Origin of the sequence: Ruminococcus flavefaciens AE3010 (genome assembly GCF_000526795.1) — a bacterium.
Taxonomy (GTDB): domain Bacteria; phylum Bacillota; class Clostridia; order Oscillospirales; family Ruminococcaceae; genus Ruminococcus; species Ruminococcus flavefaciens_D.
This window is the reverse complement of the sequence record NZ_JAGT01000001.1, coordinates 345,803-392,500: the sequence shown is the minus strand read 5'-3', so window position 1 is coordinate 392,500 and position 46,698 is coordinate 345,803. Positions and strand designations below refer to the sequence as shown.

Here is a 46,698-nt window from a genome sequence, read left to right as displayed (position 1 = left end):
CATAGACTGTTGCTCCAAATGTATAGTTTAGCCCGAAAGCAGCTTTAGCCGCTCTCGGGCTATAAATTTTCATTTTATCCGCGTGCGCTCGATTTACTTATTTGCAAGAAGCGACTTATATGTCTCAATATACTCTTCCGCAGAAGCCGACCAGCTGTGGTCACATTCCATGGCGCGCTCCATGAGCTCTTCCCATTCGGACTTATCATTATAGTCGTTCCACGCACGCTTTACAGCGTCAAGCATATCGTTGGCATTATAGGTCTTAAAGGTATACCCGTTGCCGTTTTCACCGCCGTTATCACGGACTGAATCGCGGAGGCCGCCTGTTTCGCGCACTATAGGGATCGCTCCGTAGCGCATCGCTATCATCTGTGCAAGTCCGCAGGGCTCACTCTGAGACGGCATGAGGAACATATCCGAGCCTGCATATATCCTGTGAGAAAGTTCGGGAATAAAGCCGATCGTTACCGACACTCTTTCGGGATAGCGCACAGCCATTTCCGTAAAGAAATCCTCATATATTTTCTCGCCGTTTCCGAGAATAGCAAACTTTATACCGTCATGTATCATCTCTTCAAAGACACAGCGTATAAGGTCGATGCCCTTATGTCTTACAAATCGTGAAACGATACCGATTATTGGTTCGTCGCCCTTTGCAAGTCCCAGCTCCTCAATAAGAGCCTCCTTGCACTTCGCCTTGCCTGCCTGCTTCTTTGATGAGTAGTTAGCTGCTATGTACTTGTCCTTTTCGGGATCATACAGCTTTATATCAATGCCGTTCATGATGCCGCGGAGCTTATACTGCTTTGTGACAAGAATCCTGTCAAGACCGTGTGCATACCACGGATCAAGTATCTCCCACGCATAGCTGGGACTGACCGTAGTTATCATGTCACAGGTCTCGATAGCACCCTTCATCATATTTACATAGCCGTCATACTCGATAAGTCCTGCGTTATACATAGGGATACCCATGAGTTCGCTGAGGACTTCCTTTCCGTACTTACCCTGATATTCGATGTTATGGATAGTGTAAACTGTCTTGATGCCGTCATAGCCCTGCTGATATTTATAATAAACATTATAATATACGGGTATGAGGGCAGTCTGCCAATCGTTGCAATTGATTATGTCTGGAGTGAATTTGATGTACTTCAGCATTTCAAGCACTGCCCTGTCAAAGAAAACGAATCTCTCGCAGTCGTCATAGAAGCCGTAAAGACCGTCTCTTGAATAGTAGTACTCATTATCGATGAAGTAGTAGGTTATACCGTCCTTGATAGTCATAAATATGCCGCAGTACTGCTTGCGCCACGAAACATCTACGGTTATATTGGTAAGGAATACCATTTTCTCGCGCAGCTCTGCACTTATGGACTTATAAAGTGGTATGACAACCCTGCAATCATGTCTCTTTGACTTTATTGCCTTGGGAAGAGAACCTACAACATCTGCAAGACCGCCTGAGGCTGCAAATGGCACAGCCTCACTGGCAGCAAAAAGTATTTTCATATTTGATCACCGCCGTCAGATCTTACCGCCTTTTCCAATATACAGCGGGTATGTTTCCGAGCCCGTAAGCACCTTATCGTTGCTTATCTCAACATTCTTATCGGTGATGACCGATGAGATGCTGCAGCTCGTACCTACCTTTGTGCCCTGGAACAGAACACAATCCTTTACTACTGAGTCCTTGCCTACTCTTACTCCTCTGAAAAGGATAGAGTTTATAACAGTCCCCTCAACTATACAGCCGTCTGCAATAAGGGAATCCTTGATGTTGGACTCCAGACCGTACTTAACGGGACCGTTGTCTCCTATCTTTGTAAGAACAGGCATTCCCTTTGTGAAAAGAGCATTTCTCTTTTCGGTTTCAAGCAGAAGTCTGCTTGAATTGTAATAGTTCTGAATGCTGTCTATCCTTGTGAAGAAGCCGTCATGCTTATAGCCCATTATCTTGAACTCGTCCTTCTTCGCCTGAAGTATCTCACGTGTAAAGCTGTACTGATTTCTGCTTGCAGCATCAGCAACTATCTTCTTAAGGAAGTCCTTTGTGATGATACACATTTCCAGCCAGAGATTGCACTCGCCCGAGATCTGAGGATCGACCAGTGTATCCTTGAGACGGTTCTCCTCGTCGAACTCCAGAACTGTAGCGCAGTTGTTCTTTTCGCAGCTGTAGTATCCTCTGCTGTAGATAAGGGTTATATCAGCTTCCGTTTCCTTGTGCTGTTTCAGCACGGGATTGAAGTTTATCATTGTTACCACATCACAGTTGGACATAATAACATACTTTGCATTTGAATGTTCAACGTATCTCCAGATATTATTCAGGGCGTCAAGTCTGCCCTTGTAGATGCTGCTCGTATGGCTGTAAGGCGGCAGGAGATGAAGTCCGCCCTTTTTACGGGCAAGATCCCAGTCACGTCCTGATCCGAGATGATCAAGGAGTGAACCGTAATTCGATTTCGTAATAACGCCTACCTCTGTAACTCCCGAATTAACAAAGCTCGATAACGGGAAGTCGATAAGGCGATAACGTCCCCCGAAAGGTATTGAACCCATTGTTCTCTGTTTTGTCAGCTCGCTGACATATGAATCATGCATACTTGCAAAGACAAGTCCCAAAACATTATAATTAACACTCATAGTACATTCCTCCGTCAGATCTTTTCGCCGATTATCTGTTTCGGCTCAACGACCTTGTTTTCCGAAACAGTAACGTTATGTCCGACAACGGCAATCCCCCAGTCTGATCTGTTGTCCACAGATTCGGGACTTGAACCGATACGTGCGTGACTTTCTATAACGCTGTCGCTTCCGACGATGGCATACTCAACAACTGCTCCCGATTTGATCACCGTACCGGGCATGATGATGCTGTAGTTTACAACAGCACCGGGCTCTACGGTAACACCTGAGAAAAGTATGGAGAAATCGACTGTTCCGTCGATAGTGCTTCCCTCAGATATCATTGAGTTCTCTATGCAGGCATTGTCGCCTACATACTGAGGAGGATAGTTGTTGTTTCGTGAATATATCTTCCAGTTGGGATCGTAAAGATCGAGAGGAACGCTTGGACTGAGAAGATCCATATTAGCCTCCCATAGTGAATCGAGAGTTCCTACGTCCTTCCAGTAGCCTTCAAACTCGTATGCAAAGAGTCTCTGCTTGTCGCGGAGCATTGATGTGATGATGTCCTTGCCGAAGTCCTTTGACCACGGCTCCCCCTTCTCACGCTTTGCATTGGCTTCATTTTCATTGTCGATGAGATACTTTTTCAGCTTTGCCCAGCTGAATACATAAATACCCATTGACGCAAGAGTAGACTTGGGCTCCTTGGGCTTCTCTACGAAGTCTGTTACCTGCTTCTGCTCGTCGCATATCATGATACCGAAACGTGAAGCCTCAGCTTTCGGAACATCTATGACCGAGATAGTGCAGTCCGCGTCGTTCTCAACGTGGAAATCAACCATCTTTGAGTAATCCATCTTATATATGTGGTCACCGCCGAGAACTACAACGTACTCGGGGTCATAACGCTCGATAAAGCGTATATTCTGGTATATTGCGTTTGCGGTACCCTCGTACCACGAAGCGCCTGCCTGTGTCTCATACGGCGGGAGCACGTGGACTCCGCCGTTCATTTTATCAAGATCCCACGGCTGACCGTTGCCGATGTACTCGTTCAGTACAAGGGGCTGGTACTGTGTGAGAACGCCCACTGTGTCTATACCTGAGTTGGTACAGTTTGAGAGAGGGAAATCTATAAGGCGATATTTGCCGCCGTATGGAACTGCGGGCTTAGCTACATTTTTAGTCAGTGCATAAAGTCTGCTGCCCTGACCGCCTGCAAGGAGCATTGCAACGACTCTTTTTTTACTATACATTGTTCTATACCTCCGAGATTAGTGTGGAATTTATTATTATTTATCAGCGGGCTTTTTCTTAGCCGATGTTTTCTTTACGGCTGCTTTCTTTGCAGGAGCAGCTGCTTTCTTAGAAGCGGCAGCTGTTTTCTTGACTGTGGGCTTCTTTTCGGAAGCAGCTTCCTTTTTCACTGTTGTTTTCTTTGCAGATGAAGCAGCGGAAGTCTTCCTTGCAGTTGTCTTTTTAGCAGCTTTTACAGTTTCCTCGTTCTTCTTCGGCTCTCTCTTTTTCACAGGTGCGAATTTGAGATAAATGACCGAGAGCGGAGCAAGGGTCATTGATATGCTGTTATCGAAGCCGTGCATGGGAACGCTTTCCGACTTGAAGGAAGTCTCTGTAACTCCCGAGCCTCCGAACTCAACAGCATCGGTATTGAATATAAGCTTGTACTTTCCCTTCTGCGGAACGCCTATCCTGTAATCTCGGCGTTCAACGGGAACGAAGTTGCAGACTGCGATTATCTCCTCGTCGTTATCGTCGATACGTCTGAATGAGATGATGCTCTGCTTGTAATCGTCATTCGATATCCAGCTGAAACCGTTCCATGAGTCGTCGTCCTGCCAGAGAGGAGCGTTTTCAATATAGAATCTGTTCAGCTTTTCAGAGAACTTCTGTAAATTCCTGTGCGAATCATATTCCATAAGTCCCCAGTCAAGCTGTGACTTGTAATTCCATTCGTTCATCTGACCGAATTCCTGTCCCATAAAGAGCAGCTTCTTACCCGGATGCGCCATCATATACGCCAGAAACGCACGATAAGAAGCAAACTTCTGATCGTACTCTCCGGGCATTTTATTTATCATGGAGCACTTTCCGTGAACTACCTCATCATGTGAGATAGGCAGGATATAGTTCTCCGAGAATGCATAGAAGAATGAGAATGTGAGCTTATCGTGATTGAACGCACGATAGATAGGATCAAGGGACATATAGCTGAGCATATCATTCATCCAGCCCATGTTCCACTTGAAGTTGAAGCCAAGTCCGCCTAAATCGGTGGGCTTTGTTACAAGGGGCCATGCAGTTGACTCCTCGGCTATCATAAGAGCGTCGGGGTGCTTGAGGAATACAGCTTCATTGAGGTGCTTAAGGAACTCAACAGCTTCAAGGTTCTCATTGCCGCCGTAGATATTTGCAGCCCATTCGCCGTCACGTCTGTCATAGTCGAGATAGAGCATTGAAGCTACCGCATCAACCCTCAGACCGTCTATATGGAATTCATCGAACCAGTAATTAGCACTGGAAATAAGGAAAGAGCATACCTCAGCCTTGCCATAGTCGAATACTCTTGTTCCCCACGCCTTGTGCTCCTTTTTGCGGTCGTCCGTATACTCATAGCAGCAGGTGCCGTCAAACTCATACAGACCTGCCTCGTCCTTTGGGAAGTGGGCAGGTACCCAGTCAAGGATAACACCTATGCCTGCCTCATGGAAGAGGTCTATCATCTTCCTCATATCATCGGGAGTACCGTAGCGTGAGGTCGGTGCAAAATAGCCTGTGACCTGATATCCCCATGAACCGTCATAGGGGTACTCCGTAAGAGGCATGAACTCAACATGAGTATATGACATCTTTTTGAGATAAGGGATTATCTCCTTGGCGAATGTAACATAATCAAGGAATATCTCATCGCCGTAGTTCTTCCACGAGCTGAGGTGGACCTCATAGATATTCACGGGGCTTTTGTATATGCTCTTGACATTCTTTTCCCTGAACCATTTATCATCGCTCCACTCAAAACTGCTCTCAAATATTTTGGAAGCGGTCCCGGGGCGTGTTTCAAAATGAGCAGCATAGGGGTCAGCCTTGTTTATGACCCTGCCGTCCTTAGTTTCTATGCTGAACTTATAAGCGTCAAACTGGCTGAGCTTACCTATCTCAGCCTCCCAGATACCGTCAGAAATAAGCTTCATGGGATTCTTTGTCCTGTCCCATTTATTGAAGTCTCCGACAACAGATACGCTTACAGCATTAGGAGCCCAAACTCTAAAAATGAAGATCTTGCTCCGTCCCTTTTTTACAGGGTGAACGCCAAAAAATTTATATGCCTCATAGTTTTTTCCCTGGTAAAAAAGGTACAGCGGAAAATCGTTTGTATTATTGTTATTATTATTAACAGACATGATTCAGCCTCCTTTGCTATAATACATTTTATCAGAATCAGCAGAATTATTCAAGCTTTTTTATGAAATACGCTCAAATTTCATACGTTATGCTAATATTACCACACCTTATTAGTGCAATTTGACGTATTGTTTCTTGTATTTATTTGCAGACTCTTGTTAAAATGCACAGCAAATGTCACCAAATCCGCCTCAAAGTATGACATTTGAGTTAATATTTTGTTCACAAACTCATTGCTTTGTAATTATTATGACATTGTAACTCTCACTCCGATAACGGTCACATCATCAGCGTGTATATTGGGATTGAACACCTCTGATTTTGCGCATATCTCGTTCACTATATGTCTCAGATCATCACCGCCCAGCAGCAGCTCCTTGATGAAAGGAAAGGAGCTCTCTGATATGCCGTCGGAAAACATTATAACTATATCCCCCTCCTCAAATCCGCACTCCTTCACAAACAGTTCCGAGCTTTCATAGATACCGATGGGGAATGTGGGCGAGGTTATCTTCAGCACGCTTCCCCGATGACGTATCAGCGTTGCCGCAGCTCCTGATTTTATTACTGTAAGACCACATTCGTCAAGGTCCAATCTGACTGCATCAAGGGTAGCAAAGCTCTCATCACGGGACTTTGTTACCATAACAGAATTTATCAGCTTCACCGCCGAGTCGAAGTCAACTCCGCTTGTTACAAGACGGCGGAAAAGCCCGACCACAAGACGGGACTGAGCTGCCGCTTCCCTGCCTGTTCCCATACCGTCGGACAGAGTGACATATGCTGTTCCCTCACCGTCACAGAATACCGCATGGGTATCGCCGTTCTCATTTGAACCATCAGCGCTGGCAGAAGCAGCTGCCACCTCTATGGAGTATAGCGGCTTTTCAAAAATACGGATACGGATCTCGTTTCCCGAGCGGACAGGTTCTGTATGGTCGAGATGTAAATGAAGCTCGTCTGCAATAAGGTCGCAGACCCTTGTACTACTCTCGGGACAGCACTCCGCAGAGAAGTATATCTCCGCAAGTAGCCGGTTCTTATTGTTATAATATGCAATGACAGATCTGGGTTCGATACCGAATTTTTCAAGCTTTTTTCTTATGCTTCGGCTTATGTTCTCGGAGTAGCGCACGTTTACACGCTCACCAGCCGAACGCACAAGCTCCTCGGTAATTTTCAGCTGCTCGTGCAGGATACTTCTGCTCTCGGAAAATCGCATTTCCATAAGCTTTGCCGCAGCCTTTTCGTGAGAGCTTTTGGCAAAAGCGTCAAGAAGCTCACCTTTATGGAGGCAGTCTGCAAGCTCCGACGGAAAGCTCTCCGCAGCAAACTCCGTCATATCCGAAAGTTTTGAAAAACCGCGGTAAGTATTTCCCCTGTCGGACTTCCAGCAAAAGGGCTTGCGATAGCAAAGGGAGCAGACTCTTTCCGAGTTATCCTCTATTTCTCTTTTCCTGTCGCCGCCCAGTGCAAGCATCCCCGATATGCGCTCCGACTCAGTGCGAAGCTCCTTGACAGTCTTTGAGAGGAAGTCCATGCGTGTACTGATAATGTCGGAAAAGGTATCTCCCGCGCCGTCGGCTGTCTTTATCCATTTATCCGAAAAATAAGGCGCTAAAGGCATAAAAAGCAATGCTCCGCATATGATCCCAAGTATGCTGTAAACGCTGTTCACGGTCAGACCTGTCAAGGCTGTCAGTACAAAGCTTATGCTGATGAAGCCTACAGCCGTGGTCTGAGGCTTTTGTCTGTGAAGAAAGCCTGTGAGCAGTCCCGCAGCTGGGAGAAGTACTATATCCGTTCCGACTGTTTTGGCAGCAAGAAATGCTCCGCAGACCGTTAGTGTTCCGCAGATAACTCCACCTGCCTGTTTATAGAAATACGCTCCCCCAATAGTTACTGCCGAGCCGATGATCACGCCTGCATTCAGTGCGGGCAGCTTAACTGTACACAGTGCCGAGATCATGAGTATATAGACAACAGTGCATGAAAAGCCGCCTGTGCCTGAAAGGTCGATCACCTGCCGCTTTTTCATTCCGATTATGACAAGGGCTGCCGAATACGCCGCAAAGCCTGCGACTGCTCCGTAGAACCCGTAAAAAGGCAGCTTGTACAGCAGCTCGCCGATGACAGCCGAAACTGCTATGCCCGAGGCAAGTACACTTGCAAAGGTGTTTATACCGCACAGCTTCGGATCGTTTTTGGGTTCAAGGAACATTTTTATTATTACGATAAGCGCAAGCGCCGATAGCTTCACAATATTATGTCCTACAGCGCCGCTTAGTATACTTCGCACAAGACTTCCTGTAAATACGGCAGCAGAGGAAGTAAGTCCTACAGCTCCTGCGGCTGAAATATCAGCAAAGGACGCTACTCCCGCGATCTTTGCGTCAGACATGAAAAATCCCGCTGCAAATGAAGCCGAAAAAGCTGCCACACTATAAAAATATTTCCATGATATTATATTTTTTATCATTGTCTTCACCTCACAAAAATATACTATACCATCTGCAAGGTGAGTTATCTGTCAGAATATGCCGCAGAAAAAATCAATATCATTGTTTTTTCGGCGAATAAAGTAAAAAGCTGTGCAAAGCACAGCTTTAGTCTGTTTTTCAGTTGATCTTTTTCTTGATATACATAGGGATACCGCATGTGACTCTTATTACCTCGTCACTGGCGCGTGCTATTATACATCCGCACTTCCCCGTTACCTCACGGCGCTTGCGCTCGGATTTCTCCGATGGTATTATTCCGCAGCCTATCTCGTCAAGTATTATCACGGCGTCCTTATTCTCGCTGCAAAGGCGCTCTGTAAACTGCACGCAGTCAATGCCCTGTGCAATAAGTCTTGCTATAAGTCTGTGATAGCTCTTAATGCATTTAGCGCTGAAAACCTCTTCAAAATCACAGGTAGAACCATTTGTTATATCTGCCTGCTCCATTCCGAAATGACTGCATACAAAATCCAGCTTACCCTGATATGCTCCGCCTGTTACCATTTTCATGCTTCTATACCTCCGTGATTTGTTTTGAATGTTCCTGCATTTATTTCATATATTCTATGCCTGCTCAGCAGATGACCGAGCCTTTAAGAGCTACAGGGATACCGTAGACGCACTCCACTACATTATCGGCAAATTCAGCCACTCTCCTGCTTATCTCGCCCATTTCCTTTATGTATTCCATAAGATCGGGGGAATAGGCTATCCCGTCCATACCCACGGAATTTGTGACTATAACAAGCTCGGAAGCCTTTGCACCTATGAGCTGTAAGCCCGAAACTATCTTATCAGCTGTGCGGAGTATCTTACCGCCCACATACTTTTCGTTGGCACAGAGCTTTCCTAAATCTTCCACAAGTACCGCACTGCCAATGGGTATATCGGCGTATGCAATATCTCTCATACACTCTATGGTATTATATTTCTTCTGAGTACGCATCTTCATGTGTCGGGCAATGATCTCCTGCGCCTCGTCACCAACGGGATTGCTCGTAGCCAGATAGTATTTGGGACAGCTGAGCCTGTCCATAAGCTTTTCGGCATAACCGGATTTTCCGCATTTTGTACCTCCTGTCACAAGAGTGATCATTTCATCTCAACACCTTTCCATACCTCAGATCTTCTTTTCAAAATCAAGGAACACAGGTGCCTCGGCAGCTGCTATCCTTACATTGTCAGAAACAGTCTCGGGGATAATGAGCTTTCCGCCGCTGCACATTTCCGCCATTTTCCCGCAGGAAGCTTCCTCGCCTGCAAGCTCCTCGGCAGTATAGCTTCTCAGATGTATATCATTCTTTTCACAGAAGCTGCTGAGCGCTGCATTTTCCTCTGCCGCAGTGATCTCGCGGACACGCCTTATATCAGTGCCGCCAAGAACCGTTTTTACAGCGTTTTCTATATTTTCGAGAGCTGTTTCGCTTTCACAGCATATACCCAGAACTATGTTCCTCGGTACAAGATTCACCGTAATGTCAAAAGGCTTGTCGTCTGTATTCGTGCTTATGCAAATACCTTTCCTGCACACTCCGAACTCAGTAAGCTCCTCGGGAAGTCCGCTGTGCCTGTAGTTGCTGAAATAGCCTATCTTTTCATCGTGAAGAACTGCCGCTGCGATCTCCTTTGCAGCTTTAGTGTCACATATGATAAGGTCATTTGCAGCCGCAAAGCCTTCAAGTGTAAAGCCTGCGTCCTCCTCGTCGGACGTGGTTATGACAGCAGTCATACCAAGAGAATCAGCAAGTGTCTCAGCAAGATGATTTGCGCCGCCTATGTGTCCAGAAAGAACAGGGATAACAAATCTGCCGCCGTCGTCCATGACTATTATGGCAGGGTCATCGGGCTTTGTCCCAAGGTACGGTGCCGCCGCCCGAACTGCTATCCCGCATGCACATACAAATATAAATGCGTCGGAGCGCTCAAAAAGCCGTCCCACCATGCTGCCCATATTCCAGAAAACTGCAGAGCTGTCGTCAGTATGCTTGTGGAAGCAATAGCGGCTCACTCTGTGCTCTACTCCCAGTGCCTCAGACACTCGCATTGAGAGCTGCCTGCCGTTTTCAGTTACAGAAAAAACTGCTATATTCATATTTTTTCAGCCTTTCTGAATTCAGTTATCATTGTTTTTGAAGCTCCGCCGAAAGAGCTATGAGCTGCTCCATGTCGAGCTGCTCGATACGTGCAGCCTCGGGCAGTCCCAGAGCTTTAAGTGCTGTATACGCTTTCTCCTTTGGTATGCCAATTACGGAAGAAAGTGAGTTGGCAAGAGTCTTTCGGCGCTGTGAAAAGCCTGCCTTGACCACCTTGAAGAAAAAGCGCTCGCTTTCCTCATCAAGCCTGTGCTCGGTGTTCAGGTCTATCCTGATAACAGCCGAGTCCACATTGGGCGCAGGCATGAAGCTGCCGCGGGATACATCAAAGAGCTTTTTCACCGTACCGTAGTAATTTACTCCCACGGTAATAGCTCCAGAATCGCGGGTACCCACCTTTGCGCAAAGGCGCTGAGCTGCTTCCTTCTGCACCATAACAGTTATTGACTCGATAGGCAGCCTGTTCTCCAGAAGCATCATTATGATCGGAGATGTGATATAGTAAGGCAGATTAGCACATACAGCCACACGAAGTCCGCCGAACTCCTCGGCTATGAGCTTGTGCAGGTCGCACTTCATCACATCTTCGTTGATAATCTTTACGTTGTCGAATTCCTCAAGAGTCTCCGCCAGTATGGGCAGAAGCCGCGAGTCGATCTCCACAGCCGTGACCTTGTCAGCCCGCTTTGCAAGCTCAGCGGTAAGAACTCCGATACCCGTGCCTATCTCAAGTACGCCGAAGCCCTGGCAGGCATTGCCGTTCTCAGCTATCTTAGGACATATATCTGGATTGATTATAAAATTCTGTCCCAGTCCTTTCGAGAAGCTGAAGCCGTGCCGACCGAGTATCTCCTTAACTGTACCGATATTTGTTAGATTCATTCGTTTCTCCTTAGACCTTGTGACGTTCCTTTTCGGAAAACTCCTTTTGCTTGGCGTCATTGAGCTTATCCATTGTATTCACAAGGTAATCAGCCGATCGGTAGGCTCTCTGAAAATCCATATCCTTGAAGTGGACCTGCAAGTCCACGTATTCGCCGTCAATAATAATATCCAGCTCACCGATCTGCCGTCCGACATATTTCTGACCCGCGTACTTTATGTACTCGTCGATCTCACGTCTGTCCATTTCTCCGCCAATAACATTGATCTTCATATTAAGCCTCCGTTTCGATCTATAATTTGTAAATATGCTTTACTCAGCCAGTGCTTCAAGCACGGCTTCTGCGCATTTCATGCCGTCAACTGCCGCTGATACTATGCCGCCTGCATAGCCTGCTCCCTCACCGCAGGGATAGAGCCCTTTCAGTGACAGCGACTGCATGTCCTCTCCCCTGTTTATGCGCACAGGAGAGCTGCTCCTGCTCTCGATGCCTGTCAGCACAGTATCGCCATCGTCAAAGCCTTTTATCTTTTTGCCCATTTCGGTTATACCCATTCGCAGTGATTCACAGACATAGTCGGGAAGATACTCCTCGGGTGCTGCAAACTTTACGTCGGGACGGTATGATGGCTTGACCCTGCCAAGCTTTTCGCTGACACGTCCAGCCATAAAATCACGGAGCACCGCCGCAGGTGCGCGGTAATCGCTTCCACCTGCAATAAAGGCTTTTTCTTCAAGCTCTCGCTGGAAGTACATTCCTGCCAGCGGGTGGTCGCTTCCGTAGTCCTCGGGACCGACATTTACAAGGAGAGCGCTGTTGGAGTTCTCGGCATCACGGGCAAAACAGCTCATGCCGTTGACTGCCAGCCTGCCCTCCTCGGAGGAAGCCGCCACAACATATCCTCCGGGACACATGCAGAATGTATAGAGAGTACGTCCGTTTGGAAGATGTACCGCAAGTTTGTAGTCCGCGGCTTTAAGCGCCTTGTGTCCTGCAAAATCGCCGTACATAGCCCTGTCAATATCTGTTCGGAGATGCTCTGCACGAACTCCCACAGAAAAGCTTTTTTGCGAAAGCTCTATTTTCTCATTGTAAAGAAGCTCAAAAACGTCCCTTGCGCTGTGACCTGTTGCAAGTATGACACTTTTTGTTTCTATAGTTTCAGTACTGCCGTCATGTATGTATCTTACTGCGGAAACAGAGCCGTTTTCGGCTTCAAAACCGCAGAATTTTGCGTTGAATCTAACATCTCCCCCAAGAGCAATAACTCTCTCGCGAAGAGCCTTTACCGCGCCGCGGAGCTTGTCCGTGCCGATATGGGGCTTTGCAAGGTAGAGTATCTCCTCGGGAGCGCCGAACTCCACAAGACGTTCAAGTATCCAGCCTATACGCCTGTCCTTGATACCTGTGGTGAGCTTGCCGTCGGAAAAGGTGCCTGCTCCGCCCTCACCAAACTGCACATTGCACTCAGGGTCAAGTCTTCCGCCGCTCTGAAATTCCCCCACAGCCTTTACGCGTGAGTCCACATCGCCGCCTCTTTCAAGGACTATGGGCTTTGCGCCTGCCATTGCAAGAACCAATGCCGCATACATTCCCGCAGGTCCGAAGCCTACTATAACGGGACGGTATGGGGCGTTTTTCAAAGCAGAGATATTATACACGGGCTTTTCGTACTTGGACGCATTTTTCAGCGTTTTCAGCAGCTTTTCCTCGCCCTTTGCCTCGATGTCAAGTGATATGAGAAAGTGAACGTCACTCTTTTTTCGTGCGTCCACCGACTTCTTTGCAAGCCTTGCGCTGATAAGCCTGTCACGGCTTATTTTAAGTTTTTTTTCGCACAGAGCTTCAAGGTTGGAAAGGTCTGTATCAAGTGACACCCTGATACCGCCTACTCTTATCATAAGAGTGCTCCTCTCAGTGAATTTGCACAGCAGCGTCCAGCCATAATGCCTGATGACCACGCCCACTGGAGATTGTAGCCGCCGCAGTCTCCGTCAACGTCAAGTATCTCGCCGCAGAGGAATATGCCCTTTGCACCTCTCAACTGGAGCTGCTCGTCAACACATTCGCCGCTTATGCCGCCTGAGGTCACCTGCGCTTCTTTCCACGGCGCGCTTCCCAGAACTTCAAAGTCAAGATTCTTTATGAGCTGAGCTATCTGACGCAGGTCAGCTTCTTTAAGAGCCGAGATAGACTCGGTAAGAGGCTTTCCGAGAGCCCGTTTTGTCAGATAGAACGCCAGATTGCGGACAAAAAGTCCCGTGAGGAGCTCCTCTAAGGTGCAGCGGCCGCGCTGATACTGTATGATACGTAGATAGCCTATGAGCTGCTCCATGTCCATGTCCGACGCAAGGTCAAGACGCAGAGTCAGCTTGCCGTCGTACTGAGATATGAGATGAGCCATATTGAATACGCAGATACCCGACAGAGCGCTCTCTGTGAACTGTATCTCGCCGGTTTCCTCTTTGAGTATCCTGCCAGCGGAAAGTGCCATGACTCTGCCCTTTGCACGTACTCCCTTGAGACCTTTCAGAAGCTCGGGGCGTACCCTCAGAGGCGCTACAGCAGGGCATATCTTTGTGGTGTGACAGCCGTTGCTGCGAAGAAGCCTTATTACACTTCCGTCAGTACCGAACTGAGGAGCAGCATAGCCGCCTGCCGCTACGATAACACGCTTGCAGGGATACTTCTCGCCTTTTGAGTTCGATATCTTAAAGCAGTCGGGAGTGCTCTCGATAAAGTTCGCCTCAAAGCCGCACCGCTCAACGATGCCAAGCTCCTGTGCACGGAGACGTAATGCATTGAGAACAGTTGCCGCACTGTTGCTGCGGGGGTATATCCTGCCCTTTGAATCCGCAGAGCACACAACACCGATACTGCCGAAAAATTCCTTGGCTGTGGGCGTACCGTTGATAATTCGCATAATGTTCTTTACGCTGCCGTGATAGTGGTGAGAGCCCATATCCATGTTGCTGAGATTGCATCTGCCGTTGCCTGTAGCAAGAAGCTTCTTGCCGACACGGTCAAGCTTTTCAAGGATAACTACCCTTGCCTTAGGCATTACGTTTTTTGCTTCGATCGCTGCTGCAAGTCCTGATGCGCCGCCCCCTATAACGGCAATATCTGTGATCTTACTCATATGTTTCACCCCTTTGGTCTGATATCCATAATGACTACCTCGGGACGGTTGCAGAAACGCACAGGCGCAGGATAAACTCCTATACCCGAGGTTATGAACATCGTTCCGCCCTCATAGTCAAAAAAGCCTTTGTCATATATCTTCTGCTCCTTGTGAAGAAGCTTCGGGAACCATTGTTTTTTCTCGGAGCAATACAGCGGACCTGCTCCGAATGGGAGCTGCGCCATTTCTCCGTGAGTATCTCCGCACAGCGTCAGATCTGCTCTGAAATCTGCGAACTTATCGTAATTCGGGATATGTGCAAGAAGAATATTATAGCTGCTCTCGTCAAGTGCGAAAGCCGTGCTCAGGTCAAACGTAGGACTGTAGTAAACATTGTCTATACCCATGATATGGAGCCTGCTGCCATTAACGTCTACAGTCTCCTCGTCATAGCTCAGAACGTGTGCTCCTGCCTTTTGCAGCTCGGATACGTAGCGTTCATCGGTATCGTGTTCGCCTGTAACACAGTAAACCTGATAGCCTGCCGATACGATATCCGCTGTCAGGTCAATGGGCTTCTGTATCAGGTCCCACTCGCTTTTTCTTGTGTACATATCACCGAGGATAAACACAATATCCGGAGAAGCATCAGTCACGCTCTGAACGATAGTGCTGTTCTTTATGCCGTGCTTTGTGGCGTGCAGATCGCTTATGACCGCAATACGCACGGGAGAACTCACCTTTGTAGTTTCGAGCTCTGTCTCGGTGATCTTCAGCGTATAGTTGCTGAACCACCATACTCCGAGAAATATAAGTATCCAAAGCCATAAACGGGATTTTTTCTCTGCTTTCCTGGCAGGCGCTTTGTTCTGCTTTTTTTCAGCCATCAAATCTTATCCTTTACATGAATATCAAGCTGTGGGAACGGTATCTCGATACCGCTGTCATCAAAGGCAGCCTTTACTGCTTCCGTCATATTGTAGCGCTCCGTGAGATAGTCAGCATTGTTAACCCATACAAGGACATCAATGGATACGGAGCTGTTGTTATGCGAGCTCATACGCACTATCGGCTCAGGAGTTTTCAGTATAAGCTTCTCCTGAGCTATGATACCGAGAATGACCTCGCGGGCTTTCCCGAAATCTGCGCTGTAGCTGATATCGAAGCTGAGGTCGATACGCCTTGTGGGAGTTTCCGTATAATTGACTATCTTAGCCTCTGTGACCTTGCCGTTCGGGATAAACACGGTCTTGTTGTCAAAGGTTATTATCTTTGTGTAGAAAATGCCTATATCACGGACTGTTCCAACTGATTCGTCAAGCTCGATTATATCTCCAGCAGTAAAGGGCTTGGTGAAAAGTATGATGAATCCGCCGCTGAGATTGGAAAGGCAGTTTTGCAGGGCAAGGCTGATAGCAAGTCCTGCTGCACCAAGTATGGTGATTATTGAGGACATAGGCACTTTCAGCACCGACAGAGCCATGATTATGACTGCTATATAAAGGATTATCTTGATAAGGGATACAAGAAAGCTCTTTGCAGCGCCGTTTACGTTTGACTTCGTTACCGCCTTGCCTACCAACTTTGCAATAAGCTTGGAAATAAGTATGCCGACAATAAATATAACAAGAGCTATTATCACTGTGGGAAGCGCTCTCTGTACGTAACCTAAGGCGTCGCCGATAAGTCCCGAGGTCTCTTCCACGGATTCCTGTATGCTGCCTATTACTTCACCTGTTGTCTCCTCGGCAGCTTCTGAGGCAATGACCTCCGAGGCTTCCTCCGTTAGGCTGTATAAACCTGTCAAAACATCATCAACTCCAAAAATGATTACTTATAAAATAGTATAACATATAAATTATGAAATAGCAAGAAAGGCATAAAAAATTTACAAATAACTTCATATTAACGCAAAAACAGCACCAAAGCGACTGCTTTAATGCTGTTTAAACTCTTATTTTGTTACAGCGTTTTTCTCCGCCTGCATCTTGTTGAATTCCTCGGGTGTGATGAAGGTAGGCACCATCTCGTGGAGAGCTGTTATTGCGACTTCTTCATCGTTGAGCTGTGAAGCGTCACGAAGCTTCTTTAAGCGTGAAGCAAAATGCTCCTCGTCGATATCTATCTGCTTACCGATAAAGATGAGCTTGTTGGAGGTCTTTTTTAGTCCCTCCTCGTCCATAAGGAGCTCTTCCTTTATCTTCTCACCGGGACGGAGTCCTGTGAACACTATTGGAACATCTTTATAAGGCACCTTGCCGTACATTCTGATAAGATTCTCTGCAAGAGTAACTATCTTGACAGGCTTTCCCATATCAAGAACGAATATCTCGCCGCCGTGAGCAATGGCAGCTGCTTCCATTACAAGGCTTACAGCCTCGGGGATAGTCATAAAGTAACGTATTATATCCTCATGGGTAACAGTTACAGGCTTGCCCTGCTCTATCTGCTTCTTGAAGAGCGGTATTACCGAGCCGTTTGAACCGAGAACGTTTCCGAAACGTGTTGTGACAAACTCTGTCCTGCCCTCATGCTGCTGTGAAAGGTACTGAACAATCATCTCGCAGCAGCGCTTTGAAGCACCCATGGCATTGGTGGGGTTTACAGCCTTATCTGTTGATATCATCACAAACTTCTTGACATCATGATACTGTGCAAGGGTCGCAACGTTGAATGTACCGATCACATTGTTCTTTATTGCTTCCATGGGAGAAACTTCCATAAGCGGAACATGCTTGTGTGCAGCCGCATGGAAAACGATCTCTGGCTTGTACCTCTCAAATATCTGGTTCATACGATAGTAATCACGTACAGAAGCAATAAGGGTAACAAGATCAAGCTTCTCGCCGTACTCCATGACAAGCTCCTGCTGTATCTCGTAGGCGTTGTTCTCATAAATATCAACGATGATGATCTTCTTAGGGCCGTACTTTGCTATCTGGCGTACAAGCTCGGAGCCGATGCTTCCGCCGCCGCCTGTTACCATACATACCTTTCCGCTGATGAAATTCCTGATATCCTTATTATCGAACTTGATTGGATCACGTCCAAGGAGCTCCTCGACCTTGATGTCATGTACCTGTCCGAGAAGTGTAGCTGAATCGTCAAGGATAAGAGTACCTATAAACGGTACTATTTTAAGAGGCAGCTTTGTCTCGTTGCATATGTCGATAACAGCCTTGCGCTCGTCAGATGTAAGCGACGGGATAGCAAGAATAAGCTGTTCTATCTCAAATTCCTTTGCATACTTTACAATTTCGTCTTCTCTTCCCACGACCTTTACACCCATTATTTCGGTGCCGATCTTTTTCGGGTCGTTGTCGATAATACAAACAGGATTGAACGTAGCAGAATATTTATCCTCGGTATACGGCGACTTCTGAGCATTGAATATCTCATTGAGAAGCATCTCGCAGCATACACCGCCGCCGATTATCATAGTCCTTTTTGCACATTCACAGTAATTAATTTCCGAACTCACAATAAACCTCCCTGATCCCGCTTCCATGCGGAAAAGCCAAAAAAATCATTTCATAAAATCAGATATATACATTTTAACAGCAGCCAGACACTCTTCGAGGCTGCCGTTATTTGAAAATCGCTTATCAATCCCAGCTTCGCTGAGCTTTTCCTCCGAAAAGTCCTCATTATCAGCAAGGAACCTGCGGCACAGCTCCGCATACTTAGGTGCGGACTGACGCTTTTCTCTCTCCACAGCCCTCAGGAACCTGATGTCATCATCTACTTCGATATAGACAGGCACCAGTACTTCATCGCCGAGATGCTCCCGTATTTTAACATAAGACTCAAGGGTACCGATACCGATACGATCCCCCATATCGGTGCTGATACTGTCCTTTGCAGTGTAATAAGTCCACTTGCCGCACTTTGTATCGTATGTACGCCATTCAACGACCTCACCGCTGTCCCTCATGGCATTAAAGCAGCCGTCGTCAACAAAATGATATTCGATGCCCTCATGCTCACCTGCGCGGATAGGACGGGTAGTGTAGAGAACTATCGGAACAAGCTCCATATCCTCGAGGATACGGCTGTAAACAGTATCCTTTCCCGACGAGCTCTTTCCCATAATATAAAAAATATGGTTCATACCATAACTCCTGTTAATAAAGTAGCACAGAATAATCCATACAAAAAACATTATATCACATCAAAACAAAGAAATCAAGTCTACAAATTGCTTATTTACGACTTTTCGGGCAAATCTTGCGGAAATAGTCTAAATAGCCGAAATATTTTGTGCAAAGGCTGTTATTATGAGCAAAATGCCGTTTTATGGGGCTAATTTGTAAATTTTCCTTTGCTTTTCTTTACAATGCTTATAAAAAGTATTAAAGTATATAATGGAAAAATTACAGAAAACGGAGGTTTCAGGCATGAAAAAGAAAAAAACTGCTTGCAGAGCTGTTTCGGCTCTTGCTGCTGTCGTTGTTGCAGCGGGCGCTGTATGCCCCGCCGGAACACAGTTCGCTCCCCTCACTGCGGACGCAGGTCAGCAGCTCGGTCAGACAGACTTTGAAAACGGAGTGGGACTCCCGTGGCACATTGTAGAGTCCGCTCCGGGCGAAATGGACTTCAGGATCGACAAAGGCGCTTACACCGTTACTATCGTAAATCCCGGCGGAGCTTCCCGCGGCGGCGAGGATCGCTGGGACTGTCAGTTCAGACACAGAGGACTGAAAATAGTCTCGGGACACAAGTACAAGGTATCCTATGAGATAACTCCGTCCGAAAGCGGCAAATACTACACAAAGATAGGCAATCTTGACGGCGACGTTGAGATATGGCACAACATGATGGCTGACGGCGGTCCCGACTTCAACAGCACTTGGGACTGCATACAGATAGGCAAGAACGAGACAAAAAAAGTCGATGTTACATTCACTGCCGACAAGTCCCTCGACGTTGCCGAATGGGCATTCCATTTAGGCGGCGACGGTCAGTACACCAACGGCGACTGCTTCCCCGCAGGCACAGAGATAAAGTTCGACAATATGTCTCTCATCGACCTTACAAGCGATGATAACGATTACCCCGAGGCAGATGTCTGGGAGCGTGCAGGCATACTTACCAATCAGGTGTGCTATTTCCCCGACAGAGCCAAAAAGGCTACCCTTTTGAGCGATTCCTCAAAGCCTGTCAAATTTGAGGTCATCGATGACTCAGGCAAGACTGTATTTGAAGGCAAGTCCACTCCTTTCGGCCACGACAAGGACTCCGACGACGAGGTACATGTTATCGACTTCTCGGAGCTTAACAAGGAAGGTACATACCACATCGAAGCCGAGGACGGCTCCGAGAGCCGTGACTTCGTTATAGGCGGTTCGGATATATATTCAAGCCTGCTTTATGACTCCCTAAACTACTTCTATCAGAACAGAAGCGGTATAGAGATAGAGAGTGATTTCATATCCTCGGGCGATGCTTCCGAGCTTGCCCGTGCAGCAGGTCACCCCAAGGATATGGCTGAGATCGAGCAGACATGGGGCTACAGCGGCAGCAGCGGTTCCATTGACGTTACAGGCGGCTGGTACGACGCAGGCGACCACGGAAAATACGTCGTAAACGGCGGCTTCTCACTCTGGCTCATGCAGAATCAGTACGAAACAGCCGTTAAGTACGGCTTCGATAAAGCCTATGCAGACAGCACTATGCTCCTTCCCGAAAATACCAACGGCGTCCCCGACCTTCTTGACGAGACGCGCTGGGAAATGGAATGGATGCTGAAAATGATAGTTGACAGCGGCGACTACAAGGGCATGGCTTACCACAAGGCTCACGACGAGAAGTGGACAGCTCTGGGAATCGCTCCTGCTGACGACGATATGAAGCGTATCGTGAAGCCGCCTACAACTGCTGCTACTCTCAACCTTGCAGCCTGCGGCGCTCAGGCAGCAAGACTCTGGAAAGACTACGACAGTGATTTTGCTGATCAGTGTCTGGAAGCTGCAAAGAACGCATTTGAGGCCGCAAAGAAGCACCCCGATATGTACGCTCCTCTTGATGAGTCCATAGGCGGCGGAGCTTACGGCGATACAGACGTTGAGGACGAATTCTGCTGGGCTGCTCTGGAGCTCTTCATCACCACAGGTGACGAGGACTACTACGACGAGGCAGCAGAAAACAAGTTCTTCCTCGATATGCCTCAGAGTCTCGGCGGCGGCGAAAGCGTTGACACGGTGGGCAGCTTCGACTGGGGCAACACAGGCGGTCTTGCTACACTAAGCGCTGCTCTCAATTCCGAGAAATTTGACAAGGGCGATGCTGAGATAATACAGGAGGCTATCGTTTCGGCTGCCGACCACTTCATCTCCCTTGAAGAGAATCAGGGCTACGGCGTGCCTTACGGTCAGAGTACTCTCAGCTACAACGACAGTGACGAGGGCTACATCTGGGGCTCCAACTCATTTGTGACCGACAACGCCATTGTTATGGCTTATGCATATCTTCTCACCAATGAAGATACCTATCTCGACGGCGCTATCGGCGGCATGGACTATATCCTTGGCAGAAACGCCATGGACTATTCATATGTTACAGGCTACGGTACTCACGCTATAGAGTATCCTCACCACCGCTACTGGGCTAAGCAGATAGACGAGACATTCCCCAAGGCTCCAAACGGAGTAATGTGCGGAGGTCCAAACTCAGGTATGCAGGACCCGTGGGTACAGGGCTCAGGCTGGAAGAAAGGCGAGATACCTCCGCAGAAGTGCTACCTTGACAATATCGAGGCTTGGTCTGTAAATGAGTGTACTATCAACTGGAACGCTTCTCTTGCATGGCTTGCAGGCTTCACAGCTCAGGAGGCAACTGACGAGGGTATAGTGATAACTGCCCATTCAAACGGAAAGAAGACCGACAAGGACGAAGCAGCTACCACGAAGTCAAAAAAGACAAAAACAGAGAAAACAACTGCCAAGACCACAAAAGAAAAGCAGACGACTGAGGAAAAAGACAGCAAGGACAGCAGCGGCCTCCTCAAGATAGGTCTTATTGCAGGTGCGGCAGTTATCGCACTCATCTCACTGGAGCTGTTCATCTATAAAATGGCAAAGCTGAAAAAAAAACGATAAATAAACAAAAAGGCGTAGCAATACGCCTTTTTTGTTATAATCTTCCGGTACACTTTTCATCATACTTTCACATAAATGGACATACTCAGGCTTGACTTTTTCCGACATCAGTAGTATAATAGATACATATCTATGTACAGGAGAGTGTTTTTTCATGAGTAGAGGAAACGGCTTTTTCAGTAATCTGAAAAAATCCACCAAGATAACCCTCGTATCGTGCGGCTGTTTTATTGCACTTACAGCTGTTATACTTACATTTTTCGTTATGTTCCCTATCACTCCGTCTGAGAAGATGATCTCAAGCTTCGGACGTGAGAGCATATATAAGCAGGATCCTCAGGCTGCAAGCCCTACTACCGCTGTAACTACTACAGCTACAAATGATGTCACTGCAACAAAGACCAAACGAACAACTACCGTTACAAAGGTGAAAAGAACAGAGTTCACAATAAGCTTCACCTCGGGCAACGGCTTCTTCAAGGGTCAGAAGATCCCGTCAGGCAACTTCTCGGGTGAACTGAACACCTACACTCCCACGACCACAACTACTGCCGTAAGCGGTATCGCAGGCGGCAGCGGAGAGCTTACAACATATCCCAACGGTGAAACTCCTACAGCAGATCCAAACGGCGGTACCGGAACAGGTACAGGCACTGAAGCTCCCGTTGAGGGCGGCGGAACAGGTACAGGTACAGGCACTGAAACTCCGGCTCCTGTTGAGGGCGGCGCAGGTTCAGGCTCAGGTGCAGCAGCCGAAACTCCGGCTCCTGTTGAGGGCGGCGCAGCAGCTGCTGAATAAACAAAAGCAAAGGCTTCCGATAATTCGGAAGCCTTTTTATTTAGAATACAGCCTTTTTTATCATGTCAAGCTCTTCAAGGGATATGCAGTTCGGGATATCCTCGTATTTCATTACTGAGAGAAGCTCGTCTATCTCAGCCCAGCACACCTCGGAGACCTCTGAGGACTGGAGCACAAGATCCTCGATGTTTATATTCTCACGGCATATGTATACTGCCACCAGCTCATTGTCATGTATATCGCCCTTATTGAACTCAGCCTTTTTGAGCCCGATGAATTCAAGCTTGCTTCTGTCTATATCAAGCCCCAGCTCCTCATGGACTTCTTTAAGCGCGGTATAGCGGAACTCGTCCCCCTGTGACACATGACCTGCCGCAGATACGTCATAGCAGTCGGGATTGATGTCCTTTTCGTGGGCACGCTTTTGCAGAAGCACGAAAACTCCCATATCGCGGCGCTTTATCATCCATATATGCACTGTCGGGTGGAGCTCTCCGTCCCTGTGGACAAGGCTTCTCGGCTTGCTGTCAGCAGTTATTCTTGCCTTATCGTCAATAAGGTTGAGAAATTCATCGGAAATAAACTCGACCTTTATCTCCGAGTTCTCCTCGGCAGCCTCGGTAAATACCGATTTTATCTCGTCAATAGTCTTGTTTTCAATTTTCTCGTCGGAAATATACACCTTATAGGACGCAGGAGCGCCTTTCTCGGCAATAGCTCCCGAAAGAGTGAATTTATCGGTTATATCAGCAATTCCCAGCTTTTTTGCTATTTCAGTGTAGAGCTTTTCCTCAGAAGAGAGTCTGCTCAGAAAAATTTCAACATCTTCCATAATCTTCTCCATTTGATCTCTTTTTCCCGTAAACGCCTTTATTCAGCGGTATTCATTATATACCCATGCGACTGAAATGTCAAGTCCTTTTTCCGAAAATAGCATATAATATCAATGTTTAACAATAGCTGTATTTATATTAAAATATAAAATTATATCTCAGCTCTTGCAATAAGCAGAAATATGTGGTAAAATATTATTCGTAATGTGTCCCAATAGCTCAGTAGGATAGAGCGACTGCCTCCTAAGCAGTAGGCCGGAGGTTCGACTCCTCTTTGGGACGCCAGCGCAGAGCCTGCGCCCCCTTCCACGGGGGCGCTCGTTTTTACCCGCTCACTCTTTACGAAAATGCTGCTCTGCTTTCACCGACGGCACTTTTTTGTTTTTACAGCTTACACATCTCCCGCTGCAAAGCAGCGGTCAATAACATTTATGGAGGTAACATCATGGAATTCATAAGCGCTGACAGCATAAAGGCTCTGTCAAATCCGGGCGTTGTATCACGTCAGCTTCTTAATCCCGAGAACTCGGAAAGCACAAGGGTTACTATCACTGAGGTCCACCTTGAAGTGGGAGCAAGCCAGCCCCGCCATACACATGAGGCTTCAGAGCAGATATGGTACGCTACAAAGGGCAGCGGTACTCTCCTGCTGGCAGACGATGCCACAATGCCTTTCAAGGCAGGCGATGTTGTACGCTTTGCCGATAAGGACGTACATGGGCTTCTCAATGACGGCGACGAGGAATTCGTCTATGTTTCCGTGACAGCTCCGCCTATCAATTTCGGCTACGCTTATCAGAAAAAGTCCTGATACGCAGCAGACAGCTTTTCATTTTTTAATAATACGTGAATTATTCTTACTGAATATTGCATTTCAGAAAACAATATGCTATAATACTTTTGTCTGAAACTGAGGGAAGTACGGTGCAAATCCGTCGCAGCAGTCACTGCCGTATAGTCGGATCGCTCGTCAGACAACTGGTATTACACGTTTTTGGACAGTGAAAAACGTTGCCGAAGAACTTTGCAGTTCTGTGCAAAGCTGTTTTCTGCGCTTTTTCGCTATGCGGAAAGGCTTTTTTATTGTCCCCTACATTTTTTTAAGGAGTAGTTTTTATGAAAAAGACACTGGCAATGGCAGCAGCTCTGCTTATCTCATGTTCAGCAGTAAGCATGAGCGTATTCTCTGTTTCAGCAGCAGACGAGACAACTGTTTACGTTACGATTTCCGATGACAAGAAGGAGCTCGTTCTCAATCAGGAGCCTGTAAAGGTTACCGACATCGACAGCGACGGCAAGCTCACTATCAACGACGCTCTCTATATCGCTCACGAGAACAAGTTCAACGGCGGAGCAGCAGCAGGCTACAAGTCCTCTGTAGGACAGTGGGGACTTGGACTTGACAAGCTCTGGGGCGTTGAAAACGGCGGCAGCTACGGCTACGCTGTAGACGACAAGATGTCAAACGGTCTTGCAGACGAGATCAAGAACGACGATCAGATCGTTGCTTATGTATATCCCGATCCTAAGGATTACAACTATTATTACAGCTTCTTCGACAAGAAGAACGACGAGGACAAGGATACAGGCTCAGAGGTTTCCCTCACCCTTTCCTATATCTCCTATAATGAGAATTACGAAGCTGTTACAAAGCCCGTTGAAGGCGCTAAGATATCTGTAAACGGCAAGGATACGGGCTTAGTTACCGACGCCGAGGGCAAGGTAACATTAACTCTCACAGATCCGGGCAAAAACGTTATCAGTGCTGAATCAACAAGCGTTAATTTAGTTCCTCCGACATATATCGTCAACGCTAACGGTGAGGCTGTTACAACTACGACTTCTACTATAACTACTACGACAACTACTGCTACGACCACAACCACTACAGCTACAACTACAAAGACAACAACTAAGGCTACTACAACAGCATCCAAGACAAATTCTCCAAAGACAGGCGTTAAGGGTGCAGGCATGGCTGTATTCGGTCTTGCAGGCGCAATGGCTACTGCTTTTGCTCTGAGAAAAAAGAATGAGGAATAAGGTACTCACAGGCTTTCTGTGCATTGTACTTGCATTAGTTTTATCACTGGGCTGTTCTCCTATGGACGCCCTTTGCAGCGAGCATACCGTCGATGAGGTCAGCGACCTTATCGGCGGTATCGTTGATTATAAGCTAAGTCAGTGCGGCGCGGGAAGCATAGACGACTGGCTCAGGGTCGATATTGCCGCAGGTGCGGGCAGGACCTCGGACTGGTATGCTCTCACTCTCAGTCAGTACGGATATACGGACCTGTCAGCTTATGAGAGTTCTCTGACGGACTACCTCGGCAGCAATAATGTGCTCTCAGCGACCTCCCGTGAGAAGTATGCCCTCGGGCTGGCTGCGGCAGGCAGTCAGAGCAGCTACATCTCAGATATACTTGACAACTCCATAGGCGAGCAGGGCATTATGAGCTGGATATACGGACTTCATGTGCTCAATAACGGCTATACATGCTCAAGATTCACATCTGATTCGGTAGTTGACACCATACTGTCCATGCAGTACGGCGACGGCGGCTGGGCTTTGTTCGGTGACTACGGCGATATTGACGTTACAGCCATGACCGTGCAGGCTCTTGCTCCTCATTATAACAGCAGAGGCGACGTCTCCGAAGCTGTTGACAGGGCTCTGGACTTTCTGTCATACAAACAGCAGGACAACGGCGGCTACTCAAGCTTTGGCACTCCCAATCCCGAAAGTACATCACAGGTGCTTGTGGCTCTATCGGCTCTGGGGATAGACTGCCGCTACGATGACAGGTTCATAAAAGAAGGTCACGACCTCATAGACGGTATCATAGAGTACCGCCTGTCTGACGGCAGTTTTTCTCATTCTATGGGCAGCGGCTCAAACGAAACTGCTACAATGCAGGCTTTCTACTCACTTGTGGCGTTCAAAAGAATGACCGAGGGGAAGTCTCCACTGCTGGTCCTTGATAACCGCAGACTGCCCCAATCTCAGCAGGAGCATAATGATAGCAGTCAGCAGCAAGTACAGCAGTCCACCTCTGCGGCTGCGACTGCTTCTTCGGGAGCTAAGTTAACAACAGCAAAGACGAGCACAGTTACGACCACTGCTTCTGTTACAGTATCAGCTAAAACTTTAACATCAGCTGTTACTGTTACCATTTCGGGTACCGTGGCAGCTTCTACAGCAAAAATCACTGCAGCTGCTGCCCTTAACACAGTAACTGACCATAAGAAAAACGTAAAGCCCATGATAATAATCGTCATCATTGGAGCGGCGGCTGTTATTTCTATTATTATCTTTATTCTTGGCAAGCGGAATCGGAAGAACTATCTGTTCATCGTTTTAGCGGCTGGTGCGGCAATTGCTGTAGTTTTGCTGCTGGAAATACAGTCGGCAGATGATTACTACAGCGGAGAAAAGAAACAGAAAGACAATATCGCAGGCACTGTGACTATGGAGATACGCTGCGATACTATCGCAGGCAAGTCCGACTCGGAGCATATCCCTGCGGACGGAGTTATACTGCCGCCTACTGCCTTTGACTTTGAAAGCGGTGAGACTGTATTCGATATTCTCACAGAGGCTGCTCAGACCTACGGCATACAGGTGGAAAACAGGGGCAGCGCAGGCAGCTCCCACGGTATGGTCTACATCGCAGGCATAAACTACATCTACGAATATGATTTCGGCGACCTTTCGGGCTGGGTGTACCATGTAAACGGCATCACACCGTCAAGAGGCTGCGGAGAATATGAGCTGTCCGACGGCGACAGGATAGAGTGGCTGTACACCTGCGAGATAGGTCACGACCTTAATGAGGTATACGAAAAATGAGAAGCTTTTCAGAATATAATCCCATAGTTATTGCGGTTTGGTTTTTCAGCGTAACAGGCATTGCTATGTTCTGCAATTATCCGTGGCTCATGGCAATTTCACTTGCGGGAGCTGTTACATTCTTCATAATGCGCAACGGTCTGTCTCATGGTAAAACTCATATATTCTTCTGGGTACTGTTCCTGATACTGGCGCTTGCAAATCCGCTTATCTCCCATAACGGAAAGACCGTACTATTTGTAATGAACCACAATCCCGTAACACTTGAAGCTACTCTCTACGGCATAAATTCGGCAGCTATGATAATCGGTGTGCTGTACCTGCTTCGCTCCTTTACCCAGATAATGACCAGTGAGAAGCTACTCTATATCACGGGAGCTCTCTCGCCTAAGCTGTCACTTGTACTGTCAATGGCAATGAGATTCGTTCCCCTGTTCAGCAGGCAGTCCGCTAAGATAAACGCAGCTCAGACGGCAATGGGACTGTACAAGGACGACAATATCATCGACGATATACGCGGCAAGTCAAGAATCTTTTCCGTCATGGTCACATGGGCTCTGGAAAACGGCATCATCACCGCCGACAGCATGGAGACAAAGGGCTTCGGTACAGGCAGACGCTCTCAGATGAAAAGATTCAGATTCAGAGCCTCCGATGTGACTTTTCTGCTCTGCGACCTTGTGCTTCTGAGCATTACAGCTGCCGCAGTGGGAACACATTCACTCAGCTTTGAGTTTTATCCCTCAATAAGCTTTGATTCTCCCGATATGCTCGGTACGGCAGGTCTTGCAGCCTACGCTCTTCTGATACTTATGCCAATGATACTCGAAACGGTGGTGAACCATAAATGGAAATACTTGCGGTCAGCGGTCTGACCTTTACATATCCCCTGTGCAGCTCCCCTGCCGTTGAGAATGTTTCCTTTTCACTTGAACGGGGCGAGTTCGCAGTACTGTGCGGAGCTACAGGCAGCGGCAAGTCAACTCTGCTGCGCATGCTTAAACGGGAGCTGTCACCCCTCGGCGATAAAAAGGGCACTGTGAGCTTTTGCGGTACTGAGCTTTCACGACTCAGCGACAGGCAGTCCGCATCAGCTATCGGCTTCGTCATGCAAAAGCCCGAACAGCAGATAGTCACCGACAAGGTCTGGCATGAACTGGCTTTCGGGCTGGAAAATCTTGGAACCCCTCCCGATGAAATATCACGGCGTATCGCCGAAATGGCAAGCTATTTCGGTATCGGGAACTGGTACGACAAGGACGTGGCAGAGCTCTCGGGCGGACAGAAGCAGCTGCTTAATCTGGCTTCTGTTCTTGTTATGCAGCCCGAGCTGCTCATTCTCGACGAGCCAACCGCACAGCTTGACCCGATAGCGGCTGCTGATTTCATATCCACACTAAGACGGCTTTGCAGCGACCTTTCCATTACAATTATCATTGCAGAGCACCATCTTGAAGACGTTGTGCCGCTCTGTGATAAGCTGCTCGTTATGGATAATGTCAGACTTATCGCCGCGGACAAGCCCTCAGATGTCATCTCTCAGCTGAAACACCGTTCCGAGATAATATGCGGTATGCCTGCGGCTGCTCGGCTTTACGCCGAGCTCAGCGGCAGCGGAAGCTGTCCGCTTACAGTCCGCGATGGGCGCAGCTTCATTGAAAACAATTACTGTAATTCCACTCGCGGACTGCCGCAGGCATCATATGAGCACTCAAAGTCCGCGGCTATGGAGTTCAAAGACGTGTACTTCCGCTACTCCCGTGAAGGCAGAGATATTCTGGACGGTCTGAGCTTCAAGGTATACGAAAATGAGATATTCTGCATTCTCGGCGACAACGGTTCGGGAAAAACTACCGCCCTTTCAGCTGCGGCAGGGCTTCTAAAGCCATACAGCGGCAATATCAAAGTGTTCGGGAAGAAACTGAAAGACTACAGGAACCGCTCTCTGTACAGTGAGTGCCTTGCTATGCTCCCACAGGACGTTCAAACGGTATTCCTCAAAAGCACTGTCCGTCAGGAGCTTGAAGAGTGTCACGCCGATATATCGGCTCTGCCCTATGATATCAGTCATCTTCTGGACAAGCACCCATATGACCTGTCGGGTGGCGAACAGCAGCTCACCGCTCTGGCTAAGGTCCTTGCGGCAAAGCCTAAGCTGCTGCTTCTGGACGAGCCTACCAAGGGACTTGACGCCGCCGCAAAGCTTAATATTATCGCCGTTATCCGCAAGCTCCGAGACAGCGGTGTGACCGTTGTTGTCGTGACCCATGATGTTGAGTTCGCCGCTGTATGTGCTGACAGATGCGCCATGTTCTTCGGCGGACGGATAGTCTCCACAGGTACAACCAACGAGTTCTTCCGTCAGAACAGCTTCTACACTACGGCAGTCAGCCGCATGACACGGGGGTATTTCGACAATGCAGTCACCATTGACGACGCTGTACAGCTTTGCCGCCTAAACGGCAGAAAGGAGTCATAAATGCTCCTTATCAGAAACAAGAATCTGCGGAATACTATAAAAATAGCAGTTCCGTTTGTGATAATCCCCGTCATAACTATCCTCGGCACGCTTGCTTTCGACGAAAAAAAGCATATTATCATTGCTCTTGCAGTGGCAGTTCTTGCACTTCTGCTCTTTGCGGCAGGTTTCGAGAAAAAGTCCACGGGTACTCGGCGTATGGTCATTGTCGCAGTTATGACAGCGCTCTGTTTTGCAGGACGTTTTATCCCATTTCTGAAACCTGTGGCGGCGCTCACTATCATTACAGCCCTGTATCTCGGCGGCGAAGCAGGCTTCCTTGTGGGCTCTCTCTCCGCGATACTCTCCAATTTCTACTTCGGACAGGGACCGTGGACAGCTTTTCAGATGCTTGCTTGGGGACTTATCGGATTATTCGCAGGTATGCTCTCAAAACCGTTGCTGAAAAGCCGCGCTCTGCTGCTGATATACGGCTTTATTGCAGGTATCGGCTATTCTTTTTTCATGGATATATGGACAGTGCTGTGGTATAACGAGGGCTTCAGTGTGAAGCTCTATGCAGCCGCACTGGTCTCAGCTATCCCCTATACTGTGTCATATGCAGTATCAAATGTGCTGTTCCTCTATCTGCTTGCACTGCCATTCGGGGAGAAACTGCAAAGAATAAAGGTCAAATACGGAGTCTGATATAATAGTGACAAGTGGTTAGTGATCAGAGTTGTAAATTTAGAACATTGGATTTGATTCGTTTTGCTTGTTTCTCATTTCTACTCTCTACTTTCTACTCACTACTTTCTAATAACTAATCACTAATTACTATTTGACTTTGGAAAACAAACGTGATATAATGTAATGGTAAAATTTAAATCCAATGGAGGTCTCTCAAAATGGGAATGTTTGACAAGCTTATAGCAAATCTCAAATCCAGCAAGAAAACTATCGTCTTCACTGAAGGCAGCGATCCCCGTATCCTCTCCGCAGCTGACAGACTTATCAAGGAAAACCTTATGGGCGTTATCCTCTGCGGCAACGTTGACGAGGTAAAGGCTGCTGCCAAGAACGGCGGCTTCAATATCGACGGCGCTGAGATCGTTGACCCTGCTACATATCCTGAAATGGACGCTCTCGTAGCTCAGATGTTCGAGCTCAGAAAGGGCAAGATGACTGAGGACGAGTGCCGCGCAGCTCTGGCAAAGTCCAACTACTTCGGCACAATGCTCGTTAAGGCAGGCAAGGCAGACGCTCTTCTCGGCGGTGCTACATACTCCACAGCTGATACAGTAAGACCTGCTCTCCAGATCATCAAGACTAAGAAGGGCTCTAACCTTGTCAGCTCTTCATTCATTCTTTTCCGCGAAAAGGACGGCAAGGAAGAAAAGATCGCTATGGGCGACTGCGCTATCAACCTCAGCTATGAAGATACAGTTGACAAGGAGGGCAATGTTGTTCTCACAGGTGCAAGAAAGCTTGCAGAGGTTGCTGTTGAGACTGCAAAGACTGCTGATTTCTTCGGTATCGATCCTAAGGTAGCTGTTCTCAGCTTCTCCACATACGGCTCAGGCAAGGGCGGCACAGTTCAGCTCAGCCACGACGCTGTTATCGAAGCAAGAAACATTGATCCTAACCTGGTTATCGACGGTGAGTTCCAGTTCGACGCTGCTGTTTCAGCAGAAGTTGCTAAGACAAAGTGCCCTGACTCAAAGGTTGCAGGACAGGCTAACACATTTATCTTCCCGCTTATCGAAGCAGGCAACATCGGCTACAAGATCGCTCAGAGACTTGGCGGCTATGAGGCTTACGGTCCTATTCTTCAGGGACTTAACGCTCCTATCAACGACCTTTCAAGAGGCTGCAACGCTGACGAAGTTTACAAAATGGCTATCATCACAGCTGGCATGGCTTAAGCGCAGAGCCTGCGCACCCTTGCCACGTTGGCGCTCGCAAGCTCGCTTACTGTTTATGTAAACGTTAATCTGCTTTCGCTCGCTGGCACTATACAATGTAAATAAGGGACTGCTTCATGCAGTCCCTTTTTTGTTTATTGATCTGTGTTTGGGTCGTAATTATCGTACTCGGGTACGCCGAGGAGCTTTTCTTCTGCCTTGCTTATGCGCCAGCCGTTCTCGGTATTGGTGATCGTAAAGTCTGTCTCAACAGTATATTTCTCTCCACCGCCATTAAAGCCTGATCTATGGCGAACTGTAATAATATTTCCGTTCTCGTCTGTCTTGACATTTACATCGTCCTCGTCCCAATCAAATGGACCATTGCTATCATCATGAACAGACTTTTCGATAAAGTATCCATTGTCTGTTGTATACATAAATGTATCGCAGTTGATATCCTCTTCCTTATCGCACATACAATTGTCAAGTATTACCTGTCCCAGTTTTGCGTCGAATATCTCATAGCAGCGCTTTTCGACATCAGTCCATGTGGGATATCTCGGGTCGGTGACACGATAGAACTCTCTCTGATATTCAACACAGCTTTGATATACCACTGTCTTTGTAACGACATTAGACTTATCAACTTCAAGAGATCCCCCGTGAAGTTCACAGGCGAAATCTCTGTAAGCGTCGGTAAGCTCCTTGGCGATAGCGTTGGCGTCAACTTCTTCAGGTGCGGAAACTTCCTCTGCTATCTCCGTTATTTCCTCGGTGACTTCTTCTGTGACTGCCTCGGTAGTCTCGGTAATGCTGCTCTCCACCACTGCCGCAGGAGAATGACCGTTACGGCTTATAAATGCGATACTGCCGCCTATTCCAGCCACAAGCAGCACAGCCGCAGCTGCAATGCTTGCGCCGTTGTACCATTTTGGTCTGCGGTATTTCTCAACTCCCGAGACCTCGCTGCCGTTATTGTCGAATGTTTCATTTATATTGTACTTTCTTTTACTCATGGCGTATAACCTCTCTTTATGCTCGTCTTTGAGGACGGGATACTCTTCCGAGAGCCTGCCTGCTGTTTTGTCGCTGATATTGCTGAATAGATCATCAAATCTCACTGAAATCCCTCCTCTGTGATACCTGCTTCACTCAGCAGCTCCCTGAGCCTTTTTCTTGACCTGCTCAGTCTCTGCTGCACGGCAGAGTCGCTCATTCCTGTAAGTGAAGCTATTTGTTTTGTTTTCATACCGTAATAGTAGAAGTAAACGATGATAGTCGAATCAGGCTCGCCCAGCCTGTTCACGCAGTCAAGAACAGCTTCTCGCAGCGCTGAGCCCTCGGCAGCTTCCTCAACTCTTATGTCGGCTGACAGCTCTCCGAGACTTTCGGAATCAATGGATACAGTTGTATCGCTTTTGGCAGCAAGCCGTCTGAAATAGCTAATGGCAGTTCGCCTTGCTATAGTTCCGATTATTCCTTTCAGGTCGCCGTCCGCGCCTGTGTGTCTGTCCAGATAGGCAAATACCGCCGCGAATGTATCGCTGATACATTCGTCAATGTCCTCACTTGCGCCGCAGCCTTTAAGCTTATTTGCGCATATGGCATAGACGTAACCGCAGTATTCTTCAAACAATCCGCGCCTGCCCTCCTCGGGAGACTGCTCCATTTTGCGGCGCAGCTCTTTGTCTGTCATCGTTTCACCCCTTTGAATGCATTCATATATTACACTCGCAATGCAGAAAGAATTTCTGACATATTCTGAAAAAATCAGGGAGAGACTTTTTCCGCAAGTCTCTCCCTCTTATTAAATGCTATTTAAGTCTCAGCATCTCAGCTACTTCCTCTACGGAGCACTTATAGTCTCCGTCGCCGCTTCGCTTATAGGTGCCCGTGTAGATGCTCCCGCCGATATATATGGGTTCCTCGCCCTTTTTCAGCTTGGGAACGATTATCACTATGATATGTTTGCCGTCTATGCGCTTTATCTGAACATCGTCCTTTGTGAGAATATTGCGGCTAACCTTTCGCTTATCGTTGATAATGTCCCAGAAGTCGCTGAGCAGCCATTCTGGGTCAGGCAGGTCAACAGGTCTCAGGGACTTGTCCTCCAGCTCCTCAACACCGAGGAGTATTACGCCGCCGAGAGTATTTGCAAAGGCGGAATAGGTCTCCCACAGGCTGTCGGGAAGTCCGCCAACAGCTTTTTTCGCTTCTAAACGGTTAGTTTCCTTGTATTTCTCAAGGTGCATAATATCGATCATACCCATTCCCCTTTCCAAATATATTATAGCCCATATTTCCTTGACAGTCAAGAAGTTTATATTCTTATTTCGGTCAGATAACTGTGATAATGACAAAATGTGATTTGACAATCTATATGTTTTAGTATATAATATAATAGTATTTCTATATAAAGGAGCGTAAAAAATGCTGAAAAAAATCACCGCAGCCGCACTCAGTACTGTAATGTGCGTTTCTGCTGCGATACCTTCAACTGCCGAATGTACAGGCAGTATCGACACACAAGCTGATATAAGTATTATCGCTGACCATGTAATGGCTGACGCAGCTGTAACTACAACTACTGCCGCAGCAACGACAACTCAGGTCACCACCACAAATGCTGCCGCTACAACTACCAAGGCAGCTGCTTCGACTACAGCAGCTACAACCACTGCCGCTGCCGTTACTACAACTGCTCAGGTAACTGCACCGCCAACACTTCCCACAGACGAAGAGCCTGTACAGCAGGGTGAGGTAGGCGAAAATGTAAAGTTCTATCTTTACAAGGACGGCACGATATACATCAAGGGAAGCGGAAAAATAGCTGATTTTTCATCTAAAAACACCGAGTTCAAAAAATCTGCCAAGGACATCAAAAAGGCAGTTTTCATAAACGAGGGCGACGGCATAACAAATGTCGGTGCTCTGCTTTTCTGCAACTGTCCAAATCTTGAGGAGGTAATTCTCTCCGACACCATAACATCTATCGATAATACTGCATTCGGCACCTGTCCCGCACTCAAAAAGATAAATCTTCCAAAGTCCCTGCAGACCATTGGAGTATTTGCTTTTGCGGACTGTTCAAAGCTGGAGAGCATCACTCTCCCCGACGGTTTGCAGCTTATTGACAGATACGCTTTCAGCGGCTGCCGCTCACTGAAGGAAGTTGTGCTCCCCGAAACGCTGCCAACTGTCCGCGCATATGCCTTTTCAGACTGTACCTCCATCACAGAGGTGACTGTTCCCGAGGCAACTACAACTCTCGGCGCATATGCATTCAGCGGCTGTACTTCACTGAAAAAGGCTGTCATCAAGGGCGGCTCGGAGCAGCTGGGAGAAAAGGTGTTCCAGAAGTGTATAGCTCTTGAAGAGCTCACTCTCCCCAATGCTGACACTGCTATTTTCAGAGAGAACGATGCAGCGCCTCTGAAATGGCTGGGCACTCTTTTCGGTGATTATGTCTCGGGATATACATATAAGGTCGATTACAGTGATATTTCAAGATATATCCCTGTCTCACTCACTAAGATAACCATAACAGGGGGCACAAGTATCTCTGACGGAGCATTTTACGGCTTTTCTTCTCTTACCTCAGTCAGCATTCCCGATGCTGCGGTGCGTATAGGAGATGATTCTTTCAAGGGCTGCTCGGCTATGTCCGAGTTCAAGATGCCCTCCAAGGCAACATATATCGGCAGCTCGGCATTCGAGGACTGCCAGAAGATAAATGTGGATATTCCTGCGGGAGTAACTGAAATTGGTGAAAAAGCTTTTGAAAAATGCTATGCAATTACCAAGATCAATGTTCCCGAGGCTACTAACAAGATAGGAGCATATGCTTTCGCTGAGTGTACATCTCTTGAAAAGGCTGTTATATCCTCCTGCAAGGACGGCATCGGCAATAATATCTTCTACAAGTGTATCGCCCTCAGCAATCTTACTCTGCCATATGCAGGCTTTGATCCCGATAAAGCAGCTGCCAAGTCAAGCTCATGGCTCGGAGATCTTTTCGACGGCTATATCTCGGGTTACACTTACAATGTACAGCTTGACGAGAACAAGAGCGCCTATATCCCCGCTTCTCTCAGCAAGATAACAATAACGGGCGGTTCAAATCTTCCCGATGATACATTCTATGGTTTAAACACACTCACATCAGTAAGCATTCCCGATGATACAACATACATAGGCAATCGTTCATTCTGCGGCTGCTCTAATCTGTCGGAATTTGAAATGCCCTCCAAGGCAGCATATATCGGAAGCTCTGCATTTGAGGGCTGCGAAAAGATAAACGTGGATATTCCAAAGGGCGTTGAAACAATAGGTGAAAAAGCCTTTGCAAGATGCTTGTCTATCACCGAGTTCAACGTTCCCGAGGCTACAAATGAGATCGGCGCATATGCTTTTGCAGAATGTACATCTATGACAAAGGCTGTTATTGCAACCTGCAAGAACGGCATCGGCAATAATATCTTCTACAAGTGTATAGGTCTAAGCGATCTGACTCTCCCCTATGCAGGCTTTGATCCCCTTAATGCAGCCGGTAAAACAAGCTCATGGCTCGGAGATCTTTTCGACGGCTATATCTCGGGTTACACATACAAAGTAGAGCTGAACGAGACCAAGAGCGCCTATATACCAGCTTCTCTCAGCAAGATAACAATAACGGGCGGTTCAAATCTTCCCGATGATACATTCTATGGTTTAAGTACGCTCACATCCGTAAGCATTCCCGATGATACGGAATACATAGGCAACCGCTCATTCTGCGGCTGCTCTGATCTTTCGGAATTCAAGATGCCCGGCAGTGCGAACTATATAGGAGATTCTGCTTTTGAGGGCTGCGAAAAGATAAACGTGGATATTCCAAAGGGAGTTACTGCAATAGGTGAAAAAGCCTTTGCAAGATGCTTGTCTATCACCAAGATAAACGTTCCCGAAGCCACAGACAGAATAGGTGCATATGCTTTCGCAGAGTGTACAGCTCTTGAAAAGGCTGTTATTGCAACCTGCAAGAATGGAATAGGCAAGAATATCTTCAACAAGTGTATCAGTCTCAGCGATCTTACTCTCCCCTATGCGGCACTTGCACCTGAGGACGCAGCCACAGATAAAGCTGCATGGCTCGGTGTGCTTTTCGGTGACTATGTATCAGGATATACTTACAAGGTCACAAAAGATGATATGACCTGTTATATCCCCGCTTCACTCCAAAAGATAACTATAACAGGCGGAAAAGTTATCCCAAGTGATGCTTTCTATGGTCTCAGCACCCTTACCTCAGTCAGCATTCCCGATGATACAACATACATAGGCCACCGCGCTTTCTGCGGCTGCTCAGGGCTTTCTGACTTCAACATGCCGTCAAAGAACACATTCATCGGCATGCAGGCATTTGAGAATTGCAGCGCGCTCAACACAGATATTCCTGCGGGAGTAACCGAGATAGGCGAAAAAGCCTTTGCAGGCTGCCGATCTGTCACCGAGATAAACGTTCCTGAGGCTACAAAGAAGATAGGCAGCTATGCTTTTGCCGAGTGTACGTCTATGTCAAAGGCTGTTATCAACGGAGAAGATACAGATATCGGCAAAAACTGCTTCTACAAGTGTATCGGACTCAATTCACTTACTCTGCCATACAACCTGACAGAATATGAAAAGAAATTTACTAATGCCACGGATTGGTTCAAGGATCTCTTTGGCGGCTATGTATCAGGATATACCTATGCTGTCACTGACGGCGATGATAAGGTCTATGTTCCCGCATCACTGAAGGACGTAGTGATAACCTGCGGCAATGAGCTGCCTGACGAAACATTCATGAATTTCAATCTGGAGAATATCACTCTTCCCAAGACCGTTGAGACTATCGGTGATAATGCTTTCAAGGGCTGCAGCTCCGTTATGAATGTATTCTATCCCGATACTCAGGAAGCATGGGATAAGGTAAGCGTCGGCGAAAACAACGATATTCTTAACGATAAGCTCAGAGTGCTGGGCGATGACGGAGAATACCACAACGTTATTACAAGACCAACAACTGCAACAACCACAGCATTGTCCACAACAACTACTACAGCAACTACCACAACAGCTCCCGTAACAACACCTGTCGCAAATGACTATTCACTGGGCGATGTTGACAATAACAAGGCTGTAAATGCTGTAGACGCTTCCGCTGTTCTTACTGATTACGCAATGACTTCAACAAACAAGAAGAGCGAACTGACAGAAGCGCAGAAAAAGGCTGCCGATGTGGACGGAAACAGCGATGTAAATGCTGTAGACGCTTCGTATATCCTTGAATACTACGCTTACTCATCTACAGTAAAGGATAAACCTATGACAATGGCAGAATTTATGGCAGATAAAAAAGCAAAGACCAAATAAAATAAAAGCAGCCGCAGTAAAAAACTGCGGCTGCTTCTTTTTATCGTCTCAGAACAGAATGACTGTGTATGAAGAACTCCTCCTGACTTGGCTGCCAGCCCTTTTCCTTTGGCGGGAACAGAGCATCGAAGCGCTCAACGGCTTCGGCATCGTCACATGGACGATCTACATCACTGGGATAGTAGAACCACTTTCTGCCGTCAAGTGCGCCCTCTTTCAGTTCCTTGACAAGCAGTGCAGCGGGAAAAAAGTCTCCCTCAAAGCACACGTTGTACTTGATGCAGCTCTTGTAGCCCCTTGCCACGTAGTTGTCGGGATTGCCGAAGTTGATAACAACGTCATAGCCCATCTCGGCTGCCCTGACAAAGGTATGCTCCAGCAGAGCCTTACCATAGCCCTTGCGCTGATACTCGGGCAGAACGCAAAGAGGTCCCATTGTAAGGATATCCTTTACATTCCCCTGCTCATCTTTCAGCTTTGCCTTGCAGTACATAACGCTCGCGATGACCTTTCCGCCAACCTCCATAACGTAGTCCAGCTCGCGGACAAAGTCCTTATGATTGCGCATTATGTGTATGAAGTAATGCTCAAAGCAGCCCGGGACACTCAGGTTCCAGAATGCCTCACGGGCAAGATTTTCGACCTCGCGGTAGTCCTTTTCTGTTTCCTTGCGAATGATATAGTCAATTTTATTCATTTTTATAACCTCCTGAAAATGCTGACAAGACACGAGAGGTTTGTGTGAGAAAGTAGTCGCAAACCTCTCGTTTACGCTGCTATCTCAGTTCTGTTATTATTTTTCAAACAACTGACTCCTTAAAAATATTTTGCGGACATCTCCGCTAATCATATTATAAACCACTGCCGAGACCTTGTCAAGGCATAACATTTCGTGCATGATCTATTACCTCGTTAAAGCTTTAAAGAGATATCACATTTGTGCTGCACAAAAGTACAGCTGTATGCACATTATGATACTAACGGGCGGTAATAATTTGATTCTAATTACAAATTGTAGAATATTTATATAAGAAATGCATAAAAAAGAGCAAAAACCGAGCAGACTTTATTATGAATCGCAATAATCGACTTGTGTTGTTCATAAAAATGTAATAAAATTGTTGTATAAGCTGGGGAAAAGATGGGACACAACTGCTCACATCGCAATTGTGCTTTTCTTCAGTTGAGAAAAGGAAGAAACTTTAAAACAAAACATGTTAGAAAGTGAGGAATGATCGACATGAGAAAAGGCACATTCAAGAAGATCGTCAGTGCAGGCGTTACTGCAATGATGGTAGCTGCAAGTGTACCTTCGATCCCCGCAGCAGTTGTACACGGTGCTGATCAGCAGACACGCGGCAACATCGGCGGTTTTGACTACGAAATGTGGAATCAGAACGGTCAGGGACAGGTTTCCATGAATCCGGGCGCAGGCTCATTCACCTGCTCTTGGAGCAACATCGAGAACTTTCTTGCTCGTATGGGCAAGAACTACGACAGCCAGAAGAAGAACTATAAGGCATTCGGCAATATAGTTCTCACTTACGATGTCGAGTACACCCCAAGAGGAAATTCGTATATGTGCGTATACGGCTGGACAAGAAATCCTCTTATGGAGTACTATATCGTTGAAGGCTGGGGCGACTGGCGACCACCCGGAAACGGTGCTGAAAACAAGGGCACAGTAACCCTCAACGGCAACACCTATGACATTGCCAAGACAATGCGTTATAACCAGCCCTCTCTTGACGGTACTGCAACATTCCCTCAGTACTGGAGCATCCGTCAGACAAGCGGTTCAAGAAACAATACCACAAACTATATGCAGGGCACAATTGACGTATCCAAGCACTTTGACGCATGGAGCCAGAAGGGACTTGATATGTCAGGTACTCTTTACGAGGTATCCCTCAATATCGAAGGCTACCGTTCAAACGGTTCAGCTAACGTAAAGAAGATAACTGTCGGCAGCGGCTCTCCTTCACCAAGCGAGACAACTACTACCACACCGACTCAGACAGTAAAGGCTGACGAAAACGGCAACTACTTCACCAGCACATTTGAAAGCGGTGCAGGCGACTGGGACGGCAGAGGAAGCGCTTCTGTTACTACAGACTCCTCCAACTACTACGACGGAAGCAAATCTCTCTATGTATCGGGCAGAGAGTCCGAGTGGAACGGCTGCGCTATGGCTCTTGATCCAAGCGCATTCGTACCGGGCAATACATACAGCTTCAGTGCTGCCGTTATGCAGAAGTCAGGAAGCAGTGTAACAATGCAGATGTCCCTCCAGCAGGGCAGCGGCAACAGCGCTTCTTATACAAAGATCGCTGACTGCGATACCAAGAGCAGCGAGTGGACAAAGCTCGAGAATACAGAGTTCACTATCCCCGATAACTCAGGTGATCTCGTTCTCTATATCGAGACTCCTGAGAGCTCAGGCGATACATGCGACTTCTACCTCGACGCAGTTCAGGTTTCCGAGAAAGGCAAGAAGTCCTCTGTTGTAACAGGTCAGGGCAAGGTCGATACTTCATCGGTGCCTACTGATATCGGAGAACCAACAGGAAAGAAATACAATGACGTCCGCGCACATCAGAACCTTAATTATAATTATGAAAAGGGCGGCAACGGCTTCAAGGATTACATGGGGCCATACTTCCGTCTCGGTACTTCAGTAAGCGGCTATGAGATCGGCAATGCACAGGCTCAGGAGTTTATCAAGAAGAACTACAACTCAATCACCTGTGAGAACGAGATGAAGCCCGATTCTATCGTTAAGGGCGTTAACGGCGACGAGGTACAGATCAGCCTCCAGTCCGCTAACCAGATCCTTAAATTCGCAGAGCAGAACGGTATCGGCGTTCGCGGTCATACATTCGTTTGGTACAGCCAGACTCCCGAGTTCCTCTTCAAGGACAACGGAAGCTATGTATCAAAGGACAGAATGAACAAGCGTCTCGAAAGCATGATCAAGAACACATTCAGTCAGATCAAGTCCAACTATCCAAAGCTTAACCTCCACTCATACGACGTTTGTAACGAGCTCTTTGAGAATGACGGCGGCGGAATGAGAAACTGGTCCAAGTGGAAGGACGTTTACGGTGCAGGCAACTATGACTTCGTTGTAAACGCATTCAAGTATGCAAGAAAGTATGCACCTTCCGAGACAAAGCTCTATCTCAACGACTATAACGAGTATATGTCCAAGAAGACTAACGACCTTGTTAGCATGGCTAAGAATGTCATGAAGGAAGGCGACTATATCGACGGTATCGGTATGCAGGCTCACCTTGCAGCAAGCTATCCTTCAGCAAGCGAGTTCGAGACAGCTGTTAAGCAGTTCGAGTCACTTGGTCTTGACGTTCAGGTAACAGAGCTTGATATCACAAGAAATCAGAGCAATCAGGGCGAGCTCTATACTCAGATATTTGAAGTATGCATGAGACACGCTAAGAATATCTCAACTGTTACTCTCTGGGGTACAACAGATGAGAGAAGCTGGAGAAAGTCTGAAAACGGCGGTTCACCGCTCCCATTCAGCAACTACCAGCCTAAGAGCTTCTATAATGACATCATTGCTCTTACAAAGAAGATCGATCCTCCTACATGGGACGACGAGGAAGAGGAAGTAGTTACAACAACTACAACTGCTCCTCCCGCAGTAGTAACAACAATAACAACTACATCACCTCCCGAAGATGCCAAGGACATCAAGGATATCCTTAACGCAAATGTAACAAAGTGGGGCGACGCTAACGGCGATGCAGGCGTAGATATGGGCGACGTTGTTCTCATCATGCAGTGTCTCGCTAACCCCAACAAGTATGTACTTGACGCAAAATTCGTATTCAATGCTGACGTTTCAGAAGCAGGCGGCGGCGTAACAACTCAGGACGCTCTTGCTATCCAGCTCTATCTCTTAGGCACATACAAGAGCCTGCCTGTAAGCTATGCAGACAAAATCATGACTGTAACTACAGAGAAAGCTAACAGCCCTGAAACTCAGACTACCACTACTACAAAGGCTACTACCACAACAACAACAACAACAAAGGAAACAACTACAACAACTACAACAAAGCCCAAGTCAAACTTCAATTACAACGGCAACTTACAGTTCAAGGAAGCTCCCGGCAACTACTTTAACGGCTGTCAGCAGAAGGGTAAGGTCACAAAGGAGAGCTATAACGGCATAAACGGTTATAACAACTGCAATGTTTATACACCTTATAACTATGACCCGAGCAAGAAGTACAACATATTCTATCTCATGCACGGCGGCGGAGAGGATGAGAACACTCTGATCTCCCAGAACGATACAATGATGCAGAATATGCTGGACAACATGATCATGAACGGCGAGCTTGAGCCCCTTATCGTTGTATTCCCGACATTCAACAAGACAGAAGCAGGCAAGTTCTACGGCGAGTTCCGCCAGAGCTTAGTTCCTTTTATTGAGGGCAAGTACTCAACATACGCTAATAAGGATACATCTGCTGAGTCCCTCAAGGCTTCAAGAATGCACAGAGCATACGGCGGCTTCTCAATGGGTTCAGTTTCAACATGGGCTGTTCTTGAAAACTGCCTCGATATCGTAGGCTACTTCATGCCTCTCTCAGGCGATCACTGGAGCGGCAACTCAGCTTATGACAAGGCTAAGTCCATAGCAAACGCTATCGACAGATCAGGTCTCAAGAAGGATGAGTACTTTATCCTTGCAGCTACAGGCTCTGATGATATCGCTTATCCTAACGTAAACCCACAGGTAGAGGAAATGAAGAAGATGAGCCAGTTCGTATACACTTCTGACTTCTCAAAGGGTAACTTCTACTTCATGGTAGCTCCCGGCAAGACACACTGGTGGGGCTATGTAAGACACTATGTTTACGATGCACTCCCGTACTTCTTCCACGAGGGTCAGTAAAATATAACTGCAAATATTTTTTATCGATCACTTTGATCCGATCAGACCGAGGACATTATTGTCCTCGGTTTTTTCTTTATTACGCTTGATTTTGTGCAAAATACATGATATAATGTAGGCAAGCAGAAAAGCTCTGCTAATAATAATGAAATGGCAGGTGAACACAATGAAGATAAAAAAGCTTACAGCTGCTTTACTTGCAGCGGCTACGGCAATTATCCCTCTCTCTTCAAATAACTTTGCTGCTCTCCCCTCTTTCACATCTTATGCGGCACAGCACGCTACAGGAGCAGCTCTCCCCGAATGGATACCCAGAAGCTTTGAGGAAGCACTTGACTTCCGAAACACCTACGGAGCTACCCATATACAGGACGGCCTTATCTGCGTAGTATTCAGGGAACAGCCTGAGAAAGTTCCCGAGGGCGAACCGCAGGGAATGCTCAGATATGATATAAGGACCACAGAGGACATGATGGAGCAGCTCTATCACAACTACTTAAGCTCCGAAAACAGCATGTACAATTATGAGGTAGCAGTGTATTATGCTCCAAAAAAGCAGGGAAAGTTTGAAGTTGCACTTGTGGATACATGGCTGAAGTCAAGCGACCTTGATCTTGGCTACAATCACGCTGTCGCCCACTACACCTTTTCAATTGACGAGGAAAAGGAAATAACCGAGACCGACATGTACGGCTGGCTTCCCGACTGTTATACGGAATACAATGATTACGTCAAAAAGAACGGCTCTGTTTCCGCAAAGGACGAGTTCGTTGTGTTCTGCATTGACGATACAGCGGGCATAAGAAACCAGTGGTATGAAGTCTCTGATTATGATCAGGCAGTCATGCAGCATTATACTTCGTCATACTGCACTATTGAAACAAAACAGCCCGTGTCAGGCGGTTCAACTCCTCACGCCGAGGTTTATAAGGCTATAGGTGACGGCAGCACTTTTATCAAGTGGAGCTTCGTTCCCTCAGACGACGACCAGAGAATACAGGCTTCAAAAAATCTTTACGCTGACTGTACAGTTTCCGACGGCGGAAAAAAAGTAACTCTCAGCGATGAATTCATACAGAAGGCTGACTTCTCATTTACTAATTACAGCATTTACGGTACAGACCTGAAAGCTTCGGGAGAAGATGCATACACTGCCTTTTCTAAACGAAAATCGGCAGTTATCAAGTCCAAAAATGAATTGAAGCAATTCCTTTCAGACTGTCTTAATGATACAGCTCTTGATAAGTTCGTAGCACAGTACAGTGATAAATACTTCGAGAATTACGTTCTCATGCTCTCCACCTATCTTGATCCATACCGCGGACGTATTTCAAAGTTTGGACTTGACAAGTTTTTCACCACTGACAACATACTTTTTGTAGACTTCAAGCCCGTCATAAGCGGAGTACAGTCCAGAACGTCAAATTTCAGTATACTCCAGCTGTCAATGCCGAAAAGCGAATACAAAGACGCTTATGAGGTTACATGGTCTCCGGTTTATGCTCTTGCAGAAAACATAAAGTGTATCACCTTTGTTGATGTCGCCACAAATCAGTACGTAGATATGGATGACACCGACCTTTCCAAACTATTTGGTATTGAGATGAAAAACGTTGACGGTCATAATCCTTATTACTGGGACGTTATTACCGCTGAATGGCTCGACCTAAAAATTGACGAAGCATATCTCCCCGGCGGGTATAAATTGTACAAGGATTTTCCTGTAAGTGTCACCGACTATGGCAATAACACAGGCGATATAATCTTCAGACTTACAAAAAATAAACCAAACAGTGTAAAAACTGCTGTTGACAAGTATTCGACCACAACACAGAACATGTTCAGTGACCAGGGCTTATATGCACAGTTCCCCAATAATAAGTCTGTTGTCATAACAAGCTCTGCTGAGCTCTCGGAAACTGTTTTAAAATATTTCTCGGAGGAGTATCAGAAGAAGATATTCGGCAGCTACGATGATACATTCTTCAAGAACAATGTTCTGCTCCTTAATATGTTCATCGACTCAACAGGCGGCAATAGGGTCGGGATAAAGGATAGTATATCATCAGACGACAGCATAACCGTTTATTATACCAAGCCTGCTCCTGACTTCCGGATATGCAACACCGACTTTCTGTTTGTTCTGCAGGCAGCTGTTCCAAAGAGCAGCTATAAGGGTCAGAAAACAGAGTTCAAATGCATGGGCGACGCTAACGGTGACGGCAGCTTCGGTATCGCAGATATTGTAATGCTGCAAAAATGGCTGAACGGCGGCTCCGACACAAAGCCTGCCGACTGGAAAGCGGCTGACCTTTGCAGAGACGGCGCTCTGGATATCTTTGACCTTGTTGCAATGAGAAAACTCATCATCGATGTGCATGATCTTGACGCTCCTGTAAAGTATTCTTTTGAAGCTCAGTATCTCCGCGCTGCCAGATCTCCCTCAGGAAACCGAGAGCCTGTTGTAAACATTATAACAAGTGCAGGAGAGATGAAAAAGAAAGTACAGACAAGCTACCGTTCAGAAGAACTGGAAAAATATAATGATACCTGGTTCAGCACCCATAAGCTTATGGTCATAAGTCTCGAAGAGGGCAGCGGTTCAATAAGTCACGGAATAACCGAGCTTTACAGCGATCATGTCACTATAAACCGTACGATCCCCGATACTATGACAGCTGATATGGCAGTATGGGATATCTTTATCGAGCTTGATAAAAACGCAAGGATAAGTGATGACTTCACAGTGAACTTTACCGAAACAAAGCTTTCCTAAGCTACAGACAAAGCCCTCGGCATTATGCCGAGGGCTTTTATCATGGATAATTAAATTTATACAGGCTTACTGATAGAAAATATCGGGATCATATTCCTCACCGGTCGCATTATCAACCAGCTTCATGGAATCCTTAGCACTTTCAACAAGCAGATCATTGCCTGTTCTTTCTGTAATGTACAGCGTAAGCGAGCCTGCCTGTATCTCTGCAAGCACCTTTTCGCCTGTAACCACGGGTGTAGCAGCATCAAGAAGCTTTTCTACAGCCTCGGGATCAGTGAACTCAAAATGTCTTTTTCTTCCGTAATCCACGTAGCTGCGGTCTCTGTAGGGATCAACGCTAAAGACAGAATCCATCTTAACATATTTTTCCGTATTGATCCTTTTATCGTCCGGATAATCATAACTGTAATTGCTCTCATAGTTTGATTCCGTGAAAAATCCAAGGGGGAACACATACTCGGGAGCAGGAGTTATTGTAAGATTGGTCGAATACTTATCAAGGCTCTCAAAAAGCTCCACCGCCGTCTTCCGGTATGCTATGTTGTGCATCTTTAAAAAGGCTATGGTGTTATCGCATGAGGAGTTTACTATCATATTCCCCAAAGTACAGTAATACTCGGCTGATCTGAAGTCATCTGAGGTCATTTCAGTATAGTCTTTACAAAGTGCTTCGGTAAGCTCTTTTCCCTCTTCTACAGTAAGCAGTACCTCACTTGTTACACCTAACTTATCCGTAACAGAAGTTGCGTAGCTGTCCGCATTCTTGATAAAGCGGCTTTGTGTATAGAAATGTCCCGGGTCTTTAGATGATCTCAGGCCATTATATAACATTTCTTTTGTTTCTTGTTCTGCAAATTCACTGCTTGTATATATATCGCAGCAAAGGTCACTGAGCATTTCCGACGGCATCCAGTACTGTCGCAGTATAGCCGAACCGCCCTTGGTATGATAAGTTATCTTGACCTGCTTGGCATCAAGCAGATAGTTTTTGTCCTT

General features: G+C 47.0%; 34 protein-coding genes, 1 tRNA gene and 1 riboswitch (1 of these 36 running past the window's edge). Of the genes, 13 read left to right on the top strand and 22 right to left on the bottom strand.

Annotated elements, in window-relative coordinates; translation table 11 throughout:
* Positions 1 to 93: 93 nt before the first annotated feature.
* The 16 genes from glgA to N774_RS0101640 all read right to left on the bottom strand — a co-directional run bounded on the left by glgA (position 94) and on the right by N774_RS0101640 (position 18,767).
* The gene (gene glgA, locus N774_RS0101715) at positions 94 to 1,515 is read right to left on the bottom strand and encodes a glycogen synthase GlgA (protein ID WP_024859577.1); all 1,422 of its coding nucleotides are present in this window, start codon (positions 1,513 to 1,515) and stop codon (positions 94 to 96) included.
* 15 nt (positions 1,516 to 1,530) lie between these two features.
* Complete coding sequence (glgD, locus tag N774_RS0101710; protein ID WP_024859576.1) at positions 1,531 to 2,652, bottom strand: glucose-1-phosphate adenylyltransferase subunit GlgD; 1,122 nt, start codon at positions 2,650 to 2,652, stop codon at positions 1,531 to 1,533.
* Positions 2,653 to 2,666: 14 nt separating this feature from the next.
* The gene (locus tag N774_RS0101705; RefSeq protein WP_024859575.1) at positions 2,667 to 3,893 is read right to left on the bottom strand and encodes a glucose-1-phosphate adenylyltransferase; all 1,227 of its coding nucleotides are present in this window, start codon (positions 3,891 to 3,893) and stop codon (positions 2,667 to 2,669) included.
* A 36-nt stretch (positions 3,894 to 3,929) separates the two neighbouring features.
* Positions 3,930 to 6,056 carry a 1,4-alpha-glucan branching protein GlgB gene (gene glgB, locus N774_RS0101700; protein WP_024859574.1) on the bottom strand — a complete coding sequence of 709 codons (2,127 nt, stop codon included), beginning with the start codon at positions 6,054 to 6,056 and terminating at the stop codon, positions 3,930 to 3,932.
* A gap of 248 nt (positions 6,057 to 6,304) precedes the next feature.
* On the bottom strand, positions 6,305 to 8,536 hold the full coding sequence (locus tag N774_RS0101695; RefSeq protein ID WP_024859573.1) for a SpoIIE family protein phosphatase: 2,232 nt from the start codon (positions 8,534 to 8,536) through the stop codon (positions 6,305 to 6,307).
* Positions 8,537 to 8,675: 139 nt separating this feature from the next.
* Entirely contained in the window at positions 8,676 to 9,068 is a 393-nt protein-coding gene (locus N774_RS0101690) for a bifunctional adenosylcobinamide kinase/adenosylcobinamide-phosphate guanylyltransferase (RefSeq protein ID WP_024859572.1), read from the bottom strand.
* A gap of 64 nt (positions 9,069 to 9,132) precedes the next feature.
* Positions 9,133 to 9,654 (bottom strand): bifunctional adenosylcobinamide kinase/adenosylcobinamide-phosphate guanylyltransferase, encoded by a 522-nt coding sequence (locus N774_RS0101685; protein WP_024859571.1) that lies wholly within the window; start codon positions 9,652 to 9,654, stop codon positions 9,133 to 9,135.
* Positions 9,655 to 9,678: 24 nt separating this feature from the next.
* Complete coding sequence (locus tag N774_RS0101680; protein WP_024859570.1) at positions 9,679 to 10,650, bottom strand: cobalamin biosynthesis protein; 972 nt, start codon at positions 10,648 to 10,650, stop codon at positions 9,679 to 9,681.
* Between the two features lie 28 nt (positions 10,651 to 10,678).
* Positions 10,679 to 11,533: a 16S rRNA (adenine(1518)-N(6)/adenine(1519)-N(6))-dimethyltransferase RsmA gene (gene rsmA, locus N774_RS0101675; RefSeq protein ID WP_024859569.1), complete on the bottom strand. Its 855-nt coding sequence runs from the start codon at positions 11,531 to 11,533 to the stop codon at positions 10,679 to 10,681.
* A gap of 10 nt (positions 11,534 to 11,543) precedes the next feature.
* Complete coding sequence (locus N774_RS0101670; RefSeq protein ID WP_024859568.1) at positions 11,544 to 11,807, bottom strand: hypothetical protein; 264 nt, start codon at positions 11,805 to 11,807, stop codon at positions 11,544 to 11,546.
* A gap of 39 nt (positions 11,808 to 11,846) precedes the next feature.
* A complete protein-coding gene (locus N774_RS0101665; RefSeq protein WP_024859567.1) occupies positions 11,847 to 13,436 on the bottom strand; it encodes an NAD(P)/FAD-dependent oxidoreductase in 1,590 nt (529 codons plus the stop codon).
* Positions 13,433 to 14,674: an aminoacetone oxidase family FAD-binding enzyme gene (locus tag N774_RS0101660; RefSeq protein ID WP_024859566.1), complete on the bottom strand. Its 1,242-nt coding sequence runs from the start codon at positions 14,672 to 14,674 to the stop codon at positions 13,433 to 13,435. Before N774_RS0101660 ends, N774_RS0101665 begins: the two co-directional genes overlap by 4 nt.
* A 5-nt stretch (positions 14,675 to 14,679) precedes the next feature.
* Positions 14,680 to 15,543: a metallophosphoesterase gene (locus tag N774_RS0101655; protein WP_024859565.1), complete on the bottom strand. Its 864-nt coding sequence runs from the start codon at positions 15,541 to 15,543 to the stop codon at positions 14,680 to 14,682.
* Positions 15,543 to 16,463: a mechanosensitive ion channel family protein gene (locus N774_RS0101650; RefSeq protein ID WP_024859564.1), complete on the bottom strand. Its 921-nt coding sequence runs from the start codon at positions 16,461 to 16,463 to the stop codon at positions 15,543 to 15,545. The genes N774_RS0101655 and N774_RS0101650 overlap by 1 nt, the downstream gene beginning before the upstream one ends.
* A 147-nt stretch (positions 16,464 to 16,610) precedes the next feature.
* The gene (locus tag N774_RS0101645; protein WP_024859563.1) at positions 16,611 to 18,137 is read right to left on the bottom strand and encodes a polysaccharide biosynthesis protein; all 1,527 of its coding nucleotides are present in this window, start codon (positions 18,135 to 18,137) and stop codon (positions 16,611 to 16,613) included.
* Positions 18,138 to 18,182: 45 nt separating this feature from the next.
* Positions 18,183 to 18,767 carry a guanylate kinase gene (locus tag N774_RS0101640; RefSeq protein ID WP_024859562.1) on the bottom strand — a complete coding sequence of 195 codons (585 nt, stop codon included), beginning with the start codon at positions 18,765 to 18,767 and terminating at the stop codon, positions 18,183 to 18,185.
* Between the two features lie 286 nt (positions 18,768 to 19,053).
* Between N774_RS0101640 and N774_RS0101635 the strand changes: the two genes are divergently transcribed.
* A complete protein-coding gene (locus N774_RS0101635; protein ID WP_024859561.1) occupies positions 19,054 to 21,753 on the top strand; it encodes a glycoside hydrolase family 9 protein in 2,700 nt (899 codons plus the stop codon).
* A gap of 154 nt (positions 21,754 to 21,907) precedes the next feature.
* Positions 21,908 to 22,552 carry a hypothetical protein gene (locus N774_RS0101630; RefSeq protein WP_024859560.1) on the top strand — a complete coding sequence of 215 codons (645 nt, stop codon included), beginning with the start codon at positions 21,908 to 21,910 and terminating at the stop codon, positions 22,550 to 22,552.
* A 40-nt stretch (positions 22,553 to 22,592) separates the two neighbouring features.
* On the opposite strand, the gene N774_RS0101625 is transcribed toward N774_RS0101630, so the two are convergent.
* Positions 22,593 to 23,396 (bottom strand): NUDIX hydrolase, encoded by an 804-nt coding sequence (locus tag N774_RS0101625; protein WP_024859559.1) that lies wholly within the window; start codon positions 23,394 to 23,396, stop codon positions 22,593 to 22,595.
* A 197-nt stretch (positions 23,397 to 23,593) separates the two neighbouring features.
* Between N774_RS0101625 and N774_RS0101620 the strand changes: the two genes are divergently transcribed.
* The 8 genes from N774_RS0101620 to pta all read left to right on the top strand — a co-directional run bounded on the left by N774_RS0101620 (position 23,594) and on the right by pta (position 31,618).
* A tRNA-Arg gene (locus tag N774_RS0101620) sits at positions 23,594 to 23,670 on the top strand.
* Between the two features lie 160 nt (positions 23,671 to 23,830).
* Complete coding sequence (locus tag N774_RS0101615; RefSeq protein ID WP_024859558.1) at positions 23,831 to 24,196, top strand: cupin domain-containing protein; 366 nt, start codon at positions 23,831 to 23,833, stop codon at positions 24,194 to 24,196.
* 90 nt (positions 24,197 to 24,286) lie between these two features.
* Positions 24,287 to 24,362, top strand: a riboswitch (adenosylcobalamin-variant (AdoCbl-variant) riboswitch).
* A gap of 139 nt (positions 24,363 to 24,501) precedes the next feature.
* Positions 24,502 to 25,428, top strand: a complete 927-nt coding sequence (locus N774_RS19080) for a hypothetical protein (protein WP_024859557.1) — start codon at positions 24,502 to 24,504, stop codon at positions 25,426 to 25,428.
* On the top strand, positions 25,418 to 27,235 hold the full coding sequence (locus tag N774_RS0101605) for a DUF4430 domain-containing protein (RefSeq protein ID WP_024859556.1): 1,818 nt from the start codon (positions 25,418 to 25,420) through the stop codon (positions 27,233 to 27,235). Before N774_RS19080 ends, N774_RS0101605 begins: the two co-directional genes overlap by 11 nt.
* Entirely contained in the window at positions 27,232 to 28,110 is an 879-nt protein-coding gene (locus N774_RS0101600) for an energy-coupling factor transporter transmembrane component T (RefSeq protein WP_024859555.1), read from the top strand. The genes N774_RS0101605 and N774_RS0101600 overlap by 4 nt, the downstream gene beginning before the upstream one ends.
* On the top strand, positions 28,083 to 29,714 hold the full coding sequence (locus N774_RS0101595) for an ABC transporter ATP-binding protein (RefSeq protein WP_024859554.1): 1,632 nt from the start codon (positions 28,083 to 28,085) through the stop codon (positions 29,712 to 29,714). Before N774_RS0101600 ends, N774_RS0101595 begins: the two co-directional genes overlap by 28 nt.
* On the top strand, positions 29,715 to 30,401 hold the full coding sequence (locus N774_RS0101590; RefSeq protein ID WP_024859553.1) for an ECF transporter S component: 687 nt from the start codon (positions 29,715 to 29,717) through the stop codon (positions 30,399 to 30,401). It begins immediately after the preceding gene.
* Between the two features lie 200 nt (positions 30,402 to 30,601).
* Positions 30,602 to 31,618 (top strand): phosphate acetyltransferase, encoded by a 1,017-nt coding sequence (pta, locus tag N774_RS0101585; protein WP_024859552.1) that lies wholly within the window; start codon positions 30,602 to 30,604, stop codon positions 31,616 to 31,618.
* A gap of 134 nt (positions 31,619 to 31,752) precedes the next feature.
* Here the strand turns inward: pta and N774_RS0101580 are convergent, their stop codons facing one another.
* The 3 genes from N774_RS0101580 to N774_RS0101570 all read right to left on the bottom strand — a co-directional run bounded on the left by N774_RS0101580 (position 31,753) and on the right by N774_RS0101570 (position 33,864).
* On the bottom strand, positions 31,753 to 32,721 hold the full coding sequence (locus N774_RS0101580) for a hypothetical protein (RefSeq protein WP_024859551.1): 969 nt from the start codon (positions 32,719 to 32,721) through the stop codon (positions 31,753 to 31,755).
* Positions 32,718 to 33,296 (bottom strand): RNA polymerase sigma factor, encoded by a 579-nt coding sequence (locus tag N774_RS0101575; protein ID WP_024859550.1) that lies wholly within the window; start codon positions 33,294 to 33,296, stop codon positions 32,718 to 32,720. The genes N774_RS0101580 and N774_RS0101575 overlap by 4 nt, the downstream gene beginning before the upstream one ends.
* Positions 33,297 to 33,414: 118 nt before the next feature.
* Complete coding sequence (locus N774_RS0101570; protein WP_024859549.1) at positions 33,415 to 33,864, bottom strand: AlbA family DNA-binding domain-containing protein; 450 nt, start codon at positions 33,862 to 33,864, stop codon at positions 33,415 to 33,417.
* Between the two features lie 166 nt (positions 33,865 to 34,030).
* Here N774_RS0101570 and N774_RS0101565 point away from each other — a divergent pair, with 166 nt between their 5' ends.
* Positions 34,031 to 37,996: a leucine-rich repeat protein gene (locus N774_RS0101565; RefSeq protein ID WP_024859548.1), complete on the top strand. Its 3,966-nt coding sequence runs from the start codon at positions 34,031 to 34,033 to the stop codon at positions 37,994 to 37,996.
* Positions 37,997 to 38,036: 40 nt separating this feature from the next.
* On the opposite strand, the gene N774_RS0101560 is transcribed toward N774_RS0101565, so the two are convergent.
* Positions 38,037 to 38,693 (bottom strand): GNAT family N-acetyltransferase, encoded by a 657-nt coding sequence (locus N774_RS0101560; RefSeq protein WP_024859547.1) that lies wholly within the window; start codon positions 38,691 to 38,693, stop codon positions 38,037 to 38,039.
* A 534-nt stretch (positions 38,694 to 39,227) separates the two neighbouring features.
* On the opposite strand from N774_RS0101560, the gene N774_RS19405 reads away from it, so the two are divergent.
* Both N774_RS19405 and N774_RS0101550 read left to right on the top strand, forming a co-directional pair.
* Complete coding sequence (locus tag N774_RS19405; RefSeq protein WP_207640544.1) at positions 39,228 to 42,923, top strand: endo-1,4-beta-xylanase; 3,696 nt, start codon at positions 39,228 to 39,230, stop codon at positions 42,921 to 42,923.
* Between the two features lie 166 nt (positions 42,924 to 43,089).
* Positions 43,090 to 45,699, top strand: a complete 2,610-nt coding sequence (locus tag N774_RS0101550) for a dockerin type I repeat-containing protein (RefSeq protein WP_024859545.1) — start codon at positions 43,090 to 43,092, stop codon at positions 45,697 to 45,699.
* Between the two features lie 66 nt (positions 45,700 to 45,765).
* Here the strand turns inward: N774_RS0101550 and N774_RS0101545 are convergent, their stop codons facing one another.
* Positions 45,766 to 46,698, bottom strand: the final stretch of a protein-coding gene (locus N774_RS0101545) for an ABC transporter permease (RefSeq protein ID WP_024859544.1). 1,401 nt of this gene lie beyond the right edge of the window; 933 of the gene's 2,334 nt are visible here — the last part of the coding sequence; its start codon lies beyond the right edge, outside the window — the gene reads right to left on this strand; the stop codon is at positions 45,766 to 45,768.

Excerpts from the sequence above, each read along its gene's own strand:
- glgA (WP_024859577.1), bottom strand. The coding sequence starts at position 1,515 with ATGAAAATACTTTTTGCTGCCAGTGAGGCTGTGCCATTTGCAGCCTCA.
- glgD (WP_024859576.1), bottom strand. The coding sequence starts at position 2,652 with ATGAGTGTTAATTATAATGTTTTGGGACTTGTCTTTGCAAGTATGCAT.
- N774_RS0101705 (WP_024859575.1), bottom strand. The coding sequence starts at position 3,893 with ATGTATAGTAAAAAAAGAGTCGTTGCAATGCTCCTTGCAGGCGGTCAG.
- glgB (WP_024859574.1), bottom strand. The coding sequence starts at position 6,056 with ATGTCTGTTAATAATAATAACAATAATACAAACGATTTTCCGCTGTAC.
- N774_RS0101695 (WP_024859573.1), bottom strand. The coding sequence starts at position 8,536 with ATGATAAAAAATATAATATCATGGAAATATTTTTATAGTGTGGCAGCT.
- N774_RS0101690 (WP_024859572.1), bottom strand. The coding sequence starts at position 9,068 with ATGAAAATGGTAACAGGCGGAGCATATCAGGGTAAGCTGGATTTTGTA.
- N774_RS0101685 (WP_024859571.1), bottom strand. The coding sequence starts at position 9,654 with ATGATCACTCTTGTGACAGGAGGTACAAAATGCGGAAAATCCGGTTAT.
- N774_RS0101680 (WP_024859570.1), bottom strand. The coding sequence starts at position 10,650 with ATGAATATAGCAGTTTTTTCTGTAACTGAAAACGGCAGGCAGCTCTCA.
- rsmA (WP_024859569.1), bottom strand. The coding sequence starts at position 11,533 with ATGAATCTAACAAATATCGGTACAGTTAAGGAGATACTCGGTCGGCAC.
- N774_RS0101670 (WP_024859568.1), bottom strand. The coding sequence starts at position 11,807 with ATGAAGATCAATGTTATTGGCGGAGAAATGGACAGACGTGAGATCGAC.
- N774_RS0101665 (WP_024859567.1), bottom strand. The coding sequence starts at position 13,436 with ATGATAAGAGTAGGCGGTATCAGGGTGTCACTTGATACAGACCTTTCC.
- N774_RS0101660 (WP_024859566.1), bottom strand. The coding sequence starts at position 14,674 with ATGAGTAAGATCACAGATATTGCCGTTATAGGGGGCGGCGCATCAGGA.
- N774_RS0101655 (WP_024859565.1), bottom strand. The coding sequence starts at position 15,543 with ATGGCTGAAAAAAAGCAGAACAAAGCGCCTGCCAGGAAAGCAGAGAAA.
- N774_RS0101640 (WP_024859562.1), bottom strand. The coding sequence starts at position 18,767 with ATGAACCATATTTTTTATATTATGGGAAAGAGCTCGTCGGGAAAGGAT.
- N774_RS0101635 (WP_024859561.1), top strand. The coding sequence starts at position 19,054 with ATGAAAAAGAAAAAAACTGCTTGCAGAGCTGTTTCGGCTCTTGCTGCT.
- N774_RS0101630 (WP_024859560.1), top strand. The coding sequence starts at position 21,908 with ATGAGTAGAGGAAACGGCTTTTTCAGTAATCTGAAAAAATCCACCAAG.
- N774_RS0101625 (WP_024859559.1), bottom strand. The coding sequence starts at position 23,396 with ATGGAGAAGATTATGGAAGATGTTGAAATTTTTCTGAGCAGACTCTCT.
- N774_RS0101615 (WP_024859558.1), top strand. The coding sequence starts at position 23,831 with ATGGAATTCATAAGCGCTGACAGCATAAAGGCTCTGTCAAATCCGGGC.
- N774_RS19080 (WP_024859557.1), top strand. The coding sequence starts at position 24,502 with ATGAAAAAGACACTGGCAATGGCAGCAGCTCTGCTTATCTCATGTTCA.
- N774_RS0101605 (WP_024859556.1), top strand. The coding sequence starts at position 25,418 with ATGAGGAATAAGGTACTCACAGGCTTTCTGTGCATTGTACTTGCATTA.
- N774_RS0101600 (WP_024859555.1), top strand. The coding sequence starts at position 27,232 with ATGAGAAGCTTTTCAGAATATAATCCCATAGTTATTGCGGTTTGGTTT.
- N774_RS0101595 (WP_024859554.1), top strand. The coding sequence starts at position 28,083 with ATGGAAATACTTGCGGTCAGCGGTCTGACCTTTACATATCCCCTGTGC.
- N774_RS0101590 (WP_024859553.1), top strand. The coding sequence starts at position 29,715 with ATGCTCCTTATCAGAAACAAGAATCTGCGGAATACTATAAAAATAGCA.
- pta (WP_024859552.1), top strand. The coding sequence starts at position 30,602 with ATGGGAATGTTTGACAAGCTTATAGCAAATCTCAAATCCAGCAAGAAA.
- N774_RS0101575 (WP_024859550.1), bottom strand. The coding sequence starts at position 33,296 with ATGACAGACAAAGAGCTGCGCCGCAAAATGGAGCAGTCTCCCGAGGAG.
- N774_RS0101570 (WP_024859549.1), bottom strand. The coding sequence starts at position 33,864 with ATGATCGATATTATGCACCTTGAGAAATACAAGGAAACTAACCGTTTA.
- N774_RS0101565 (WP_024859548.1), top strand. The coding sequence starts at position 34,031 with ATGCTGAAAAAAATCACCGCAGCCGCACTCAGTACTGTAATGTGCGTT.
- N774_RS0101560 (WP_024859547.1), bottom strand. The coding sequence starts at position 38,693 with ATGAATAAAATTGACTATATCATTCGCAAGGAAACAGAAAAGGACTAC.
- N774_RS19405 (WP_207640544.1), top strand. The coding sequence starts at position 39,228 with ATGATCGACATGAGAAAAGGCACATTCAAGAAGATCGTCAGTGCAGGC.
- N774_RS0101550 (WP_024859545.1), top strand. The coding sequence starts at position 43,090 with ATGAAGATAAAAAAGCTTACAGCTGCTTTACTTGCAGCGGCTACGGCA.